Origin of the sequence: Mucilaginibacter galii, assembly GCF_014635825.1 — a bacterium.
GTDB lineage: Bacteria > Bacteroidota > Bacteroidia > Sphingobacteriales > Sphingobacteriaceae > Mucilaginibacter > Mucilaginibacter galii.
Window position 1 is genome coordinate 115,112 of the sequence record NZ_BMDO01000010.1, and the last position, 57,671, is coordinate 172,782.

Genomic DNA, 57,671 nt, shown 5'->3' on the forward strand with positions numbered 1-57,671 from the left:
GGCGATTAGTTCCAGCTTCAACCCATCAGGATCAAGGAAAGTTAAATAAGGCTGACCAAATTTTTCGGCAACTTTATTATACGTCACGTTGTGATCTTCAAAGCGTTTCAACCAAAAATCGAAGCTATTTTCGGGTACTGAGTAACCAATTTCGGTTGCCTGGCGTGCGCCACGACGGCCGGTTTGTATGTTTTCCCAGGGGAAGAAGGTAAGAATAGTGCCCGGTGTACCTTCCTTATCACCATAGTATAAGTGGTAGGTTTGCGGATCGTCGAAGTTGACGGTCTTCTTTACAAGGCGTAAACCTAATACCTTGGTGTAGAAATCAAAATTGCGTTTTGCGTTACCTGCAATAGCTGTAATGTGGTGGATGCCGTTTACTGTATGTTCCATGATGATGATTTTTAAATCTGTTTTGTTTTGATGATTCAAATGTCGGCATCTACAGAGGGTTTACACTTAAGGTAGATTAAGAAATCACAGAACTTCATCAAATGCTCATTTTTCTTTATAAAACTTCATATTTCTTCATCTTTTCAATGTTGAACATAGAGAAGGCAAAAAAGAAGCCATGTCACAATCAAGCTGCAACATGGCTTCAATAAAAGTTGAGCAAATGGGTGCTTAATTTAGCTTTATCTCTACCCGGCGATTTAAGGCGCGGCTTTCTTCAGACGTATTGGTGGTAAGCGGCATACTTTCACCATATCCTTTAACAACCAAATTTGCGCCGTTTACCCCTGCATTTACCAGGTAAGACTTTACTGAATTTGCCCGGTCTTCTGAGAGCGATAGGTTATGTGCGGCTGTGCCTTCGGCCGACGAATGGCCGTTGATCACAAACCTGGCCGAAGGGTCTTTTTTGATCTCTGCGGCTGCCTTGTCCAAAATTTCATAAGAGCCGGTTTTTAATACAGCCGAATTAAACTCGAACTGGATATTCTTGAAGTTAAAATCGGGCTTTGGTGGTGTTGGCGCAGGCTCCTCTTTGGGTGGAGCCGCAGGTGCAGGCCTGGCCGGTGGAGGTGCTGGTTGCGTTGGTTGAGCTGGCGGTGCAGGCTTTGTTGCTATCTTCTTTGTTTTACAGGCTTCGACCGATAATGACAATACGGCCGCAGCAACTAATACATGAACTTTGGTGAGTTTCATAAGATGTAATTTTTGCTAACATAAAAAACATCATGAAAAATACCTAAGCCAAGGGTAATATTTACATTTATTTAACCTGTGCAACCGGCCAACCCTTTTCCCATCTGAGTTTTGTAATGCGGAGTTTAGAGATACCCTTATCGGCTGCGTCATAGCCGTGGAAGATGAGGTAATTGGTACCGTTGAAGGTGCACACTGCATTATGCCCTACGCCGTACCAGTTTTCATCGCCTGCGAGTAATATATTGCCCCCGCCTTGTGCTAAGGGTTCACCCTGCTTATCTACGTATGGACCCAAAAGACTTTTAGCACGGCCTACCATCATTTTATAGGTGCTTTTAGGCCCCTTACAGCAGTAATCGGCAGAAAAGAAAAGGTAATAGTAGCTGCCCTTTTTAAAAATGAACGGCGCCTCAATAGCATTACCGCCGGCATCAACCGGGTTAATATCTATTGCTTTAGAGTTATCTACCGAAGCTTTAACTACCCGGCTGGCTATGGTAGGAATATGTTCGAGGCTTTGCGCCAGGCTAATGCGATCTTTATTTAACTTCACTATTTTAAGGCCTCCCCAAAACGAGCCGAAAGTAAGGTAAGGCGTACCATCTTTATTAACCACCAAGTTAGGGTCAATAGCATTCCAGTTGGTTTTGCCGGGGATGGATTGAATGAGCTTGCCATGATCTGTCCATAAATAATCGGGACTGGCGGTGTTGAGCGTTTTATTGGTAGCTACGCCAATGCAGGAAGTGTTTTTGCCAAATGCCGATACAGAATAATATATATAGTATTGTCCGTTATAGTAAGAGATGTCGGGTGCCCATATGTGTCCCTTAAAACCGGGCACCGCCTCCACGGCCCATTGCGGCGGTGTGGCAAAAACGGGTTGTTCTGCTTTCCAGTGTTGCATATCGGTAGAACTCCAGCTGGCTATGCCCCTGCCGGTACAGTACAAATGGTAAACGGAATCTTGTTTGATCATCACCGGATCGTGAACCGAGATATCGGTAGGTAGTGTTTGCGCGTGGCTGCCATTGCTCATCATTAAAGCGCCGAAAACTAACACAACAAACCTCAAATAGGTAAGATCATAAATCATAGCATCAAAGATAAGATTTTGATACTGTGACAGCCCGCATAATACTGCTGTATAAACTCTTGCTAAACAAATTAAAAAGAGTACATGGATTCATGAGCGGCAACTCCTTATATAGTTTAAGATTACACCTTTAAATTTCTTCTAACTGCGGACTGCATTGCAAAATAATATTTAATCAGCATTTTACAAAGCCATGGCGCTGAGCGATGAATGCGAGGCTGCTTTGCATTCATCGTATTTAAAAGAGTGCTACTTATTTAACAGCTCATCGGCCCTGAAAACATTATCTGCCGATTGCAGCAACTTGCCCATGAGCTTGGAATTGTAATTAGGGTGAGCTTTAACAAAGTCTTCGACCATTTGGGCGGCCTCGTGGCTTTGGTAGCGCCCTAAAATACTACCCGTCCATGCCTGCGGAAAAAATATGTCACCCGTTTTTTGGATCTCTTCGAGCATATTCATGCTTTCGGGCAAATATTTAACAGAAGTTTTTTGCCGTAAAGGGTGATGCAGGTACGATAAAGCCGTGGTTACCCAAGCCTCTTTTTGCCGGTTGCTGCGCTCGTGCAGGCTGTTGAAAAAGCTGTCCCTCTCCTGCTCGTTTAATGATAAGGCCGGCATTAAAAAGTCTAAACGTTTTTTACGATCGGTATTGGTGATGCGCAACTGCTGCTGTTTTAATACAGCAGTTGCGGTATCACTTTTAAGGGCAATGGTAAGCGCCAGCGAGGTGTATTCATCTTCAGAAAGCTTAACGCCTGCTGGTGGTTGCTGCTGCTGCCAAATGCGGTATATATTGCTTTGTGCCGCGGGTGTAAGGTAAATATCCTGGTAGGTTTTAAACAGGATCTTTTTTTGATTGACCTGCGTTTGCTGCTGCATGGCATTCCATAATGTTTGCTCGAGCGATGCCGCCATGCTTTGACGAACAGCAGGCAGCGTAAATCCCCAATAAATGCTGGATATGTAGCCGGTAATAAGCCGCAGGTTCATTTCATCCTTTTCGCGGGTTAAGCCATCGGTAAGCAGGGTGAGCAGTTCTGCAGGTTTGAAATAACGGCCCGCCAACATATTTTCGTAAGCCGCAATATAAGCTGATGCCCGCTGCAGCGGACTTTGAATGTTGTACAAATTGCCAATGATACCATTATCTGTAGGAAACAAACCGTAGCCCATACCATTAGCGTTGAATAAGATATACGCAGGCTTAACAAGACCCGCAGCATCTTTCAACTCCACCGAAGCTTTATCCATATCTACAACTATGGTCTTCACATGATCGGCATAGGCCAGTGTTATACTGAATACCTGCGGCCAAATGCGCATAGCGCCGTTCTCGGGCTTTTGGGTAAGGGTTAAACGGCTAATCTTATTACCGGTGTAGGTAATGTTGTAATCAAACTGCGGCCTTCCGGGCTGGTTTACCCACACCTTGTTCCAGTCATATAAATTAAATTTAGTGTGCTTGCTTAGTATGGCTATCAGGTCGTTCCAGGTGGCATTGTTGTAGGCGTATTTTTTCAGATACTCCTGAATACCCTGCCTGAAGTTTTCTTTTCCCATCAGCAGTTCCAGCTGCCGCATCATGATGGGTGCTTTGTGGTAAATAATGTTGCCGTACATAGAACCTGCTTCCTGCAAATTATCCAGTTGCTGGCGTATGGGGTTAGCGCCCTGCGTACGGTCAACACCGTAAGCGGCCGGGTAATGGTCCTGCAAAAATTTCAAATCGAAGGTTTCACTGCCCATCATTTTCTCGGTCACCTTGTCGGCCATAAAGTTGGCAAACACCTCTTTCATCCATACATCGTTAAACCACTCCATGGTCACCATATCGCCAAACCACATATGCGCCGTTTCGTGCGATATCAAATTGGCCCGGCTAATGAATTCTTCCTTGGTGGCCCCGTCATCTAAAAACAAACTTGAAGCTTTATATTGCACCACGCCCGGATGCTCCATGCCGCCGAACTGAAAATCAGGAATGGCAACGAAACCAACCTTTTGAAAAGGAAATTTAATGCCGGTCCATTGCTCTAAAAAGCCAATGGCATTTTGATGGGCTATAAATACAGAATCAGTACTCAGCCTGATCTTGGCGGCATCGGTTTCGCGGTACAGGAATTCTGCCGGCCGGTTGCCTACCATTTTTTTAACCACATGATATTTACCGGCCGTAAATGAAAACAGGTAAGTACTTAGCTTATCTGAATTTTCGAAATGAAAAGTGGTGCGGTCGCCATTTGTAGTAGAATCGCGCTTGGTTCCGTTGGCCAGCACCCGCCAGCCTGTGGGCACCTGCATGGTGAGTTTGAACCGAGCTTTCAGATCGGGCTGATCAAAACATGGAAATGCTGTGCGGGCATGGTCGGGCACGAAGAGCGCATACAGGTAATCGTCATTCCGGTTGAGCGACTGATCGCCCGCAACAAATATGATGGCTAACTCATTTTTACCTTGATGAAGATATTTAGCCGGAATAACAAGGTGTTCTTCCTGAAGTTGAATGGCTACTTCCTGCCCATTTACCACCAGGCGTTTAACATGATCGGCAGATTGCTTGAAATCCAACTGTAAGGGCTGGCTCGTTTTAGCAAGTTCGAAAGAGATACTTTCCTTACCATTAATGGGCTGCGATTTTTGAGCAGGAACAGTTAGTTCGAGCACATAGTTTAAATTGCTGATGACCGAATGGCGATAAGTAGCCAGCGCCAGGGAAACACCGGGCTCCACCTCAACGGGTTTAGCGGCAGGCTGCGCTGAAGCCTCAGAACCCAATGCCAAGCAGATAACCAGATATTTTATATAAGTATTTACGTTGATCATTTTTAATATAATATATTAATGCCCCATCATTTGCAGGATAGTTCCTGCACTCATCCAGGTCATGGTACCTACCACCATAAGGCCAAGCACAGTGAGCCATAAGGGCTGTTTATACATACCCACAATGCGGGTGCGGTAAGCTGCAATAAGCATAACGCCCAAAGCTATAGGGAGTATAAAGCCGTTAACAGCCCCTACTGTTAACAATATTTTTACCGGTTTACCAATGGTTAGAAAGATGATGCAGGCTACTATGATGAAACCAATAATGATTTCCCGGTTGAGCTTTAATATTAATGGGTGGAAGCTCTTGATAAAAGACACCGAGGTATAAGCCGAACCAACCACAGATGATATGCCGGCAGCCCATATAACCACTCCAAATAGTTTATAACCTAATTCGCCACTGGCCAGTCTGAACACGGATGCTGCCGGGTTTGCCGGGTCTAATTTCCCTCCTGCCGAAATTACGCCCAGTGCCGCCACGAACAAAAGTATCCGCATTATTGAAGCCAGTCCAATGGCGCTCAACGCACCACGGTTTATAGCCGGTAAGTTTTCCTGGCCGGTTTGGCGGGCATCCAGCAAGCGGTGAGCGCCAGCAAACGTAATGTAACCGCCCACTGTACCGCCTACAATAGTCAACACCGCTGTAAAGCTAAACTTGGTTGGATTAACCGACCGTACAACCGCCTCGGCCAGCGGTGGGTTGCTGATGTAGGCAATATACAGTGCCAATAGTATTTTGAGCATCCCCATACATTTGGCAAAAACATCCATGGCCTTACCTGCCTCGCGGTAAACAAAAATGCCAATGGCCACAATAGCACTCATTACAGCCCCCTGGCCAACGCTTACACCAAACAAAACGTTTAAGCCTAAACCCGCCCCCGCAATGTTGCCAATGTTAAAGGCCAGGCCGCCTAAGAATACCAGGAAGGAAATAAAGTAGCCCAAGCCGGGAAAGACCTGGTTGGCAATGTCTTGCGCAGGCTTATCAGCTACGGCTATAATGCGCCATATGTTGAGCTGTGCAATAGCATCCAGTATGATAGACAGCAGAATGATGAAACTAAAACTGGCTCCCAACTGCGCTGTAAATACAGCGGTTTGCGTTAAAAAACCCGGACCTATGGCCGATGATGCCATAAGGAAGGCTGCGCCTATGAGTACGCTCCAGTTAAACTTGGTTTTCATGCACCCGGCGCTTTAATGGTTATACCCTCCTGTTTCAGGCGTTGGTTTATTTTTTGGGCAAATTCTACAGCATGAGTCCCATCGCCGTGCAGGCAAAGTGTTTCGGCTTTAAGCGGGATGGTTTCCTGATCAACCGATGTGACTTGTTGCTGCTTCACCATCATTAACACTTGTTGTATAGACTGTTGCTCATCCGTAATCAAAGCATTGCTTTGGCTGCGCGGGGTAAGTGAGCCGTCGTTTTGATAAGTGCGATCGGCAAAAACTTCGGAGGCTGTTGTGAGGCCCAAATTGTTTGCGGCAGCTATCATTTCGCTGCCTGCCAATGCATAGAGTATCAAAGCGGGATCAAAATCATGCACAGCCTGAGCTATCGCTCTTGCCAGGCTTGCATCTTTAGCCGCCATATTGTAGAGCGCCCCGTGTGCTTTTACATGATGCAGCTTCCCTCCTGCTGCTCTTACAAAACTATACAAAGCGCCAATTTGATAAAGGGTAATCTGGTAAGCTTCGTTGGCCGATATCTTCATTTCGCGGCGTCCAAAGCCCTGCAGATCGGGCAGGCCGGGATGCGCACCGATGGCCACTCCTTTCTTGAGAGCCATGCTTACGGTATACTGCATTACGCCAGGGTCGCCTGCATGGAAACCACAAGCTATATTGGCCGAAGTGATATGGTCAAAAAGTATGTCATCATTGGGCATGGGGTAATTGCCAAAGGCTTCGCCCATATCACAATTCAAATCAATAGTTTGCATGTTGTATTATCTTAAAATTTGCTTTGTACAGCATATGTTAATTGATGCAGGTATTGTTCCTGTTCAAGATACAGTATTTCGGCTTCCTGCCGGCTAATTTCTTTAAAATTGATGGCATCGCCAGGCTTTAGCTGCCCGCACAAAGGCATATCAACGGCAGCCACTTGCGCTATGCGCGGGTAACCGCCCGTGGTTTGGCAATCGGCCATTAAGAGCACCAGTCCCCCATTGCCGGTTACTTGTATGGTGCCGGGCACAACAGCGGTAGAAAGTAGTTCTTTGGCTGCGTATCTCTGCATCAGCGGCCCCTCTAAATGATACCCCATACGATTACTGCGCATACTTAACTGATAAGGTGCAGACAGAAAATTAACAATAGAAGGTGCATTAAACCAGGTAAACTCCATACCAGGCACCACGCGGATAGTTTTTGTACCTGTCCCAGGCAGCGGTGCAATGGTCCATTTAGGTTGATTAATCTGTTCACCTTTCAACGCATCAAAAATCTTCTTCGAAATGGGCGACAACTGATCCAGGCTATCCAGCACATCGCCAACTTGTAAAGCCCTCCCCTGGTATCCTCCTAAAGCGGCGACTAAGCATGTACTGCGGCTACCCAGCACAACCGGCACATTCCAGCCGCCTGCTATGGCCAGGTAAGTACGGCTGCCTGAAGAATCGTTGACCAATCGAACAGTGTTACCCGCAGGTATAAACACAGGTCGGTTAGCTAAAAGGATGTGGTTATCAATTTTGAGTACGGCACCACCGCCTGCATAAGAAATCAGGATATTGGTTTCGGCAGTAAAAGTCGCAGCGGCGTACGTAAATTCAATAACGGCCTCATCACCTGCATTACCAACGGCTATGTTGGCTATCCTGGCCGACGCCATGTCCATTGCGCCCGAAACGGGTACAGCTTGCGACAGGTATTGCCTGCGGCCCATATCCTGCACCGTGCTCAATAATCCGGGGTTCATGATTCTTATCTGCATTAAGCCCGGGTGTTGTATTGTTTAAATTCGGATGCCGAAATAGGCTTAAACACCACCTCATCGCCAGCACTTAGCAGTGAGGGTTGTGCACGGGTGGCAGCGAACATTTTTAACGGGGTTTGACCTATAATTTGCCAGCCACCGGGCGTTTGCAGCGGATAAACTCCTGTTTGTTTGCCCGCAATGCCTACCGAGCCAGGAGCTATGGCGGGGCGGGGCGACAGCTTTCGTGGGTTGGCTAAAGCGCTGTTCATACCGCCGAGGTAAGCAAAGCCCGGCACAAAGCCAATCATAAATACTTTGTAAACAGCGCTGCTATGCAATTCTATTACCTGCAGGGCTGTCAACTGGTTAACCCTGGCCACTTCATCTAAATCGGGACCGTAGATGTTTCCATAGCATACCGGGATAGTAACCAGACTTCCAGATTTAACGTCCTGATCAATTGCCCGTTGTTGGAGGCCAGTTAAATAATCAGCAACTTTGGTAAAGCAGTCTTGGCCCGGTAAACCTGATCTGATGACCAGCACCGGATCGAAAAATACACTGATGGTTGCATACCCTGGAACGGTAGTTTGAAAACCACTGAATGGATACTGATGAATAGCGGTATTAAACCGACTGATTTTTTGCAATAGATCTTCGCTAATTTCTTCCCCAAACTCCAAGGTCACCGCATACTCGCTCAGGTAATGAGCAGTGAAACTGCTTTGAAAATTATTTGGCGCTTGCATTCACCGACTAATATAATTATTTGCTTTTAGACGCTTAGTGCTGCATCATAAAAATTACATCGGTTAAGGTCGCCTAAAAATTACTAACATAAAAAATTTATTCTTTTGATGTAGAAGTCTACGACAATGGACAAACCCTATTCATGACAAAATAAATCTTATATTTTATTGATTAATTATTGTTTTACAATAATTAATCAATATTTTTGCAACACAATAATTACTGATATGAAATCTGTTCACTTCATCGCTAAAATCCTTTTGCACCTGTCCAGGCTTCTGGCAATGATCTATTTTATCACCTTTGTTTATGCACTAATTAGTCTTGAAGGCAAATCGGCCTCAGTATTGCTGCATGATGCTAATAGTCAATTTATCATTTATCTACCTTTTACGCATATCCCATTCCTGCTTGGATTTTATAACCCCATATACATCTGGGTGGAGTTTTTGCCACTCTTTATATTGTACGCGTTTTTCTTTGTATTACTGAGCTATGTGTTTGGTGTATTTACACAAGAGCGGCTGTTTACGCATAGAGGTTATCATTACCTACGCGTATTTTACCTGGCCAACTTTACCCTCCCTGTCATTATGCTTTTCTTAACAGAATTACTTAGCGAGGCCAGTTTTGATGCCTGGGGTATTGTAGGGCTTCATTTGCTGCTGGGTATTTTCATTTTCTTTATGGCTGCTATTTTCAAGCAAGGCCTCAAACTTCAGGACGAACAGGATCTAATTTTCTAAATACTATGCCAATTGTTGTTAATGTTGATGTAATGCTGGCTAAACGCAAAATGCAAAGTAAGGATCTGGCAGAAAAATTGGGCATCACGCCAGCTAACTTTTCCATTCTTAAAACCGGAAAGGCTAAAGGTATCAGGTTTGATACTTTGAGTGCGATCTGCGAGATCTTGAATTGTCAGCCGGGCGATGTGTTGGAATTTGTACCTGATAACATATGATTCGCTAAAATCTAAATTTAATAATCTGATATGACATCAAGACTAATGATTGTCCTGGTAATTATAGTACTGGGTAGGGCTTCTTTTGCCCAAACTAAAGTAAACCGGATAGATAGTTTACTCGGGGCACTTTACGAAAAAGGTAAACTGAATGGTAATGTGCTTGTTGCCGAAAAAGGTAAGATAATCTACCTCAAAAGCTTTGGTATAGCTAATGAAGCTACCGGCGGGAAGCTTAATGAAAACACCATTTTTGAACTGGCTTCGTGCTCCAAGCAATTTACCGCCATGGCTATTATGATCTTGAAAGAGCAAGGAAAGTTAAACCTGGATGACCCTATGGCGAAGTACCTGCCAAAACTTGCCTTTTACGATAAGATAACTATACGCAACCTCTTGAATCATACAGGCGGCTTACAAGATTATCTGAGCATTATGGATACTGTTTTTGACAAGCATCAAATTGCTGTGAATGAAGATATCATCAACATTTTCGCTAAGCTTAAGCCAGCGCTTGAGTTTACGCCGGGCACGCAATTTAAATACAGTAATACAGGTTATGCGTTGCTGGCTTTCATTATAGAAAAAGCATCGGGCGAAAGTTATGCCAGCTTCTTGAAGAAGCGCATTTTTGAGCCTTTGCATATGCAGCATACATTGGTGTACAATAGAAGGCTGCACCCCAAAAAAGTTGACAATTATGCGTTTGGATATATTTATTCCAAGTACTTAGGAAAATACCTCCTGCCAGATTCTATTGAAAAGGCTAAAGTAGTATACTGGCTGGATGGCGTAGTGGGCGACGGCACCGTTAATTCTACAGTACTGGATTTGCTTAAATGGGACCGCGCACTTTATACCAATATGCTGCTCTCTAAAAAAGATATGCAGCAGATTTTTGCTCCGGCCAAACTCATCGACGGCACCCTTACCAAATACGGCTTTGGCTGGAAGATAGAGCAACATTCAGACTATGGCAAAATTGTAAGGCATAGCGGCGGATGGCCCGGGTATAAAAGCGATATAGAAAGACACACCGATTATGATAAGACCATCATCGTTTTACAAAACCATTATGATACTGCCGAACCAACCAAGGCTATCAGGAGCATCTTGTATGATCAACCAATAACATTACCCTAATAAAAGTTAGAAACGCTAAGAAGTAATACCTCAATCTAAAACAGAAACCGTAAGCTTAATAATATCATCAAAGGTGCTTTCCTCATTGGTTGATTTTGCGGTTACACGCATTCCTTTTAAGGCATTGAAAATGAACCGGGCCAGCGCACGGGAATCCTGTTGGTTGGTAATCTCGCCACTGTCTTTACCTTTTTGTATCACCTTAAAAAAAGCGTCTTCCATTTGCTTATCATTATTGCAAACAAGCTTATTCACTTCAGCATCGTGCGGAGCTACTTCTACCTCGGCGTTTACCAAAAAACAGCCTTTTTGCTGCTTATCTCCCAGCATTGCTGTTGAAGCAAATTCAAGCAGTTTTTTTATGGTTTCCTTAGCCGATGAGGTATGCTCAATAATATCCTGAAGACCACTTAAACCATTACTTTGGTAACTCTCCAGGGCTTTAACAAACAGGGTGTGCTTGTCGGTATAGGTATCGTACAAGCTTGACCGGCTAATGCATAAGCCGTCTACCAAATCCTGCATAGAAGTGCCATTGTATCCCTTATACCAAAAAATTTGTATGGCTTTGGTCAACACTTCATTCTCATCAAAATCTTTCGTTCTCGCCATAAACTCAAAATAGCTTTACCTTTAAGGCAAAGCTATTCATTTTAAATTAATACTGGATAATTCGGGGTAATTACCTCACGCCGCCGCCAGCCAGTAATATTTCACCAGTTAACCAGCGTGCGTCTTCCGAAGCTAAAAATACAGCTACGTCGGCAATATCATCGGGCTGGCCAACGCGGCCTAATGGTGTAGTACGTACTACCTCGGTTTGCATTTCGCTACCAATAATACCGGCAGTATGTGTACCTTCAGTTTCAACCATGCCAGGGTTAATTGAGTTAACCCTAATTTTTTTACCGGCAAGTTCTTTGGCTAATACGTGGGTTATACTATCAACCGCGCCCTTAGTGGCTGTATAAATGGAGCTGCCAACCGGCGCTATGGCACTCACTACCGAACCTATATTGATAATGCTGCCGCCATTAGCGTTAAAGTTTTTAACGGCGCCTTTAGTAGTAAGTAAAAGGCCCAGTACGTTGGTATCAAATTGTTGGTGAAAATCTTCGGCGGTTATCTCTTCAATCCCACCAAACTTGTAAACACCGGCATTATTCACCAAAATATCAACTGCACCAAAGGCCTTTTGTGTTTCATCAAATATGCGGGTAATATCGGCTTCGTTGGTTACGTTGCCCTGTACGGCAATGGCCTTGCCACCGTTTGTGGTAATTTCGGCCACTACGGCATCTGCCCCTGCTTTTGCAGAAGAATAGTTAACTACAACGCTGGCGCCTGCTTCGGCAAGATGTTTAGCAATACCGGCACCTATTCCTTTTGATGCTCCGGTTACAACGGCAACTTTATTTTCTAATTTTTTCATGATAACGAGTGATTATTTTTCAATTTTTGGAATAATCGTTCCGCAAATATATACTCATAACGGAACGATAGTTCCGTTATTTATTTTTATTAGTTAGCTATGACAATCATAGTAGGAGATGATTCTTAAATGAGGGCACATGTCACCTGTAAGACGTTGCTTTGTAGTGTTTTTACTATATAACCAAAGTTCTTTGATCTAATAAACAGGCCTATGCTTAATCGTAAGTAAGTTACCCCCACTTCAAAAAGCAGCTAAAACATAATTTGCGTGATCAGGTTAAAATAGGATGCGCCTTATTTTGTTATTTATTGCTGCTAACCTATTTTTTTGTGCCGGTGCAAGAGCCATACAAACGACTGATACCGCCCGTAAGCAAGTGGATTCCTTCCGTAACGTTGCGCTTGATAAGCAGTCGATAGAATTACAAAGGCTTAAGACCAAGCATGAGGCCGATTCGCTTCGCGAGCAACAGTTGAAGCAGCAAATACAAGCTCTGCGCTCTACCGATAATTTAAAAAAAGAATCGTTGGCCCGCGAGTTATCTGCCCTACGCTCGGCAGATTCGGTAAGGCTGGCGCAACAAAAACGCAGGGTAGATTCGCTCCGCAGTATTGTAAAGGGCTTCCCGGTTAAACCGTTTTTAGATACCCTTTTTATAGTTTACAGCAAGCAGGGAAGCTTTACCGCCGGCGAAAGAGCCGAAGCCGTAGAAGCACGCATACGTAAACTTGAAGACAATTTTCGCTTTACGCCCGACTCGCTGCAGCTTGTCTCCTCAGAAAGCACGACTGACTTGGTCTATGGCGGTAACCTGATTATTGCGGTATCGGAACAGGATGCTCTTTGGATGAATAAAACCCGTGCACAGCTGGCCGCGCAGTATAAAATGATTATTGGCCGCGCCGTAGTTAGCTATCAACAACAAACCAGCTGGCAAACCCTGCTTAAAGAAGCCGGCCTCGCATTACTGGTTATCATAACGCTCATTGTAGTTATCTATTTAATAAACAGGCTCTTCAAAAAGCTTAACACCTGGATAACATCACTTAATGGAACCTGGATAAACGGAGTACGCATCAGGAATTATGAATTACTTAACAGTACTCAGGAAACAGGTTTCATTGTTTCGGCAGTCAGGATAATTAAATGGATTGTAATTTTGATTGCGGTTTATTTGGCCCTGCCTGTGCTTTTCGGCATATTTCCGTGGACCAGGGATATATCGGCACAATTACTGAATTATATAACCGGCCCTATCAAGAAGATCTTGGCAGCCATATGGGGTTACATGCCTAACTTTTTCACCATTGCCATTTTGGTTATTGTTTTCAGGTATGTGCTTCGCTTTTTACGTTTTCTAAAAAATGAGATTGAGGGTGGCGCGCTGCGCATCCCCGGTTTTTATGCCGATTGGGCCAGCCCTACTTATCAAATTATACGGGTGCTGGTGTTGGCATTTATGCTCATTGTTATTTTCCCTTACATGCCGGGGTCAGACTCGCCTATATTTAAAGGTGTTTCTGTTTTTGTGGGTGTATTGTTCACTTTTGGTTCGGCAGGTGCCTTAGGTAACCTCGTAGCCGGGCTGGTACTTACTTATATGCGGGCCTTTCGTATTGGCGACCGCGTCAAAATTGGCGAAGTTAGCGGCGACATTATTGAACGCACTTTGCTGGTTACACGCATTCGCACCACTAAAAACGAGATCATCTCTATCCCTAATTCTACCGTGATGAACAGCCATACGGTAAATTACAGCAGCGATGCTCCCGAAAAAGGCCTTATTCTTTATACCACCGTAACAGTGGGCTATGATATTGCCTGGCGCCAGGTATATGATTTGCTCACCAAAGCTGCCCACCGTACCGAACTCATTGAAAAAGAACCAGCCCCATTTGTGCTGCAGTTGAGCCTTGACGACTATTACATTACCTACCAGCTTAACACTTATACCAAGCACCCCAACCGCCAGGCTGTAATTTATACCCGCTTGTATGAAAATGTTCAGGATGTATTTATTGAAGCCGGCATTGAGCTAATGTCACCGCATTTTTATGCATTGAGAGATGGGCACGAGATCAACATCCCGAAACAGTTTCGCAAGGCAGACGCATCCAGGGCCGGTATTAAAGTTGATTTGAACAATAAAAGAGACAAAATTTGATGAATGTATTTGCCATAATAACAGCCCTTACTGCCGTAAGTGCACTGTTTAGTTATATTAATGCCCGTTGGATACGCCTGCCTGGTGTAATTGGTGTAATGCTACTATCAATGATAACTGCTGTGCTAACGCTGGTTGCAGGTAAGTCTTTCCCAATTATAACTAACATAGTACACGACCTGGACCGGGAGATAGATTTTTCAAAAGCGTTACTCGATGTATTGCTCGGCTTTTTGCTCTTTGCCAGCGCACTTCACTTTGATATCAACCGCCTGCGCGAAGGTTTGCGCAGTGTACTTACAATAAGTACCGTAGGAGTCATAATCTCTACACTTTTATTTGCCGGGATGATGTTCGAACTGGCACCTTTAATGGGTGTTAGCCTACCCATGATCTATTGCCTGTTGTTTGGGGCACTGGTATCTCCTACCGATGCGGTTGCGGTAGCCGCCTTGCTCAAAAAATCTAAAATGCCGGCACGGCTGGAAACCATTATTTCGGGCGAATCTTTGTTTAACGATGGCATTGGCTTGGTACTATTTGTTACATTTTTGGAACTTGCCCAAACGCCCGATAAATCATTCCATTTGCAGGAAGTGGCCTTGCTGTTTGCAACAGAAGTTTTTGGTGGCCTTATACTGGGCGCAGTTACAGGTTGGATAGCTTACCGGCTAATGCGTTCCATTGATGATTTTCAAACTGTTGTTCTGTTATCGCTTACGCTGGTGATGTCTATTTCGGCTATTGGCAGCGCTTTGCATGTGTCTGTTCCATTAGCGGTTGTAGCTGCAGGTTTGCTGGTTGGCAGCCACCCGGTAAGTAAAGACCCCGATTCGCCAATAAACGATTACCTTGGCCGCATTTGGAAAGTACTGGACGACCTGCTCAACACCGTGTTGTTTGTACTGATAGGCTTGCAATTAGTATCAATAAAAATCAATAACAGCTACCTGCTTATTGGTGCAATTGGTATTGTTATTCTATTGTTAGCAAGAGCATTAAGCATCATATTACCGGTCATGCTATTAAAACGAACCCTGCACCTACGCTATAACAGTATTACCATTTTAACCTGGGGCGGTTTGCGCGGCGGCATATCGGTAGCGCTGGCCCTGTCCTTGCCCGAATCTCCTTACCGGCCCATTATCCTTGGCGGGAGCTTCGTTATTGTAGTATTCTCGGTAATGGTGCAGGGGCTTACCTTAAACAAATTGGTTAACCGTTTATTGGGTAGTAACCCTGCATAATTTTAATGATATACTGATGATACATACCTGTTCTATTTGAAACTGATCCAGTCTACCTCTGCAGTTGAGCCTTTAGCAACAACAACGAGATCATGAATACCGGATCTAACCATTTTAACCGGCACTGATAAATCTTGCCAAGTGTTTCCTTTATTAACTTTAACAACTGCAATTACCGGCCCCGAAGCCGAACCTTCCCTTACCTCGATGGTGCCGCCTTTGGTCGACCATACTCTTATCGATAGATTTTTTACTGGTTTTTTGTTAAAGTTTACACTGTTGTATTTGATCCAGCCACTCTTGGTAGCGGGTAAAATACTTTTCCAGCCTTCAAACGTATGGGCGGTGTCTATAAAATCTACGGTGGCATCTTCTCCTTTATGGCTGTATCGGTCTAACTGAATTTTGGCCGTTGCCTGCGTAACACCTACGCCGCGGAAAGTGGGAACCACTTTTTTGATGGTACCATCGGTATTAAAGAAAAGACTATCGGCGCGAATTGACCGGTTCTTATCAAAGCTGGGCGAAAGATCATTACTGTGATAGAACAAATAGTGCTGACCTTTAAACTCTATAATGGAGTGGTGGTTAGTCCAGCAACCGGTAGGGTTTTCGTCCATAATTACACCGGTAAATTTAAACGGCCCCAGCGGACTTTTACTAGTTGCGTATTCCAGGCGCTCAATCTTGTTTTCAACATGCGGATATGTTAGGTAATAAGTGCCTTTGTATTTATACATATATGGTCCTTCTTTAAGACCTTTGGTTGGCAGATCGCTTAATGTTTTTACACCGTCCTCAATTTCAAGCATATTGCTTTTGAGCTTGGCGCCGTAAATGTTTCCCTGCGACCAGTACAGGTAAGCCTGTCCGTCATCGTCCATAAAAACATTAGGATCTATGCCTAACACGCCTTTAATAGGCGTTTCTTCGGGTTTGAAGGGGCCGGTGGGTGCATCGGCTACGGCTACTCCAACAGCAAAATGACCGCGGCCGCCCACAGAATCGGGCTTGGTGGTGGTTGGGAAATAAAAGTAGTACTTGCCGTTGCGTAAAATACAATCGGGTGCCCACATGCTGTAAGAAGCCGGATCGGCCCAGGGTACGCGAGTTTGGCTCACGATCATACCGTGGTCGGTCCAGTCGGTAAGGTTGGCCGATGAAAATACGTGATAGTCTTCCATTACAAACCAGCCCGCACGACCGTGACCAGGCGTTGCCTTTATATCGTGCGAGGGATAAACATAAACTCTTCCGTTAAAAACCCTGGCCGATGGATCGGCCGTGAATTGATTGGTGATGAGCGGGTTTTGCGCCTTCACCGTTAGGGTTATCAAAATAGCAGATACAGCGCACAGCCAGTATTTAAGTTGTTTCATTATAGATTATTCTATTTTTAATAGGTAGTAACGTGGTTTAGTTGATCCATTTATTGCGTTTCATCCAGTCGAATAATGGCACCGACCAATCGGGCATACCGAAGATGAAACCATGACCGCCTTTGGCAAAAAGATGTAGCTCGGCAGGCACTTTTTGCTGACGAAGTTTTTCATAAAAAACGATGGAATTATCTACATCAACCACCTGGTCATCGCCGGTGTGGGTAAGGTAAGTAGGTGGTGTGTTGGCATCCACCTGCAATTCGTTAGAATAAAGATCAATAACCTGCGCGGATGGATGATCGCCTAAAAGGTTTCTTCGCGAATCGGCATGAGTAAGTTTATCCTGCATACTAATAACGGGATAAACCAGCACGGCAAAGTCGGGCCTCAAATTGGTGTTGTTGGTATTCTGGATAACAGGATGGCTGTAATGAGTTGCAAGCGTTGATGCCAGATGCCCGCCGGCAGAAAAGCCTACCACGCCTATTTTATGTACATCAAGGTTCCATTTAGCTGCATTTTCGCGAATGAGCTTGATGGCTTGCTGCGCATCTTGCAATGGCCCGATGGTTTTATCCATCATGAGTGAATCGTCGGGCAAGCGGTATTTGAGCACGAAAGCTGTAATACCCCTTTTGGCAAAGGCCTTTGCCGTAGCTACACCCTCACCTGCAAAAACTAAAACTTTATAACTACCACCCGGACAAATCAACACAGCAGCACCATTGGCCGTTCCGCTCTCCGGACGGTAAATTTCTACCGACGGCCTGATAACCCGGTAAATCAAGCCGGGCGAAAGTTTACCCGGTAAGGGGTTTGGCTTACCTTGCCGAGAGTTAGGGACAGGTCCGCTATACAAAGCCAAGGTATCTTGTGCTTTAACTTGCAGCGACATTACTATCGTAAGTGCTCCAATAAACGTGGTTATCCTAATTTTCATGATAGTGATAAAAGATAGTTAGCGATATTGCAATTAATCGACATCAGGTATTTTATGACCTAACAGCGCCAGCATTTTAACACCGTACCTTTTTCCAAGTTTACGGCAACCTTCGGCAGTAAAGTGCAGCCTGTCTTTAGCGCAGGTACAACCCGCCGATGAAACAACATGAGCGTTTGGAATAACCTCAGGCAGCTTTGCAATAATTTTATTCATGGATGCACAAGCCCCTCCCTGGTCAGCATTCACCAGTTCGCCGGCCAGCAAAGGCACAGCTTTGGCCTTTAAATTTAAATCGTTGATGAGGTTCGTATAAATGCCGTTTACCTTTTGTGTCCACAAGGTATCGTTGGTGTTAGATTCGCCCTGGTGCAGCAGTATACCTTTAATTACACCTACCTTTTGCGCCATTTTTGCCAGCTCTACTAAACGGGCATAAGGGTCATTGTTGTATTCGGCGGCCATTTTCTTCATCCAATCGGGTGCTGTTTCAATGTACGATTGGTGATTGTCTTTATCAAAGATCTCAATTTTAGATCCGGCCACAGCAACATTGATAATGCCTATCTTTACTTTGGCCGGTAAATTGGCCAGCATTGTCCGTCCAAAATAGTCGGCCGGGGTTAAGCCTGTATTGCAACGGCACAGTGGTGGCACGGCATCATACCAAGCATTTTTTACCCGGTTCCTTTCCGGGCAGTCTACAGCTTGTAATAACTTGAAACGATTATTAGGCAACGTATCCTGTGGCTCAAAGCGGGCGTTACCTTCCATGTTCGATTGACCGAAGCACAGGAATATGTAGAAGTTTTTATCCTGTGCAAAGCCTTGCAAACTAAGCAGCAGTGTGAATAGAAAAAGTAGTGTAATACGCTTATTTAACATAAAATTATCAGTCTTTAAATATAAGTGCGGCAAACTGGTTTAACGACCGTCTCCAGGTTTGCCATTCGTGCGCCGTACCCGGCGATTCGTAATAAACGTGCTTAATGCCCGCCTTTTCTAAGGCCGTATGAAACCCTTTTACCCCATTGTACATCCGCTCGGGTTCAGTAGTACCAATGCTGATGTACACTACCTTCATTTTGTTGTTGAAGCTTTTAGCATCGGCCCAAATGCCATTGTACATTTTTGTAATATCAGTATCGGGCTGCAAAAAGCTCGCACCACTGAAACCGCCCACGTAAGCAAACAGGTCGGGATTGGTCATGGTGGTTTGGAATGTTTGGAAGCCGCCCATCGAAAGCCCCGCCATTGCGCGGTGCCCCTTATCGGCAATTGTTCTGAACGAACGGTCCATAAAGGGTATTATTTCTTTCACCAAAACTTCAGGAAAAATGTTACCTGCCATTCCGGCTCCATTACCGGCAGGCTTTGAAGGATCGGTGGCGTAACCTCTATCCATCACTATGATCATCGGCGTAGCTTTCTTTTCCGCAATAAGGTTATCCATAATGTAATTCATCTTACCCTGGGTTGCCCAACCGGTTTCATCTTCGCCCGATCCATGCTGCAAATACATTACCGGGTAACGTTTGCTCCCTTCATCATACCCGGCAGGTGTGTAAACATATGCCTTACGCCAGGCTTTGGTAAGGTCAGAGTAGTAGTTAACTAAGCGAACTTGTCCGTGAGGTACGTTTTTTAACTCGTAAAAATTGCCGTCTGGATCAGGTATATCAATGCCGCTGGCCATGCGGCCCATGCCGTAAAAGGTTTGGCTGGCCGGGTCAACTACGGGCATACCATCAATAATCAGTGAATAATAGTGAAAACCAAGCGGTATAGGATCGGTAGTAACCGTCCAAAAGCCACCAGTATCTTTTTGCATAGGAAACTTTTTGGTAAGATCAATCACCATTTCTTTAGCCTGCGGTGCTTTGATCCTGAACATAACCCTATTATCGGGCAGCAGCTGTGGATATTTTACACCAGGAATATTGGTTGATGCCGGTACGCCAGAAGGCGCGGCACCATACATTGGAAAAATTGAAACGTTTACCGGCTTAAACAGCATTTGTGAAAACATATATAAGCCATTTTTCCAAACCTTAAAATCGTGTACACCCGGTTCAATGAAATAAATATGCGGCACTTCTTTAGCGGCCAGGTAGTCATGCGTTCGTTTGCTGAAACTGAGCAGATTATCGCTTGCACCGCAGGATATGAACAGCAACTTTAACTGCTTACGGGTTTTATCAGCATCGGGAACTAAAACTTCGGGTGCTTTAGTATTGGGTGCTGCCGAAAACGCTCCTACCCAGGCAAATTTATCGAGGTTACCCAAACCAAAGTTGAGCGACTGCCCGCCCCCCATTGACAGGCCGGCAATAGCACGATGTTCCCGGTCTTTCAACACAGGAAAGTGACCGTCAACATAAGGAATTAAATCGGTTAGCAGATCTTTTTCGAAAGTGGCGAAGGCTGCTACCTTATCGGGTGCCATGATATTGCCGGTTGCACGGTCGTCTTTCATGGCACGGCCGTTAGGCATAACTACAATCATAGGCACCAACTTGCCCTGTGCATACAAATTATCTAAAATAATTTGCGGCTGACCACCATTATACCATTCCTTTTCATCGCCGCCTATACCATGCAGAAGGTAAAGCACGGGGTATTTTTTGCTTTTGTTGTAAGCAGGTGGCGTGTATACTAATGCACGGCGGTTGGTACCTACTGTTGCAGAAACATAAGTTAGGGTATCAATTTTTCCGTGCGGCGCCCCTAATTGCATCGCATCAAAACCTGCCGGGGCCGGAGATACCATACTTTGCGAGTGGGCTACAGAAAGACTTAGGGTTAATGCCGTAGTAAACAGCAAATACTTGTGCACAGCAACCGCGGATAGACGGGTACGCGTCAATTTAGGTTTATAAATAGTTTCCATTGGTATTATAAATATGTACGGTTCTGGTTACAAAAATGGTCGCTCGTTATTAACACAATCGATTGCAATTTAGATTATAAAGATGGTGAATCAGCTTCATAATTTATAAAAATATTTCTTGTAATTAATATTGCCCGCTACGCGAAACTTAGGTTTAATTGGGTTTACAAGTGTAAGCATTCAAAAGTATAATCTCTTGAAAGATAGATGCCTTTCATTTATTCAATTTTATATATCAAATGTTCAATAAATGAAAGCCTGCTATCAAGTAAACGCGCAATTATTTGAGTATGAGACTGGTGAAGCACGTTGAACATCTGCTCTATTTTAATATTTTATCGTATCACTTTAAAAGAAGAGAGATCATCATATTTGATGTCGGGTGCTCATACTCTTATACCTTTTTTAGTAAGGTTATTATAATTTGGTTTTAAAGGACGGCGCGAGGCTGCCCTTTATATTATCATGTAGAGCAACATGACTAAGCTTTTATAATCGGCTTATATATGCTTATCATCTTTATGTTGAGGCTTACCTTAACTCATAGATAATGAACATATTTCCTATCAATTAATCCAATTTGAGCCCCACTCCATATAGCAGCTTGTGTAAATTTACTAAATGTCCGAAGCCAGAACGGACTTAACCAACCAATTTATTTACCAATATTATCCTGATCATGATGAAGAAACAATTATGTTGTCTTTTAACAGCAGCTGTTATTTTTGTTAGTTGTAAAAAAAGCACGGTAACCACCAATATTGCCGAAGAAAGTACCGGGAGCCAAAAACAAACCCAGGCATTAGCCACTATTAATGCTTCGGCATTACAGCAAAATATACGTGGATTTGGTGGTGCCAGCATACGCGGATGGATAGCCGACCTTACCTCCGATCAACGCACCAAGGCCTTTTCCGTTAACAATGGCATTGGCTTGAGCGTATTACGCGTGCGGGTTCCTTTTAACAGCGCAGACTTTGCCGCCGAAAAGCCTACCATTGATGCTGCCAAAGCTAATGGAGCCATGGTGGTTGCTACTGCCTGGACTGCCCCAGCATCGATGAAAACCAGCAACAATATTGTTGGCGGCAAATTGAAAACCACTTCTTATGCCGACTATGCAGCACATTTAAAATCATTTGTTACTGCAGTGGGCGGTGTTTCGGCCATAAGCCCCTGTAACGAGCCAGATTGGGTTACCGACTACGAATCGATGAACCCTACGGCTACCGAACTGGCCGATTTTGTGGCAGCACAGGGATCAAACTGCGGTGCCCCTATTATGGCTCCCGAGCCGCTGGGCATGAGCCAGACTTACATTAACAGCTACCTGAGCAATCCAACTGCCAAATCTAAAACCAGCTATGTATGCGGACATATTTACGGCGCTACTCCCACCGTGCTTAATACCGGTAAGGAAACCTGGATGACCGAACATTACTATGACACCAACGATGCCAATATTTGGAGCGGTGCTTTAAACACAGCTAAAGAAATTCATGATTGTATGAATGCCGGTTACAATATGTATGTGTGGTGGTATATACGCAGAAGTTACGGATTTTTGGATGAAAGCGGTAATGTTACCAAACGCGGTTATGCTATTGCACATTTTGCTAAATGGGTACGCCCAGGAGCAAATAAAATTTCATGTACGTCAAATCCTACACCAGGTGTATACGTAACTGCGTATAAAAACGGTTCGCAAATTGTAACGGTTATCATTAACCAAAACACTGCTACTACCTATCAAAACTTTACGTTAAGCGGTGCAACAATTTCAGGCTTCAATCGCTATGTTACCACCAGCGGTGCCAACCTGGCAGCTAACACCCTCGGCGTTTCAGGAGGTAGCTTTGGCCTAAACCTGGCACCATCGAGCATTACCACTTTGGTTTCTTACTAAAACAATGAAACCCCTGTCGACTGGCCGACAGGGGTTTCATGTTTTAGGTTTAGGAAAAGATTTTGGGGTTTATTAAATTGGCCGACTTCTCTTAGTTAGGCAATGCTTAACCGGTCTACATAATTATCCTTTAACGATGAGCCGCGAATAATAAGTTCATACCCTATTTCAACTTTAAATGGCTGCAACTTGTAAACATCGCGGTATTTAATCTGATTAATAATTTGCGAAGCTGCAACCTGCCTTAATTGATAGCGTTGAAAGTTGATCCCCGTCACATGGTGGATCTAAAACCGGCGCTGCCAAACCTCCGAAAGTAACAATGCCGAAATCGCCCGGAACTTTATAGCCGTTACTTTTTATCGGTGTAATCACTTAAATTTCAAATTAAAAGAGACTAAAGTTTACTAACTCCACTTGAAGCATCTCTTAGCGTATTTGCTGACCCATTTTTAACATCGAGTAAATTAGGAAACCCGGTCGCTTGGTTGAGCATTGTACCGTCTTTTTCGACTAAGATATTCTGATGGCAGCATCTGGTATTTGACTTTAAAAGATTTGGCAAAATAGTTAGGTGTTGCAAAACCTGCCGCATAAGCAATTTGTGCAATGTTCATATCACTGTTCTCTAACAAATGTGCAGCTTTTTCCAGTTTAATAGATCTGATAAACTCCACAGGCGATAGGCCGGTAACCTCAAGCAGTTTGTTATAAAGTGAGCCCCTGCTCATACTCATATGACGGCTCAGATCTTCTACCGAAAGCTGCGTGTTGTGCAGGTTGTCTTCTACATAAGTAACCACTGTTTTCAAAAATTTTTCTTTCACAGATTCAACCTGAATTTCGGCCGGCTCAATTTTAAGTTGCTTAGTATAAGTGGTTTTGAGTACGCGGTTAAAAACCAGCAAATTTTTAATTTTGATCTCTAAAATTTCAAAGCTGAAAGGCTTGGTCAGATAGTCGTTTGCACCTGTAGCTAACCCATTGATCTGCTCATCTTCACGGGTGGAAGCTGTGAGCAAAATTATAGGAATGTGGCTTGTGCGCTTATCTGCTTTCAATTTCTGGCTAAGCTGAATACCATCCATATTAGGCATCATAATATCGCTAATAATTAACTCGGGGTGGCTGGCCAAGGCTCTTTGCCATCCCTCTTTGCCATCGGCCGCTTCAACTACTTTATAGCGCGCAGCCAGGTTGTCTTTCAAATAAAAACGAAGCTCTTCATTGTCTTCAACAATTAAAACAACAGGACGTGTTTCATGCAGGTTGTCATCATTCAGACCAGGCTGTGGTACGTCGGTCTTAACCTCTGCTTCTGCTGTTGGTATTTCTAAAGTTTGATACTCAGTTTGCTGTTCAGCTACTAACTGTTCTACCGGAAGATAAATACCAAAGGTGCTACCTTTACCCGGCTCGCTTTGAAGTTCAATGGTTCCACCGTGAAGCTCAACAAACTCTTTAACGATAGACAAACCGATACCGCTTCCCTGGTTGAATATGTTTTCTGATATCTTATTCTGATAAAAACGATTGAAGATATTAGCATGCTGCTCCTTTTCAATCCCGATGCCTGTATCGGTAACCTCAATAACCAATTGTGGTTGTGCATTACCTTCTGCCTGGTTTAAGTGAGTGGACAGTATCACCTTTCCACCTTCCAGCGTAAACTTAAAGGCATTAGACAACAAATTGAACAGTACACGTTCCAGCTTATCGGCATCAAAACTAGTGTATAATGCTTCAATAGACGACTTGAAGACAAACGAGATTTTCTTCTTTTCAGAAAGATCACGAAAAGACTCAGCCACCTCCTTTTGAAAAGCAATAATGTCGGCCTTAACCGGATTAAGTTTCGTTTCGCCTTCTTCAATCCTTCTAAGATCAAACAATTGGTTAACCATGTTTAACAACCGCCTGGCATTACGCTTGATAACGAAAACTTGCGTTTGCGTACCGTCTTCAAGATGTTGCGCAAGCAATTTTTCAACAGGAGCCATAATGAGTGCTATAGGCGTACGAAAGTCGTGGCTCAGGTTGGTCAGGAACTTTATCTTTAAGCGATCGAGTTCGTGCAAACGCTCAGCCTCCCGTTTGGCTTCCTCTTGCTTAAAGGTGCGGCGTAGGTTTTGAATACCACGATAACGTATGTACAGCAGTAACGAACCAATTGCGGCGATGTAAAATAAGTAGGCATAAATGGTCATCCAAAAAGGCGGGTCAATCGTAATCGTCAACGACTTAATTTCTCGGGTAACAACGCCATCATTATTTATGCTTTTTACTTCGAAAAGGTACTCCCCAGGACTTAGGTTAGTATAATAAGCCGTTGTTTTTGTCCCGGCGTTTATCCAGTTTCTATCGAAGCCTTTAAGGCGATAATAGTAATGATTTTGCTTAGTACCGGTATAATTAAGCCCTACAAAACTTATCGAAAAATTTTGTTTATAACTGAATTTCACATCTTTCGCAACCGAAATATCCGACTTTAACACATCACTATCCGCGCTGGTTATTTCCCTGGCATCTGTTTTCAAACTGGTGAATATAACCGGGGCCGGGTTTTTATTGATACGGATACCATCCTTTGGCTGTATATAATTGAACCCCTCTGTGCCACCAAAATAAATCATGCCGTCCTTATCTATAATACCAGCATTTTGTTCAAACGAGCCACCCTGCAAGCCATTGAAACTATTATAATTAACAATTGATTTCCGCTTCGGATCTAACAAACTCACTCCCCTATTGGTACTAAACCATATCCTGCCGGATGAATCTTGCAGTATCTTATGTACAATGCCGTTTACAAGCCCTTGCTCCTCGCCAAAAACTTGAACCTGTTTGGTCTTTACATTAATCTTCAGCAAACCATCGCCGGTACCGGCCCACATATTACCTTGGTTGTCTTTGTATAAAGTTTGAATAAGATCACTGGGTAAATTGCCTTTTATACGACTCAGTACTTCAAATTGCTGAGTTTTGGGGTCGTAAATTGCAATGCCATCACCATGTGAGGCAATCCACATTTTGCCCGTATCATCTTCTTCGAAATCGCGTATGTAGCCGTTAACGGGCAAAATCGATTTGTTAGAAGAACCATAATCATGGATGAAAAATTTAAACTTACCGCTTTTAGGATCATAAACATTAACTCCGCCCCCATTGGTACCTATCCATACGTTTCCACTGCGGTCTTCATCAATGCAAAATATGTCGTTGTTATTTACGCCTAAATCCCCAGAGCCTTTTAGAAATTGCTTTGCCGTGTGCTTGAGAGGATCTACCTGGAAAAGACCATCCTGAAAGGTTCCGACCCACAGGCTACCGTCCTTAGTGCGGGCGAGTGCTAAAACACTTACATCTGAGGCTCTCTTTCCCCTCGTTGACATCAATGGATAACGCGAAAAAAGCCCATTTTTAGTATTGTAAATTGAAAGACCTCCACCATCGGTACCAACAAAAATATTGTTCCCTTCGCCGCGGGCAAAGGAGGTAACAAAGCGGGAGCTTAAACCAAATTTATCATAAGGATTGCTCTTTTTTAACCCGAAAAATGTGAGGTTGCGGTCATACTTATTTACCCCTGCTATGTATGAACCCAGCCAGCTAATGCCCTGATTATCGATAAAAATACTACGAATAGACTTACCTGATAAGCTGTAAATGTTGCGTCCGTCTGGCATATAATGCTCAACAGAACCCGACGGTAAGTTTAATATATTAAGTCCGTCCTCGGTACCTATCCATAAATCTTCGGATCCGGCCAGGGCAAGCGAATAAATGATATTACTTGATAGCCTTGCAGCAGCCGGGCTTTGCTCTTTAATATTAGCAAAGTGCTTACCATCTGGTAACAGGCGGCTCAGGCCCCCGTTGGTACCTATCCAAATATTACCCTTTTTGTCTTCTATGATAGCTTTAACAGTATTGCCGGCCAGGCTCTCCGAATCTTTTTCATTTGGTAAAAAAGGAATAAAATGACCCGATCTCCTGTCATATTGAAACAGGCCATGCTTGTCGCCTATCCACATGCGCCTTTTGCTATCTTCAAACACCGTTAAAACGGGCTGGTGCGGCGCTTCGTTGGGAATACCCGATATATTATTAAACTTCTTTACCCTTCCGGTGGCTGGATCCAAAACGTTAAGCCCGCCTAAAGTAGCTACCCAGATATTTCCTAAATAATCGCTGTGTATACCTTTAACGTTAGCACTCGATAAGCCGTCAACCTCGCTGTTTGAATTATAACGATAAAAATTATTGCGTTTGCGATTGTATAAATGCAAAGATCCGCTGGTACCCACCCACAAACGGCGTTTTGAATCTTCGTAAAGACAGATGATTTCATTTGACCTTAAACTATTAGTGTCTTTACCGTCATGACGATAAACTGTGTAATTAAGCCCATCAAATTTAGTAAGGCCGTCTTCCGTACCAAACCAAACTAAACCATAGCTGTCTTTAAGTACTGCATTAACTGTGTTAGATGAAAGTCCGTCTCTTGAACTAATAGAGGTGAAATTATATTTTGCAACCTGTGCAGTAAGCGCATTGGTGAAAAATAAAAGCATTACCGTGAAGGCCAGCGTTTTAAATGCCTTAAATAAATGTAAATTCATAGCTAAAATGCTCAACACCCTATTATCATTTAGTATAAGCAAGCCCCTCAAATTGAACAATAAAATGCAGCTTAAACTAAATGATTCACTTGAGATTAACAGCGGTGTCAGAGTTAGTTTTTATAATTGGTTGAACAAATATACTCCCAATAGCAAATTTGTAATGCAATATTTGTTTAAATAAATTACACTAAGGTTCAAAATACTAAAATATTTGTAAATAGGTTTACTTTTTACAAGTAAGGCGAACAAAACATTTGTGAGATTAAATTACACAATTAACGTAACGTAGAAAGGCAGTATTCAATTAAATTTGATTACCAATAACACGCGTTCTATCCTATTAGGTCTTAGCAACCAAATCATTCAAAATTTAACACTACCACATCATGAATTTTAAACTTAAACTATTCTTATTCTCGGGTGCATCTGCGCTATGTATCGCAGGCTTATCCTGGCGGCCGGTCAGCATCGATTCAGACAAGGGGTTGAAAGACTACTATAAAAAGTACTTTACCTTGGGCGTGGCTGTTACCCCACGCGAATTACACTCCGAAGAAAGTAGCCTGATCACAAAAGAATTTGGCAGCATAACCCCGGAGAATGCTATGAAGATGGGTCCTATCCATCCTGAAGAAAACCGATTTTACTGGCGCGATGCGGATAGTATTGTAGCTTTCGCTCAACGTAATCATTTAAAAGTACGCGGACATACGCTATGCTGGCATGCACAAGCTCCCGGATGGATGTTTAAAGATTCTTTAGGAAAAGACGTAAGTAAAGAAGTTTTGCTGGAGCGTCTTCACAAGCATATTAATACAGTAGTATCACGCTATAAAGGAAAAATATATGCTTGGGATGTAGTAAATGAGGCCATTGCCGACGATACTACCTTTCTCCGTAAAACTAAATGGACTCAAATTACCGGCGATGAGTTCATTAGCAAAGCATTTGAGTATGCGCATGAGGCCGACCCTAAAGCTGTGTTGTTTTATAACGACTACAACACTGAACAACCGGCAAAGCGAGAAAAAATATACAAGCTATTGAAAGGCCTGCTTGCAAAGGGTGTTCCCGTAAAGGGTGTTGGCTTACAAGCCCATTGGTCGGTTAATAACCCAAGCCGCGAGGAACTGGAAAAATCAATCCAGATGTTTTCCTCGTTAGGGTTACAGGTACAGTTTACCGAACTTGACATTTCAGTGTACGCAGGTCGGCAAGGAGGACAATTAATTAACGGAGAAAGGCCCCAGGAAAAAGCGGTATTCACGCCCGAAATGGAGCAACAGCAATTAGAAAAATACAAGATGGTGTTTGATGTGTTTCGTAAATACCGCAAAAACATTACCGGCGTAACCTTTTGGAATGTATCTGACCGTTACACCTGGCTGGACGGACGCGGACGCAAAAATTTCCCGCTGTTATTTGATACCAACCTTAAACCCAAGAAAGCTTACTGGGAAGTGGTAAACTTTTAAACTAAGACTACTCTTCAACACAAAAAAGCCTGCTTAAGCTAAGCAGGCTTTTTTGTGCCCGAAGATTTACATCGGGTTTAATTTTTGAATGCGTTCTCATTACTATAAGTAATAACAGTGATAAGATTTCCTCGTTCGATACGGAATGTATGTGCGACGAAATTGACTTTTCTATAAGCCGGTTATCAACAAAAAGGGTTCCACTTTATGTGAAACCCTTTGTTGTTATTGATTAATTCAGCGCTTAGTTGAGCGCTAAAGTAAGATCACTAATTATAACCATTGTTTTGTGGATACTTAGGACCAGATAATACCGTGTTTATTAAATTCTGAGGTATTGGCCAACGTGCATGGTAATCTTGCACATTTGGACCACCATTAGTGTTATACATTTTATTTCTGCGTACCAGTTGTTGAGTTCTTACCAAGTCGTACCAACGTCTTGGATCACCATATAATTCACGGCTATACTCATCCAAAATCAAATCCATACCACATAATGTAGCTGGGCTTGATGTATTGTTTGGAATAGATAACTGCGCTAATTGAGCAGGTGTTAACTGCATTGCCTGTACGTTTGCAGAATTAACAGTTCCCATAGTAGCTGCGGTAACAGATATTGCATTTTTAGCAATAAACTGTGCATCATCCGGAGTACGGTATGCAGCACGTTTTCTAAGAACGTTTAACATATCTGCAGTTGTACCTATATTACCTAACATATAATTAGCTTCGGCATTCATCAGGTATACTTCTGAAAAACGCATCAGGATAATAGGACGACTCGAGAAATCACCTGTACCTGTACGCTTTGGATCATCAAACTTTTTAACCGTTGGGAAAACAACGTTGTTAAATTGTTTAGGCGTTACAATCAAGCCTTTGAAATTGTCTCTGCGAGCCATGTCTACATCAACACTCGGCATCAAAATAGCAGTATCGCCATCTAAAGGACGAATGTAAGCGCTGGTAGACGGGCCAGTTGTAGGGATAAGCTTTCCTTTTAAGGTAACCTGATCGCTTTTAACTCCGGCTGCCACATTCGTATTACAGATCCAAAAAGTTTGGAAGGTGTTATCATAACGGCTGTCATGAACCTGATCTGCAAAAGCCACATTCATAGTATAACGTGTATTTGGCGCCAAACGGGTATAAGGCCTGCCACCATATACATCACGGAACATACCCGTTTTGTTGGTAAGTTTTTGCGGAACAGCATCTATACCGGGAATATTATCAATACCGGGGCCAACGTAATTCATACGTGCCAACACATAAAGCTGGTTTAAACCGAAACCACCAGACCCCTGAAGTGTATAACCAGTATATAAAGGATCAGTCGCACCACCAAAATCAATGGCAAAAACATTCTCTTTCCCATAGTCGTTAGCTGGTTTGTGCACATCACTATAGTCTTGCCACAAATCTAAGCCGTAAGTACCCTTAGTATTAATTAGCGCAGCAGTCAAATCCGCAGATGCTTGAAAATCAGCTGATTGCTTAACTTCCGAGTAGCCTCGAGTTAAATAAACTTTAGCTAAGTATGCCTTAGCCACTGCTGCTGTAGCTGTTTTACCAACTCCCGCTGCAGAAAACGGATTAGTAGTGGTAATGGTATTAGGCAGTTCGTTAGAAGCTTCTGTCAAATCTTTAATAATCAAATTATAGATATCTGCAAGTGGTGCAGGCGCATCGGCTGTAGTAGCTTGAGTAATAAAGGTGGTATGCAATGGAATACCACTCTTTTGTGTTGCCGTAGTACCACCATAGGTTTGTACTAAATAAAAGTACAAAAAGGCGCGCAAAAATTTAGCTTGCGCAACATATTGTGTTCTGGCAGCGACATCAGTAATTGAACTAGCATACTGAAAAACACCATTTAACGTGTTAATATCAACATAAAGCCCAGTTATATCCGGAGCGTTTGATGAATTAATACCATTAAAAGAATTATAAACTATAGGATTGGGGCCGGCACTACCGCCAGGTATAGTTTCATCTGTACCGTTATAATAGAAAACTAAACCTTCACCTGAAAAGGTATTACGAAGGTCATTGTAAACACCTGTAACGGCAGCTTGAACCCCGCCAGGAGTAGTAAAATAGTTTGGATATAGTTGCGCTCTCGGATTTTCTTCCAATAACTTTTTACAACTGGTAGCTGATGATAAAATTGCTGCGGTAGCAATTATAAAACTTGCTTTATTTAAAATTTTCATGTTCTTAATTTTAGAATCGGGCGTTTATACCAAAAATGAAATCACGTGTTTGCAAACCTGGACTTAAAGCTAAACCTCTATAATTGGCGTTGTTAGCGTCTTGTCCGCCCACATTACCAGTGGTTATTGAATTTATTACCTGTTGATTATAAACAGATTCAGGATCGGTTACCGAGAAACTCTTATTCATAATTGGTGCGTAAATAATAAACGGATTGGTCACGTTTGCGTATACGCGTAATGAATTTAAACCAATGTGCTTTGCAATATTGCTCGGTATATTATAACCCAAATTAATACTTTTTGCCCTTATCCATGACCCATCATAATATTGTAGGGTAGAGTAATAGTTGCTTTGTACTTGAGCATTTGGCATTGGGAACGCATTGGTAGGGTTGGTTGGAGTCCAATAATCAATAACCGGTTGGTTATGGCGACCTAAGTTCAAAAACTGCCATCCTACATAAGCTGAATTTGCTGAAGAAACGTAAGGTACTAAAGTCGTAAACTTCATACGGCCTTGAATCACAATGCTTAAGTCGAAGTTTTTATAACTAAAACGGTTAGTCATACCAAACTGATACTTCGGTTGAAAGTTACCGATTATCTGATTGTCTTTTGCGTCTATTATACCATCTTTATTAACGTCTTCTACACGAATTTGACCAGGATATTGAAAAGTACCAGCCTGGCCACGCACAGGTAAATAAACGGGGCCACTGGTTTGTGGCTTAGAATTATCTATACCTGGGCTATCGCTTATTTGCCATATACCAATTTTTTTAACATCATAAATAACATTTAGTGGCTGGCCTACAAACAAACCTGAAGGGATATTAAATTGAGCACCATTTGGCAATTCAACTATACGTTCGCGGCTAAACGACATGTTATAATCAGTTGACCACGTAAATCCACCAACATTTTGTAAATTGATGCTGCTTAATGTAATCTCTAACCCATTATTTGCAGAGGTACCTAAGTTAGATATCTGTGAGCTTGCTCCGTTGGTTATTGGTAGTAAGTTTGGTAAAATAATACCAGTTGTTCTTTGTTTATAAACTTCTATCGAACCGGTTATTCGATTTTTAAGTACGCCAAAGTCCAACGCCAAATTGTACTCTGTAGTACGTTGCCAGGTTAAATTGAAGTTTGGCAGCCTAGTTACTAATACACCTTGTGCATTACCGGCCGATGCACCACCATACTGGTACTTGGTAGAATTTAACTGTCCAATTGTTTCATAAGGGTTAATAGTATTTGTAGTTGAAGTAACGCCATAACCTGCACGTAATTTTAAATTATCGATAAAGCTATAACGCTTAATAAAGTCTTCATTACTTAAAACCCAACCTAAACCAATTGAAGGATAAGTATTGTACTTTCTACCCGAAGCTAACGCCGAGTTTCCATCAGTAGTTACTGATGCCGTTAAATCGTACTTGTTATTAAATGCATAGTTTACGCGGGCAATGTAGGAAACTAAACCTTGTTCCCTATATGCGCCACTAACTCCACTAATAGTTTGAGCCAACCCAAGGTTGCTATTACGCACAACATCAAATGGTATACCAGTTGCATCTATCCTCGAATCTTCATTATGTTGATTTTCACTTCTGAAAACCGCAACAAAATTAACGTGGTGTTTATCATTAAAGGTGTTATCGTAAGTTAGCAAGTGCTCTTGTGACAAACGATACTGATAATTGTTAATGGTTGATGCGCTTGTACGCGATGCGTTAACAATATCTACATTGTTAATACCACGGTAAAGTCCTTGCAATGACTGCGAGAAGTTGTAGTTTACAGTAAAGCGGTATTTGAAATGATCAACCGGTGACAATTCTCCATAAAGGATATCGTTATGTACGAATCCACGAGTATTGTCATAATACTGATTAGGGCTTTTGCCTGGAAGCAATGGATTAAGGAACGTTGCATCTACCTGATCTGACTGTGGTATAGGATTAATATCACCATTAGGCAAAAAAGGATAAGTTAAAGGACTGATGTAACGTGCAGACAATAACTGATCACCGCCGCCTGCATTAATTAAACGCAGAGTAGTTTGTGTAGTTAAACCAAACTTCAACAGTTTACTCACCCTATGATCAAGCGTAGCATTTAATGAAATACGCTTTGTATCATTATTAGGCTGTAGGCCGGTGTTAAGACGATATCCTCCGCCTAATGTAAATTGAGTTTTCTCTGTTCCACTTGATATACGTAAGCTTTGATCCCAAACTATAGACGGTTTAAGTAACAAATCAACATAATCTGTACTAATTCCTTCGTTTAACGCTTGAGTTTCAATACCAGTGAGTTTATTAGGGTTTATTGGAGAGTTGTTAGCATAGCCTTGCAAAACTGCACCTTGAAGTGCATCGTTTTGTAATTGAGCAAACTGCTGACCATCTAGCAATTTAATATTACCTTCTAATTTACTAACGCCTACGTAAGAGTCATACGAAGTGACAGTTTGTCCAACACGGCCACGATTAGTTGTTATTAACAAAACACCACCAGAGCCCCTTGTACCGTAAATAGCAGTTGCAGAGGCTCCTTTTAATACATCTATGCTTTTAATATCGTTAGGATTGATATTTTCAATAGAGTTATAGTAAGGCTGGCCATCAAGTACTATCAACGGGCCGTCTTTACCAGGAGCAGCACCAATAGTACGGTTACCTCTGATAGAAATTATGGGCCCACTGCTGCCAGATACCACATCTACGCCTGCTACCCTACCTTTAAGTTGATCGGCAAAGTTCGATGCGGGTATTTCCTGTAATACTTTGGCATCTACAGTGGCTACTGTACCTGTAACGTCCTGCCTGCGCAAAGTACCATAACCCACTACTACTACATCGCTTAAACTACTGGTGTTCCGGGTAAGCGGTATATTGCCAAGATTGCCGCTCTGTCCGGCAATAGATTTTTCGAGGTTATTGTAACCTATATAAGATATGGTAATGGTTTGTGTAGTTGCCGCCACGTTTAATGTAAACTCACCGTTTACATTAGTTGTTGAAACGGTTTGCGTACCGTTGGCACGCACCGTGGCGCCAATTAATGGTTCGCCTTTTTCGTCTACTATTTTACCCTTAACCGTTTGGGTTTGGGCAAATAGTGCTGTAGAAAGCATAGTTAGCGCAAGGGCCATAACATAGGTTTTCCACCATTGAGTAAGTCTGATTATTCTCATGAAGTGTATTTAATAAATAATAATTTACAGATCGGGTGTACCCCGCCAGCAATGGCTGGGAGCGTTGATTTGCATGGATGGCATGCTTAATTGGTTAAGTTGCTTTTTGTCTCATATCATTAGGGTTTGTTCATAACTAATTGGCTAAATTCCCAATGCACTTAAACTCAAATAACAACCTGCAATCGATTGCAAAACTCGTTGTGCCGAATAAGCAAACGACCCTGGAAAAGGATTAAATGATGCTGATAGTATTACTGATGTTAATTTGGTTTACGCGCGGAGCGAGGTTTAATTGTTGGGCTCTAAATTCGATGCTTTACACAATCAAGCGTGCTACACACGAATAAAATAATAGCACGAATGTTCAATTGACCATAGTAAATATTGCGTAAAACCACATTAAACCGCATTATTGAAAAATAAGCACAAAACATGAACCTTAAACATTTGAAGTTACTCATGTAGATTTCACAAAACATTAAATGTTTTGGATTGAACAATTTTACTAGTTATGATCCCCAGGTACAATCTGAAAGGATTGAAAATTTAAGGAATAAAAAACTCAAATTTGAAGTTGATAGCGTTTGAACATTATTGTTTTATTTTTTTACAACCCTACTCTATTGATTTAAGTAAGTGCAGTAAATTAGCATATCCAATAAATAACCTATATAATCAATTATCTTCTCAGATGACTAATCAATTGCTCCGTTTTTCAGCGGCATTGTTTTTTGTGCTCACCGTTTTGGCAAGTACGCTCAAAGCCCAACAAGCGCATAATCCCACCATCTATGCCGATGTTCCCGATTTGTCGATGATACGTGTGGGCAACACCTACTATATGAGCAGCACTACCATGCACATGAGCCCGGGCGTACCCATCATGAAATCTACCGACCTGGTTAACTGGAAGTTGGTAAGCTACGCTTATGATAAACTCGACGATGTTGATGAATTAAACCTAAATAACGGCAAAAGCACATACGGCCGAGGATCATGGGCAAGCAGTTTACGATACCACAACGGCATGTATTACGTATCTACCTTTGCGGGTACAACTAATAAAACATACATCTATTCTACACGGAATATTGAAAAAGGGCCATGGAAAGCAGTTTCCTTTAAACCTGCGCTACACGATCATTCTCTATTTTTTGACGACGATGGTAAGGCTTACATGGTTTACGGCGCCGGACGCATTATGCTGGCCGAACTGAACGATGACCTTACCGGTGTTAAAGCAGGCAGTGCTCCGCAAGAAATTATTACTAATGCAAGCACCGCTGCAGGCCCAAATGTTGGCTTGCCTGCCGAAGGCTCACAGCTATTTAAAATTAAGGGCAAATATTACCTGTTCAACATTTCGTGGCCTAAAGGAGGCATGCGTACGGTGCTCATTCACCGTGCCGATAAGCTAACAGGGCCGTATGAAGGCCGCGTAGCACTCCAAGACAAAGGCGTTGCACAAGGCGGACTCATTAGCACGCCAAAAAACGATTGGTACGCCTATCTATTTCGGGATTTTGGCGCTGTAGGACGCATCCCTTACCTGGTGCCGGTTACCTGGCAGGATGGTTGGCCAGTGTTAGGCCAGGATGGAAAAGTGCCTATGGAAATAAGCTTGCCGGCTAATAAGAGTATTATTCCCGGCATAGTGGCTTCTGATGAATTTAAACGTAAGAAAGGCGAATATCCTCTACCTCTTGTTTGGCAATGGAATCATAATCCTGATGATAAGCTATGGTCTGTTACACCACAAGGTTACCTGCGCCTTACCACCGGCAGAATTGATACCAGCATTATGCTGGCGCGCAACACGTTAACGCAACGTACCTTTGGGCCGGTAAGTGGTGCAACAACAGCGCTCAACATAAGCGGTTTAAGAAATGGTGATTGCGCCGGCTTGCTCCTGCTTCAGAAACAGTTTGGATGGGTTGGTGTTAAAGCCGACGCAACAGGTAAGTTCATTGTGATGGTTAACGGCGAAACCGGTGTAGCCATTGAAATACAACGCCTGACCCTATCTCAAAAAACGGTGTACCTGAAGGCCGAATGCGATTTTCGGAACCGTACTGATAAAGCTGCATTTGCTTATAGTTTAGACGGTAAAACCTGGACGCCTATTGGTAACGCATTACACATGGCCTATACCATCCCCCATTTTATGGGTTACAGGTTTGGACTGTTTAATTATGCCACCAAAGAGCCCGGAGGTTATGCAGATTTTGACTTCTTCCACATCAGCGATACCATATCAGATCGTTAATTGGATTAACTAAATGCGTAGCCAATGGCTAATATCTATCTGGATTGAATAATCTGATAATTTCCGCTCAAGTGCATTATGCTGAACAGGTATAACAGGCCATCATAATAAGGATCAAAGTAACCATCTTCGTAAGGCTCCAGTTTGGCATTCCATAAGGCATGTACAAAATCGAGGCTTTTGGGGTCGGGGTTAACCATGGAAGCAGTGGCCGCCGTGGCTACCAAGCCCAGTGAGTGCCGCAGTTTAGGGCCGGTATTACCGGCTTTAAGTATAAATTCGGGGCGGGTGCCATCAGGGTTAAACTGATCTTCGAAGGTATTTAATCCTTTGCTGCGCAAAAAGCCTTGAAATCGGCGTGCATAATCCTGCTGCCAGCTTTTGTCTTTACCAAACCATACGTAGTCCATGGCAATGTTCATGGGCACACGCCACGAATCATAACGAAAGGCTGCGGGTGCCCAGCGCGTAGAATGTGGTTTGCCGCTAAATTCGGTATAATCGTAATTGAGCCCGGTTACTGGGTTGCATGCCTTGTTCAGGAAAGCTCGTGAAGTATCGGCACAATCGCGGTAAAACTGTTCATGACCATCTTTGGCATACATGGCCCAAACTTCATAAAAAGCCGGCAAATGATAAGATGGATCGGTCCATTTGTAGCCGTCGCCTTCGGGTACAAAACTAATTTGTTTGGCTTGGGTGTTAATGAGGTTAAAGATATTGCCTGTACCATCCTTTTTCCACATCGCATCTAAAATGCGGCGTGCCTCAGCATAATAATTGATGCCGGTGTTATTTCCCCAGCGGTTAGCAGCAAAAAGTAAGTCGGTAACGTAGTACAGTTCACCGTCAGATGCCGAACCTTCTGAGTTGCGTTTGAGCGTTTCGGTATTAATGCTCCAAGCAAAATAGGCTTCCCGCGGACCGGTTTGATGCTGTAGGTGCTTCTTTGACCATCGCCATATACGGTCGAAAACATCTTTCTTATTAAGCTGCACGGCCACCATCATTCCGTAAGAAAGACCTTCTGTACGGGCATCGTGATTTTTCAGGTCGCTTACATAAGCCGTAGTATCATCTGCCTTAAAGTAAATGCGGTTAGGTCCTTCAAAAACATCGACGTATGCTTTGACGAGTTTACGGTCTATCTCGGCCTGACTGTAACCGGCTATTTTAAACCAGTTGGGGTAATTGCCCGATATACTGGCCGCCGTTGTTAACTTACGCTGACTTACCCCGCGCTTTTGCCCTAATGCCCAAACGGGCAAAAGGGCAATAACAAAGGCCAGGAGATGTACTTTTCTCATTGGTTTGCATTTTAAAGAATGTAATAAGGTTTAGGTAAACTATAAGATAGCTTTCAACTATTTTTCGAAAAGCTGCAGGCTTTTTATTTCAATTTGTTGGGGTTTACCTTTAGGAAACTTTACAAAAACATCATGCTGTCCCTTAACACTTTTTATAGCGGCACGAAACGATTTCCACTGGCCTACACCAGTCGCTGTAACCGGTACACGGGCTACAAGCTTACCGGTTTGCAAATCATCCAGCCATATTTCAACCTGACCGGCGGTTTTACATGCAGCTTGTATAGATAATGCAGCCGGTCCCTGCTTGCCAAAATCTACTCCGGAAAGCATGAACCAGCCGCCAAGTGCACTTGTATTGGTAACGGAACGATTGACTTGCGGCTTAACGCCATAAAAATTGTTCATGCTCACCGCCGGAATTTCAGAAAATCCGTCTTTATAGGTAAACAAGTCGAAATCGGCTTGCTTGCCTTCGGCAAATAAACCTACGCTGGTGCCTACCCACGAATTAAAGTTGGGCTGTGCCTTATCTAAATCAATGCTGTTTACCGACTGCCCAAGCGGCGTCCATGATTTACCATTGGCGCTAAAATACCCGGTAAGCTGGTGCTCATAACGCGTGAGTTTAAGCCAAACGGTACGGCCAATAGTATTAGGCATCCGGCGAATTGCCGTATCCATTTGAAGGATGATATTTTTACCCTGGTTAAACCCGGTATACAGCATAACGTTAACCTTTTGGTTTCCGTTGGTTAGGTAGATGCCTGCTTTGTCAGCAACATTTACAGCATCAAGATCAACCTTCGTAATAACGGTATAATAATGATCTGTTTCCTTTTGTAATAAGTGCGTGCGGTTAGTATCGGGCTGCAGGCTTATCCATCCTTTTTTGCTGGATAATGAATAGCGGGTTGACGCCTTTTTCGTTAAAAAATGCCAGCTAAGATCTAATTCGGGTTGATCAAAATCATCATACATTGCATGCCTCCATGGTATTCCTCCACTCGGTAAATTTGGTTTTACTACCGGTTGGGTACTTGGCGCCAATCCCCACGGGCGGTCACCTTCCCAAATAACCGGGTACAAAGCGGTTTGCCTGCCCGTTCCCGACCAATCGTTATCCTGATACTTTTCATAGCTCTGTCCTATCGTCCACCAGGTACCATCGGCCAGTTGCACTGGCGCTGCAATATGGTTTGGCCTTCTAAAACCTACCCCATCATCTGTAATAGGTTTAAAAAAGTTTCCCAAACGCTCCCATTTTGTAGAATCGCTGGTTAAGGCCGATGCCCTAAGTACATACTGACCACCCGATACATCGCCTGCCGGGAAATAATAGTAAAAACCATTTCTCTTACACATAACCGGCCCTTCTGCCCAACTGTATTGCAGCTTGGCATTAATCCAATCCAGATTAATCACGCTATCCGTTAGCTGACCATCTTTACCCAAAGCCTGTAGCCTGTTCACCTTTTGTCCATTCTTGATCACCATATAAGGCTTACCGTCATCGTCAACAAAAATGGAATTATCGTAACCCAATGGGCCGGTTTTAGGGTTTGACTTTACTTCCACCGGATCAGACCATGGGCCTTTTGGTGATGGAGCTTTGCTAAACCACTGCCCGCCTGCCGAAAAGTAGATCCAGTAGGAACCATAAAAGTAAGTAATAGCACCCTGCCATATCCCACCAGAAGGACGATCTGTTACCCAGCCGGCTTTAGAAGCAGGCAATACCCGGCTTATAATTTCCCAGTGAACCAAATCTTTTGAATGATAAATTGGCAAGTAAGGGTTGAAATGAAAGGTTGAACCACAATGATAAAAATCATCGCCCACTTTAAGTAAAGTTGGATCGGGATGGTCACCGGGTAAAACCGGATTCACATACGTTTGAACGGTTTGATAATATGAAGCAAGATCAGTCTTTTTTGTCTGCTGCGCAAAAACAGATAATGAAAGCAATGAAATAAGTGCTGTTAAAGCAGAACAACGTAGGATAGTCATAAATGTAGTAAAATCTCTTAGGGTTTTTCCAACACAGGAATTGTGTCAGAAACATTTTCTCAGAAAGCGGTAATTTTATTTGGCGGGCTTAACGCCTTCTTTGGTTTGAATGATCTTTTGTATGGTTCCGTCGGCGTTGTAGTACATGTAATCTACACAAATTGACCGTCTGTAACTACCTCCAGTAGGTAGCGAACCGTTGTGGTAAAAAAAGTAAGATTTGCCTTTAAAATCTATAATACCCGGGTGCGTGGTAAAGCTGTTAGGCACATTATCCTGTATAATGCCGCGATAAGTCCAAGGTCCGGCAACGTTTGTAGCCGTACAATATTCGATCATCTCGGGCTTTGTTCCAGCACTTGCGTAAACAAGGTAATAAAGATTTTTGCGTTTATATATCCAAGGGCCTTCAATATAATTTTTAGGTTTGAAGGTGGTAATGGCACCATCCATCTCGGTCATGTTGCTCTTGAGCTTTACCCATTTGCAGCTTCCGTTACCCCAAAACAAATAAGCCTGTCCGTCATCATCCACAAAAACTGTAGGATCTATATCGTCCCATGAATGCTTCAAATCTGTGGTCATTTCATTGACAATAAGTGCCTTACCAATAGCATCTTTAAACGGGCCCGTCGGGCTATCTGAAACGGCAACCCCAATGGCTGCTCCGCCCTTGCTATCCGCATCGCTCTTGTGAAACGTAGAAACAAACCAGTAAAATTTACCATTGCGCTCTATACATTGCGCTGCATAAGCATCACCAGTGGCCCATGAAAAGGTTTGTGGCGACAACAAAACACCGTGATCTTTCCAGTTCACCATATCACTGGAAGAAAACACATGCCAGTCGGGCATTTTGTAATTGGTTGCCGTTACTGAGGCGGTATCATGGCCGGTGTACAGGTACACTTTGTTCTTGTAAACTATGGGAGCTGGATCGGCGGTAAAGATGTGTTTGATGATGGGGTTTTGAGCTTTGGCGCCCAAAAAGGCAAGGCAAGCTAATGCCAAAGTGGTCAGTTTTTTATTCATGGTTATTTTCTTCTCTTATAATTTGTTTGGGCAAGTACAGCAGATGCTCGCTTTCATAATTGGTATAGTTGAAGATACTTACTATCGGCATTTACTCCATGCCGAACGCATGCATTTCCTAAAGGCTAAAGTAAGTCAAGGCTAAAATCTTTCGCACATCAATTGTTCAAAAGGATAGAAAAGATGTTTAATTAATGGAATCACCGGTAGAGTTATGACTTTAAAACCTCATTATAGTAACGAATCCTTAGAAAATGCTATTGACCATTTATATGGCACAGGAATGCAGATATGAAGTAAGTTACATCAAACAAGACTCCGAGCTATGGGTTTAGGTAAGAGAAATATTAAAAGATCATAAATTGTCAAAAGCGATGTTGCTTCAAATTAAAAACAGGATTTGCCTTCAATGTTGACAAATTTCTATCACAATATAATCTAAAGCTAAGCACATAACAATCCAAAATTATACACCTATGAAAGTTCTATTATCTCTTGCCGCTACTATTCTATTATCAATAACAGTTTGGCAAAATACCTACGCGCAATCTGAAGAAAATCGCACTAAGATGCAGTTGACCATAATTTATAATGGTAAAAGTGTTGTAACTGATTTAAATTCGGTGAATACATCTTTGTCACGCTCTAATGACGATTTAGCGCCAGTTGCTGGAGTAAAAGATACCGCTAAAACAAAGATAGCAAGCCTTTATCCCGGCGCTTTTTACATTACCGTAGATGCCAAAAAAGTGAGTGATGAATTGTTGATGGCATTTGCAAAAAAGCAGAGTCATTTTGATGGCACCATCACTATTATAGATACTTACGGTAAAAACCCCACCCGCACTATAAAATTTAAACAGGCAAGTCTTTACAGTTATTCCGATCAGTTTTCTACTGCATCTTACGGAGAATCTTATGGCGCATCGGCCATCTCTTTCAGCTGTAAGGAGGTATCTATAAACGGCATCAATATTGAGCAATAAGGGCTGCCATTTAAATCTCCCGTTTGGGTTACCTTCTTTATATACAAGGTACTATCAGCATCTGATATGATGATAGTATTAGTGTTATGCCTGTTGTTAATGATTGCAGTACCGATAAACCATATTATACTATGGAGCCTGTAATTGGCTGTACCTATTCGTATTGTGCTTTATCCCTGGTTCTGCTTTAATTTTTTTTATAATTACTTCTACGAGAACAAGAAACTTAAAATGGCCGCCTAACCACTATTTTAATACGCTTAGAAAAACATACCGATGAACGGAACAACCAGCCAACTGCTATCTTTAATTACCTTCGGCAATCACTTTTTAAAAACCGGGCAGTTGCCTGAAAACTATTATCCAGGTAATAACGCATTCAAGTTTTGCAATAAAACCAATTTTCTTTACCTCGACTCTACACCAGAGGGCGGACCAACCGAAAATGAAGTAGCTGCCGCACCCGCCCACTGGTTTGAGTTGCTTAAACATGAAGGATGCAAGGGTTTAAAAGCTTATTACCATCCTTCAGAAAACAATCCCGATGGCACACCTGATCATAAGCTGGCGGGTTTTGTAGGCGGGGGTGGCACCTGGCTTATTGAAACCATTTATAGCTCTTACTCAGATTTTTGGGCTGCCCGTTGGGAAGTAACTTTACCAGATGACCCCGAAAGCAATATATGGTCGGTAAGTTATGGTAGAACTGTTGCTAACACTGACACCATTGATTTTTGCCCCGATCCGTTACAGGTAAGAGAGGGCTTACACAATGTGTTGACAGATATACAGAGCTTTGCGCAACAACACCAACTGACTAACTGGGCCGATATATTTAAGGAGGCGCTTGATATTTTAGATGGTAATGCACCCGCTAACGACTGGCATACTGACCAGATTAACGTAGAAGGCTATGATCAATCTACTTTACAACTCATTTATGCCGCCATGTCTACACATGTGTTTGGCGGCATGGGTTCATGGAACGACATAAGTTTTGAAACCGAAGAAGACAATCAAAGAAATAATGACCTGTCTTTTTACCTGTACGATTACATGAACCGAGCACTAATTGCAGGTGTTAACTCCATAAAAATAGCTTAAAAGCATCCTGATCATAGCCAATTTGACAACTGTTAACCTTCTGCCCCGGCGGTTAACAGTTGTTCTAATATTTCGGTATAACCCCTTTCGCTGGCAAAGTGCATAGCGCTATGGCCATCGTTATCTACCGCGTTTACATCTGCACTATTTTCGATAAGCATGGCGGTAAAATCGTTGAAACCGCACTGGGCGGCAACTATCAGCGGTGTTTCGCTGTAACTGTTCCGTGAGTTTACCTCGGCGCCGGCTTTGATCAATGTTTTACCCAAATGCTGGTTGCCTTGCCCGGCGGCGTAATGCAGCGCCGAATTTCCGCTCAACACGTGCAGGTTAACATCGGCGCCGTCTTTAATCAGCAGTTCGGCCACATGAATGTTAGCATTATTTACGGCCAAAATAAGCGGGGTAACACCATCATTATTTAATTCGTTCACATTTAGGGTTCCCGGCTTAAGCAAGGCCATAACTGTTTCGCTTTGATTGTTGTACACTGCCTGATGAAGCGGCGTATTACCATGGTCGTCTTTTTGAGCTGTATTATTGGCCGACAACGCCGTAACCAAATCGCGCATGCCATTGGCGGTGGCATGGTCAAGTACATTATAGCCTGCATTATCTTTAACGGTGGTATCAGCACCTAATGTTATAAGATATAGTGCGGTTTCGGTTTTATGTGCTAAAACCGAGTAGAATATAGGAGTTTGGCCTGTATTGTTGCTTGCATTTACATCGGCTCCTGCATCTGCCAATAGCTGTATTATCTCTTTGCTCCCAATGCGGGCGGCACAATGAAGTGGTGTTTCGCTGGAATTATTAGCCAGGTTCACATCAGCTCCTGCATCCAACAACATCTTAACGATGTCTTTTGCACCCTTAATGCTCACATAGTATAACGGAGTGTTACCTAAGGCATCGCGCTTATCAACGTTTATGCCTCCTTTTTTCAGGAAGGCCTGTATAACTCCTTTTTGCGCACTTTTACATGCATTTAAAAACATATTATCCATAAAGTATCGGTTTTAAGCTGTGGCTTCAAGCAATTGCTTTACAGCGGCTTCATTATCATTTTTTATTGCAACATCCATTGCAGTTTCACCGGCATTGTTCACATGATTTGCAATGGCCGTATCCTGTTCCAATATCAGCGATATTATCTTTTTACCTGACATTTTATCGGGGTTACCTGCTGCATATATCAACGCGGTATTACCATTCTTATCAACGTAATTTGTATTGGCCTGGTTATCTAATAATAACTCGGCAATTCCATACTTTGCTTCGTTGCCACGCTCGGAAAAGCTCATCAACGGAGTTTTACCCCAGGCATTAGGCTGATTAACGTTGCAGCCCGCTTCAATGAGTTCTTCGGCCAAGGGCGTATTTAAATCGGCCAGGTAACCGGCCTGGCAAATGAGATTCAGCACTGTATTGCTTTCATTATCCGCTGCAGCATCTATCGTTAAACCATGATTGATCAGCGCTCGCAGCATCAGAACTACGTCCTTCAAATCCTTACTCATACCACGTCCAAAGTTGCTTACCGCTTTATTAACGAGGTAAAACGCCGCTGTTTCGCCGTTGCCCGATCTAAAATTCACCTTAGCACCGCCCTTAGCCAATAGTTCAACCATAGGCAGCGAGGGATATTCGATAGCCAGCATTAAAGGTGTACGGCTGTACTGGTCAGAAACTTCGTTCAAATCTACACCTGACTTGATCAGCACTTCAACAGCTGTGGTATCACGGTTTAGCACGGCCTCATGAATAGTCATACCGCCGGTGGCCGTATCGCCTTCATCGCCCGATAGTAAAGCCGCTATCTCCTTCACACCACTACGCTGGGCGTAGGTTAATGGAGTTGTATTATAAACATCTTTATCCTCAGGATCAATTCCGCTTTTTTCTAACAGGATGCGTATTGTATTAGTTGCCGCTTCAACAGCACCAGCTATGGTTTTACGATGCACCAACTTGTCGCAAATGGCATGCAACAGGTTTTTACCTTCGTCTATGGGGGCATCCATTTTTACACCAGCATTGCCCATGGCTTTTATGAACGGATACATATAAAGCAACCCTGCCTCAAAATAGGCCAACTTGCCCGAATCGTTTTTCTTTTTTGGATTAACACCCAAATTAAACAGCAAGCTTGCTGTTTGGTAAATTTTATCGGCCTTGGCTTCCATATCCTTACCATCTAATTCAAACTTGGTTGTAGTAAGGGTATGCAATGGCGTGTTGCCATACTTATCAACAGCAGGTTTAAGGCCGGCTTCATTTAAAAATTTGAGGGCATCAATATCGGTAAAGCGGGCGGCTAAATGGTATAGGTTTTCACCACTCTCGTTTATAATAGTGGTATCTGAAAGTGACTGATAAAGAGCCTTAATATCGATACGGTCATTCTCTGAAGCGAACATATTGCGCTGATAAGCATCCCTGATTTGATTAAATTCGTTGTTCATCTGTATTACGGTTTGTAGCTACTTGCAAAGCATCGGCTATGTTTTTATAATTCTTAGAAGCAATGGGTGTTGCTATTTCTATTACCTTGGAAAAATTACCCAGTTGCAGCCAGCAGTCTGTTTTTAATCTTATGATAGCATCGTTGGTACTAACGCCGAAGAGATTCGTGAATTTTTTAGAGATCGGTTTTAAATACTCCTCTTGTTGGTTTTGCTTTTGGCTCATAACGCTGTAAAACTGGTCGTTCTGTAACATGGGGTCACCTGCATTGCGAGGCAATGCGGTTTTGGCTTTATCCAGGCATATTAATGCTTCCTGGTAGTTGCCGGCCCAGTAGTGGCACAATGCCAGATTATACTGGGTAGACGGCTCATGAGGCAACTCTTTTTTCAAAAGCAAATAAGCCTCCGCGTAACGCATCTGGCCTATTAAATCAATAATTAAGGCTTCCTCTTGTGCGTAAGTCTGACGGGTATCGGTTGATCCTAACAGCATGTAATAATTACTGGTGTCTATTTAAAAAGCAAAAAGTGCCATTAAATGTTTTAGCAGAAGCATTAACCAAGTGTAAGGCGCTTACTCTTAAATATTTATTTAGACGCTGAGTTGCTGATGATTGTCGGATCAGCCAGTTAGAATATGTATTTCCCCCACCCCGATAATTGATTATCCAGCACTCAATATATGAGAATGATCCGCTTTTTCTGGTGATCTGATTCAATATGTAAGCTTTGTGTCTTCAATATACTTTTATGAAAAGGACAAGCTATTTTAGTTATCAACTAAACAAGTGTGGATTAAATCAAACAAATTTGTACACTTAGCAGAAAAAGTTTCTACCTTTCTGTAAAATATAAAACATGGACGAAACGCGTAATGATCAGTTAGATATTGAAATATCAGAGGAAGTTGCAGATGGTACTTATTGCAATCTTGCCGTTATAACACATTCAAGCACTGAATTTGTGGCAGACTTTATAAGGGTAATGCCGGGTTTACCAAAAGCCAAAGTGAAATGCAGAGTAATTTTAACGCCTGAGCATGCTAAGCGACTACTCTCGGCACTTGAAGATAACATAGAAAAATATGAAGCAGCAAATGGCTTAATAAAAAGTGAAGCACCTAAGCCAGTTATGCCCATAAGTTTTAACGGTACTATAGGACAAGCTTAAATCACGATTAATTGTACTTTGTATTTGGCAGATACCGTTCAAGAAAAGATATTGTATCTCAACATAAAAAGTCCCCGATGAATTTATCAGCGGGGACTTTCTTATTTGAAGCGTTTACTATTTATTATACTGCGTAAACTCTTTATGTTCAATAATATGCTGCGGGAGTGACTTGAAGTACTCGTAAGTGATCTTCAATCCTTCGGCACGGCCTACCTTTGGCTCCCAGCCTAAAATGGCTTTGGCCTTGGTAATGTCCGGACGGCGCTGCTTAGGGTCATCTGTAGGCAATGGCTTTGAGATAAGTTCCTGATTGGTACCGGTAAGCTTAATGATCTCCTCACCAAATTCTTTGATCGTGATCTCATCCGGGTTACCAATGTTCATCGGTTGCACATAATCGCTCAGTAGCAAGCGGTAAATGCCTTCTACCAAATCATCCACGTAGCAAAATGCCCTCGTTTGTGAGCCGTCGCCAAACATGGTCAGCGGTTCGCCCCTTAAGGCCTGGCCTATGAATGCAGGCAATACACGTCCGTCGTTCAGGCGCATTCTTGGGCCGTAAGTGTTAAAAATGCGGATAATGCGGGTTTCCACACCGTGAAAGGTATGGTAAGCCATGGTAATGGCTTCCTGGAAACGCTTGGCCTCATCATATACGCCTCTTGGGCCTACCGGGTTAACGTTGCCCCAGTATTCTTCGGGCTGCGGGTTTACGTTCGGGTCGCCATATACTTCTGAGGTGCTGGCTACCAAAATGCGGGCACCTTTGGCTTTAGCAAGCCCTAAAAGATTATGCGTACCTAAGGAGCCTACTTTAAGCGTTTGGATAGGTATCTTTAGGTAATCGATAGGTGATGCAGGTGATGCAAAGTGCAGGATGTAATCCACATCGCCAGATACGTGCACAAACTTGGATACGTCGTGGTTATAAAACTCGAAGTTCTCCAGCTTGAACAGGTGTTCGATGTTCTTCAGATCGCCGGTAATGAGGTTATCCATACCCACCACACGGCAGCCTTCTTTGATGAAACGGTCGCACAGGTGCGAACCCAGGAAACCTGCTGCGCCCGTAATGAGTACTCTTTTGCCTTGTATGTTCATTGTGTTCAATGAGTGTATTTTGAATGTTATAATAAGTGAATAATGCTATGTGTAGATATTGAATTTACAATGCAAATAAGATAGGTTGATGTAAAATCCCATTTCTTCTCAAGCACATCTGCGTATCCAACATCTATACATTTACTTCACTTCCTTCCTTCCTATTGAATTGTAGTAGAAACCACAGTCAACCATCTTATCAAGATCGTAAAGGTTACGTCCGTCAAAAATCACTTTTGCTTTGAGCAGGCTTTCTACCTTATCAAAGTCAGGTGTGCGGAATAAAGACCATTCGGTCACGATCAACAATGCATCAGCATCTTTCAATACATCATACTGGTTTTCAGCGTAAGTAATTTTATCACCTAACATGGCTTTTACATTAGCCATACCTTCAGGATCGAAAGCACTTACCGTTGCACCAGCTTCAATCAATGCATCAATAATGTACAATGCAGGAGCCTCGCGAATATCATCAGTCTCTGGTTTAAAAGCCAATCCCCACAGGGCAAAGTGCTTGCCTGCAAGGTCACCTTTGAAGTATTTCTTTACCTTTTCGGTTAATACCGTCTTTTGAATCTCATTTACTTCCATTACCGAGTTCAAAATCTTGAAGTCGTAACGGTTTTCCTCTGCAGATTTAGCCAATGCCTGAACATCTTTAGGGAAGCAGCTTCCGCCGTAACCAATTCCCGCAAACAGGAAACGCTTACCGATACGATCATCAGCTCCAATACCCCTGCGTACCATATCCACATCAGCTCCAACTAATTCGCACAGGTTGGCAATCTCGTTCATAAAAGAGATTTTGGTGGCCAGGAAAGAGTTAGCAGCGTATTTAGTAAGCTCAGAAGAACGCTCATCCATAAAAATAACCGGGTTACCCTGGCGCACATACGGGCCATAAAGTTCAGCCATCAGTTTACGTGCACGTTCGTCGGTAGTACCTACAACAACGCGATCGGGTTTCATAAAATCTTCAACCGCTACGCCTTCTCTTAAGAACTCAGGGTTACTTACCACGGCATATTCAATGCCTGGTGCAGCATGCTGTTGCATTACTGCCGTTACTTTATCTGCCGTGCCTACAGGTACGGTTGACTTAGTCACAATAACTTTGTAGTCGGTCAGCAATTTTGCAATATCGCCTGCTGCGCCGAGTACGTAGCTCAAATCCGCTGCACCATCTCCACCCGGAGGGGTAGGCAGTGCAAGGAAGATGATCTTGGCATCCTGAATACCTTCGGCAAGATTAGAGGTAAATTTCAGCCTGTCCTGAGCAATGTTGCGGTGGAACAGCTGCTCCAAACCTGGTTCGTAGATGGGCAGCTTTCCCGCCTTCATCATTTCAACCTTCTTTTCGTTGATGTCTACACACACCACCTCGTTACCTGTTTCTGCCAGGCAAGTTCCTGTTACCAATCCCACGTATCCCGTTCCAACTACGGCTATTCTCATATTGTATGCTTTAAATTATTATTTGATAATTGTTATTGACTTACAGTTTGTTTACTTAAAAAATCCTGGTAAGCAAGTTTAATACCTTCAGGAAGTTCGATGGTGTGCTTCCATCCTTTGCTGTGCAGTTTAGACACATTCATCAGTTTGCGTGGAGTGCCGTCAGGTTTTGATGTATCGAATGTGATCTCACCTTCGTAGCCCACTGTTTCTTTCACTAATTCGGCTAATTCCTTAATCGAAAGATCCTCACCTGTTCCAATATTTACCAGACCAGGCTCGTTATAATTTTCCATCAGATAGTAGCATGCCGCAGCCAGGTCATCGGCAAATAAAAATTCTCTTTTAGGAGAACCCGTTCCCCAGATAGTAACCGATGACAAATCTTGCTCTTTGGCCTCATGAAACCTGCGAATTAATGCGGGCAAAACATGAGAATTCTGAGGATGATAGTTGTCATTGTAACCGTACAGGTTAGTTGGCATTACGGAAATGTAATTACAACCATATTGTGCACGGTAAGCGTCGCACATTTTAATACCTGCAATTTTTGCAATGGCGTAGGGCTCGTTCGTTTCCTCCAGCGGACCAGTAAGCAGGTAATCTTCTTCTAACGGCTGAGGAGCCATCTTTGGATAGATACAGCTTGAACCTAAAAACATAAGTTTTTCTACACCATTTAAGTGTGCTGAATGGATAACGTTGTTTTGGATTTGCAAGTTATCGTACAAAAATTCTGCACGATAAGTGTTATTAGCAACAATGCCTCCTACTTTAGCTGCGGCAAGAAATACGTAAACGGGCTTCTCTTGTTCAAAAAAATCAGCTACTTGCTGTTGGTTGCGCAAATCTAACTCCGAAGACACTCGGGTCACGAAGTTAGTGAACCCCTCCTGTTCGAGTTTACGTTTGATGGCCGACCCTACCATACCACGATGACCTGCAATATATATCTTTGCTTCCTTATTCATTTTCAGGTTATTCGAACTGGTTTTTGATTTTGTAGCCAGATTCTTTTAACAATTTTTCGCGTTGGAACAGATCAACATCGGCTGCTACCATTTCGCTTACCAAGCCTTTAAGGTCATACTTAGGCTTCCAGCCCAGTTTGGTCATTGATTTGGTTGGGTCACCGATAAGCAGTTCAACTTCTGTAGGGCGGAAGTATTTAGGATCTACCGCTACCACTTCTGTACCTGCCGCTACCTGGAAATTAGAGTTGCTGCTGCTTACTACGTAGCCTTTTTCATCTACACCTTGGCCTTTGTACTCAATGGTGATGCCTACTTCAGCAAAAGCCATGCTTACGAAATCACGTACATGCGTGGTTACGCCGGTAGCTATTACAAAATCTTCAGGGGTTTCCTGTTGTAAGATTAGGTACATTGCCTCTACGTAGTCTTTGGCATGGCCCCAGTCGCGCTGTGCATCAAGATTACCCAAATAGATCTTGTCTTGCAGGCCCATAGCAATCTTAGCAACGGCACGCGTTATTTTACGCGTTACAAAAGTTTCTCCGCGCAACGGGCTTTCATGGTTGAACAATATACCGTTACAGGCATAAATGCCGTATGCCTCACGATAATTTACCGTGATCCAATACGCATATAGCTTGGCTACTGCATAAGGGCTCCTTGGGTAAAATGGCGTAGTTTCGCTTTGTGGTACGGCTTGTACCAAACCGTAAAGCTCTGATGTGGATGCCTGATAAATGCGGGTCTTTTTTTCTAAACCTAAGATTCTGATGGCTTCCAATAAACGCAGCGTACCAATACCATCGGCATTGGCAGTATACTCAGGTGTGTCGAAACTCACCTTTACATGGCTCATGGCACCTAAATTATAGATCTCATCGGGTTGTACCTGCTGAATTATGCGGATCAGGTTAGTAGAGTCGCTAAGATCACCATAATGCAGCACTAACTTAGGATGGTCTTCATGAGGATCCTGATACAAATGATCAATCCTGTCGGTATTAAAAAGTGAGCTACGGCGTTTAATACCATGCACTTCATACCCCTTGTCCAACAATAATTCTGTTAAATAGGCCCCATCCTGACCTGTTATTCCTGTTATTAGTGCTTTCTTCATTGTTATCTTTAGCAAATTCGAAGTTCAGATAAATGAGTGTTCATCTACACCTTCATTATATTTATATTACTTGTACAACTGGTACCGGCTCTTTAGAAACCCGGCCCATAAAAGTACTCATTACATTGTCTATATCAAGAAACTCTAATGCATATTTCCTGGCATTCTCCCTTTTCACATCAGCAACTGCCTTATCATTCTTAGCCATCAAAATTCCATCAGCCAGTAGTTGATAGCTTTCCGGTTCAATAATGTAGCCCAAATCGTGTTTGCTAACCACATTGTGTAGTGAGGTACCCGGAGAGCAGGTTACAATACTTGCGCCACCCACGGCCAAAATAGTAGTAAGCTTTGATGGCATTACGAGATCACCGGCGTTGGCTTTTTGCAATACAAGGTGAAAATCTCCAAGGTTTAAAAACTCATTGAATTTTTCTTTATCCTGAACCGGCACAAAGTTGATATTATTTAAACCTTTTTCTTCGGCAAGTTTGATCAATTTATCGCGGTAAGGGCCCGAGCCGCAAATAATAAATTTGATAAGTTGGTCGTGTCTTAGTAAATCGGCTGCGTAGATAATATTCTCAAGACCTTGCTTCTCACCAATGGCACCCGAGTATAGAAATATGACATCTTCAGGCTGATACCCCCAGTTGGTTTTTAATGTATCCCGCTGTAAAACAGGAAAGAAAAATGAGGTATCGGCCCAGTTAGGGAAAAACAAAACTTCTTTATCAACCTTAGCTTTAATTTTATCAATCATTCCTTCCGAAATGCTGCTGATATAATCTGCTTTAGACAAGATATTATATTCAATATCGTAGAGTTTATCTAACAGCTTTTTACTCGACAACATTCCTAAATCTTGAGCTGCCTCAATTTGAAGATCCTGTATATGGTATAATAGCTTTCCGCCGGAGTAATTTTTTACCATTAAACCTAAGTATGCAAGATGAAATGGAGGAGCAACAGTAATGATCAGATCAAACTTTTTTGACGAAAGCATTAACTTAAATATAACCCACGACTTGAAAAACCAAAAAGACATGTCTTGCACCATACGCCTTTTACCCGTCGGCTTTTCAGGAATATAGGAAGGGCAGCGGTAAACAGTAACTGGATTATCACTGTTTTTGTAATTAATCACTTCCTTTTTGTACCACCGGTTATTGTACGGCTTTTGTACACGCCAATGAGGATAATAAGGAAATGTTGTTATTACCGTGCAGTCATAATGATTCTTTGAAAGCCATTCTATCATTTCACCATTATATTTACCTATACCCGTTAATTCCGGGTAAAAGTTATGGCTGATTAATAGAATTTTGGGGTTTTTCATTGAATTATATAAATTAATAATAACTATTAATTCACGGCGTTAATATATACAATTTTCACAACAAAGTAAACAAAACATCACGTTGTTGCCAAATATAATAATGTTTAAATATAAATAATATAATTGACTTAACTAAAGGTTAAGTTAGTCTAAATATTATTCCACCTGTTTTTAATGTAAACTGCTGGGTTACCTTTATAAATACTATTACTGTTCAAATCGCTGGTTACTACACTGGCAGCTGTTACTACGGTATCAAAACCGATGTTTACATTTGGGCCAACAAAACAGCATGCACCAACCCAAACTCCGTCCTGTAGAGTAATTGGACCGTTGCGGTAAGGCATTGCCGGATTTCTATAATCGTGGTTACCGCCACATAACAATGCCCGCTGAGATATGCAAATATTGCTGCCCAATAAAACCTTTTCAAAGTTAAGAATGAAAGCTTCCTCTCCTATCCAAACATCGTTGCCGATTTCTAACTTCCATGGAAAATGAATGTTTACCCTGGGTTTGATAACCACTCCCGAACCAACTTTGGCTCCAAAAGCTCTCAGTAACGCAACTTTAATAGCATTAGGATACGGAAAGGCTGATAAAAAGAATACCATTTTGGTAAGATACCAAAGCATCTCTTTAAGTTTACCAGCACCACGGTCAAATTCCCCTGCATTAAATTCGTGCAGGTTAACCTTCGAAGCGGGGTTTGAAGTAGCGGCCATTAATTAGTTTTATCTTTTAACTTTTCCTCTTCAATTAGTCTCAATGCCAACAGCATTTCTACCATGGTGCGTTGCAAGGTATAATGCCAGCCCGCCCAACCATTAAAAATGAGGCCCTTTACAAACAGCGAATAAAAAAATACGAAAAATGGAGCTAATACTTTGTTCTTGCGGATCTTCGAACTGAAAGATATATCCGTATTTGAAGAGCTCAGCAATTTATTACACTCTTTAATAGAATAGCCATCCTGGTTACTTAACCAGCGGCTTAACGATTTACGATCGTCATGAAGTATCGCGTTTTTGAATTTTCCGGTTGGACCATTAATTCTTAAACGTTGAGTATGTCCGTCATCATAATATATACAATCGGCCTTTTTAAACAGTACCGGACGTGGAGTAGTATTGTCTTTACGCAGAGGCCTGCCAAATACCAGGAACATAAACTCCGTATCGTATGCCGAGCAATTATCATCTTTGATAAATTGCTTTATTTCGTTACTAAAAGCATCAGTGAGTACGTAATCAGAGTCAAGACTTAATATCCATTTAGCATTTGCTAATGATAAACCGTAGTTCCATTGGTTGGCGTGCGTATCAAAAGCTCGCTGCACTAACGTAACGTTAGGATACGAATTAGCTATTTCCAGCGTAGCATCGGTACTAAAACTGTCAACAATTACAACCTTGCCAATCCAAGTTAAACGATCGAGCACTCTTTTCAAATTAGGCTCTTCATTTTTCGTTAAGATTACTGCTTGCAGAATGCCGGCATCGGTAATTTCCATATTATCCCCAATATTAATTTAAATATTGCATTTATTCGCTATAAATCGGCAACTTCTTTGTAATGTTCCAAATAGCTCTTAATAAGCTTTTGCTCCGAGAAGTTTTCTTCGATAACATCCCGACCTGTGGTTCTGATATGATTACGTTTTGCTAACTGTGCTTGTGCATCAGTCAGTTTACTCACCACATCATCTGTTTGCAAACCGCAAACCCAACCCATGTCCTTTTCTTTTATGAAGGCAGACAATGCAACATCTTCAGAGATAAGCACGGCCGTACCCACATGCAAAGACTCGATGACCACATTGGCAAAGTTTTCGTTTAAAGAGATGAGTGTAAAAAGATCGGCATTCATCAACTCAACAAACTTTTGCTCTCTATTCATCCAGCCAAGCCATTCAATTTTATAATCGACTCTTATCTGAACAGCTAATTGCTTCAATTGAGCAATATATTCTTCATCGCCGTTGCCGGCAATTTTTAACCTCACTTCAAAACTTACTTTACTTATGGCTTCTATCAATATTTCCAAACCCTTTTTAGGATGTATTCTTGATAAAAAGATAAGCGTGAACGCATCATTTTGTTGATGCTTTATGGGAATGTCAGGTAGGGCAATGATGTTTGGAAGCACAAAGCCTTTCCATCCGGGTATAAGTTCGGCACACTCTATATATTCAGCCTGGGCGGTAGCATGAAATTGTGTTTTAGCTAACAGATTTCTCCCGAATAAATTGTGGATTAGCTTTTTTACTTTGCTACTTCCCGAATTGAAAATATAGCGACTAAGCATTCCGCGTGGTGCTATAATAACTTTGGCCTTTTTAGAAAGGCAAATTTTAGCAGCCACCATTACCAGTATGTTCCACCAGGAATGAATATGAACCACATCGTATTGACTAACGTTTTGATTAAGTGCTTTCCAAAGTGCCGGTGAAATATGGGTGGGGTCTTTAGTAATACGCTTAAAGTAAGTAACCTGCACGCCTTCCACATCAACAGGCTGCCCTACAGGTACCTCCAGCTCCGTTTTACCATTAGCAGTAGTGGTATATACATGCACGGTATTGCCTGCCGCTACCAAACCTTCACACAGGCGGGCAACCGACTCAATAGGCCCACCATAAATGTAGGCCGGCTTGTATGAAGGTACAATGTGCAGAATGTTCATTTTTAATAATTTAACATATTGAGCTGAGATTTACTCCGACCCTTTCAATACATGTTTATAAAGATTTTCTATTTGATCGAGCGACTTCTTGGTATCAAACCGGCCAGCATTTGCAATACCTGCCTTGACAATTCGCTCTCTTTCTTCTAAACTGGTTTTAAGAACTTGATTAACTACTAATGCAGCATCGCTAGCCCAATCCTTATTACTTTGAAATGGCTTGCGATTTATATAGAATGCGGCATCACCTCCAACTTCTGTCATGGGTGCTGCGTTTGTTGTAACCACAGGGCATCCAGATACCATAGCTTCGGCAATTGGCCATCCAAAACCTTCGGCTAAAGATGGGAATAAGAATAATGTAGCGCCGGCATATGCTTTTCTAACAAAATCATCGTCTTTACCTGTTAAAAAGTGGATATCATTCGCATATATAGAAGATTGCTGCGCCTGCTTGAGCAACTCATTAGGTGGAGCACCTATCATGAGTAATTTTAATTTTTGGTTAAAACTATCTCTCCATGCATTGTAAATATCAATTACCCCTTTCCTGTTTTTATACCACTGGTTGCCTCCAACATGTAGTAAATATCCTTCGGCAAGATCCACGCTTATATCTTTACTTATATAATCTTTCGCTTCGAATGAATTAGTGATTTCAAAAGATTGATTTAAGCCATTGTAAACTACTTCAGATAGTTTTGGTGCTTGAGGCAGAAATCGATGTAGATCTTGCTGCGTATTTTTCGATACAGAAATAAAGTTTTTACCTTTTTGGTAACCCTTACGGATGTAGGCCTGATATTTCTGACCACTTGCGCCAGTTTTATTCTCCTCAAACTCTCCCAAAGCAGAACGTTGTGCTAAAAAGTCGTGACAATGTATTATATGTGGCCGGTTAGCTAACAATGGCACCCACGGACCTAGTGCTTGATCTGTAAACACAAAGAGCGTATCTGAAGAACTCCTCTTTATTTTCTTCTTTACGTTGAATGGGAAAATAATGTATTGATCTATATAACCCAACCACTTTCTCAAACTTGCCGGAAATGACTTGTTGTAACACACAGCTTCGGCTGTCCATTCCTCAACCTGATGTCTGCGTGCGCGCATACCGTCGGCAAGCATTGAAGCAAACCTCGGCATACTTTGTGAATTAAGAAAACTTGGATGAGTTAAAAAAACAATATTCATGTATATGTAATCAGATCACCGGCAGATGTAAAATTTGATCGTGGGTTGTTGATAAAATAAACCAACTCAATAACAATTGATGCCTAATAAATTAGCTAACCATTTTCTTTTTAGGCGACTTTAAAACTGCCATTTGAAAACCAGCAATGATAATGGAGAAACCTAAACTTGTTGGCTGCTTCCATTGAGCTTGAGGCAAATTAAGTAAAAGGCAGCTCAACATAATCCATGGAAGCAAATCGCCAACCGAGAGCTTTTGGTAGCTTTTTATTAGCATGCTAAATGATATTCCCAATCTTAAAAACACAACGGTAAGTCCTAAAAGCAATCCTTGTTCCCACGCAATCTTACCCCACTCTCCCTCCGGAATTGCTGTAAGATGAAATTGCTGTGCTCCAAGATTTGTTCCTAAACCTAGCCCATACCCAAAAAAGGGAAGATCGTTATATTTTGTAAATATGGATAATAACCCCCCGAAATATCTATCGACCAGAACACCTTGCAAGCCGCCTTCCGATTCATTTGCACCTTCAAAACGGGCAGTGAAAGCTTCTAAAGATGTTTGAAAAATAGGAAGCTGGCTTAATATGAACACGACGACAAATATAGCTACAGTACTCCCTAAAACCCGTGTTAAATATGCCGGTTTTCTTGAAACCGCAAGTAATGTAAATGCCAGCACTATTAATAAACCAAAGAAGTTTGCTCGGCTTAATGACAAAGGAACCGATATGAGCAACCCTGCTGTTGCCGCAACAAGAAGCCAACGATTTACAGACTTGGTATATAACCAGTAATAAAACACAAAAGGGCCTAAAAACTGGTAAAACAATGTTACTCCGTTGGTAAAAGAAAATGTACCGGGTGGTCGGTAAAAACCCATTGCGCCATTGAACCCTCCTCCACTTTCATCACCTCCAATACCCCGGTTTACCCAAGCCGACTGTGGACTATAAAACTGCAATATTATCAAGATTGTCATAGGTATGGAAATCCATAACATCGCCTTAGAAGCTAATATGATATCATCTCTGTTAAAAACACTTCCAATAATAAATATAACTGGAAAATGTAATAATAAAGCACGTGCACCATATAAC

At 42.5% G+C, this 57,671-nt stretch carries 45 protein-coding genes (2 of these 45 running past the window's edge); 11 read left to right on the plus strand and 34 right to left on the minus strand.

Annotated features, from left to right (window positions below; genetic code table 11):
- The 8 genes from IEV61_RS16785 to pxpB form a co-directional block, all read right to left on the minus strand.
- Window positions 1–393 carry the beginning of a ring-cleaving dioxygenase gene (locus IEV61_RS16785; protein ID WP_188418207.1) on the minus strand. The gene continues 543 nt to the left of window position 1, outside the view, so only the first 393 of its 936 coding nucleotides appear in the window; the start codon lies at window positions 391–393; the stop codon falls past the left edge of the window.
- A 231-nt stretch (window positions 394–624) separates the two neighbouring features.
- Window positions 625–1,149, minus strand: coding sequence for an OmpA family protein (locus IEV61_RS16790; RefSeq protein ID WP_188418208.1), 525 nt, complete (start codon window positions 1,147–1,149; stop codon window positions 625–627).
- 67 nt (window positions 1,150–1,216) lie between these two features.
- Window positions 1,217–2,248 (minus strand): family 43 glycosylhydrolase, encoded by a 1,032-nt coding sequence (locus IEV61_RS16795; RefSeq protein ID WP_229747184.1) that lies wholly within the window; start codon window positions 2,246–2,248, stop codon window positions 1,217–1,219.
- Window positions 2,249–2,497: 249 nt separating this feature from the next.
- Window positions 2,498–5,074: a M1 family metallopeptidase gene (locus IEV61_RS16800; RefSeq protein WP_188418209.1), complete on the minus strand. Its 2,577-nt coding sequence runs from the start codon at window positions 5,072–5,074 to the stop codon at window positions 2,498–2,500.
- Window positions 5,075–5,089: 15 nt separating this feature from the next.
- Window positions 5,090–6,271 (minus strand): NRAMP family divalent metal transporter, encoded by a 1,182-nt coding sequence (locus IEV61_RS16805; RefSeq protein WP_188418210.1) that lies wholly within the window; start codon window positions 6,269–6,271, stop codon window positions 5,090–5,092.
- Entirely contained in the window at window positions 6,268–7,029 is a 762-nt protein-coding gene (locus IEV61_RS16810) for a LamB/YcsF family protein (RefSeq protein WP_188418211.1), read from the minus strand. Before IEV61_RS16810 ends, IEV61_RS16805 begins: the two co-directional genes overlap by 4 nt.
- 11 nt (window positions 7,030–7,040) lie before the next feature.
- Window positions 7,041–8,024 (minus strand): 5-oxoprolinase subunit C family protein, encoded by a 984-nt coding sequence (locus IEV61_RS16815; protein WP_188418212.1) that lies wholly within the window; start codon window positions 8,022–8,024, stop codon window positions 7,041–7,043.
- Entirely contained in the window at window positions 8,024–8,758 is a 735-nt protein-coding gene (gene pxpB / locus IEV61_RS16820) for a 5-oxoprolinase subunit PxpB (protein WP_188418213.1), read from the minus strand. The genes IEV61_RS16815 and pxpB overlap by 1 nt, the downstream gene beginning before the upstream one ends.
- Before the next feature lie 228 nt (window positions 8,759–8,986).
- Between pxpB and IEV61_RS16825 the strand changes: the two genes are divergently transcribed.
- Genes IEV61_RS16825 through IEV61_RS16835 form a run of 3 tightly spaced genes read left to right on the plus strand, consistent with a single transcriptional unit; the run spans window position 8,987 to window position 10,866 of the window.
- Window positions 8,987–9,505 carry a DUF2975 domain-containing protein gene (locus IEV61_RS16825; RefSeq protein ID WP_188418214.1) on the plus strand — a complete coding sequence of 173 codons (519 nt, stop codon included), beginning with the start codon at window positions 8,987–8,989 and terminating at the stop codon, window positions 9,503–9,505.
- A 5-nt stretch (window positions 9,506–9,510) separates the two neighbouring features.
- The gene (locus IEV61_RS16830) at window positions 9,511–9,723 is read left to right on the plus strand and encodes a helix-turn-helix domain-containing protein (protein WP_188418215.1); all 213 of its coding nucleotides are present in this window, start codon (window positions 9,511–9,513) and stop codon (window positions 9,721–9,723) included.
- 30 nt (window positions 9,724–9,753) lie between these two features.
- Complete coding sequence (locus tag IEV61_RS16835; protein WP_188418216.1) at window positions 9,754–10,866, plus strand: serine hydrolase domain-containing protein; 1,113 nt, start codon at window positions 9,754–9,756, stop codon at window positions 10,864–10,866.
- A gap of 30 nt (window positions 10,867–10,896) precedes the next feature.
- Here the strand turns inward: IEV61_RS16835 and IEV61_RS16840 are convergent, their stop codons facing one another.
- Complete coding sequence (locus tag IEV61_RS16840; protein ID WP_188418217.1) at window positions 10,897–11,478, minus strand: TetR/AcrR family transcriptional regulator; 582 nt, start codon at window positions 11,476–11,478, stop codon at window positions 10,897–10,899.
- A 70-nt stretch (window positions 11,479–11,548) separates the two neighbouring features.
- The gene (locus tag IEV61_RS16845) at window positions 11,549–12,298 is read right to left on the minus strand and encodes an SDR family NAD(P)-dependent oxidoreductase (protein ID WP_188418218.1); all 750 of its coding nucleotides are present in this window, start codon (window positions 12,296–12,298) and stop codon (window positions 11,549–11,551) included.
- Window positions 12,299–12,587: 289 nt separating this feature from the next.
- On the opposite strand from IEV61_RS16845, the gene IEV61_RS16850 reads away from it, so the two are divergent.
- The gene (locus tag IEV61_RS16850) at window positions 12,588–14,465 is read left to right on the plus strand and encodes a mechanosensitive ion channel family protein (RefSeq protein WP_188418219.1); all 1,878 of its coding nucleotides are present in this window, start codon (window positions 12,588–12,590) and stop codon (window positions 14,463–14,465) included.
- Window positions 14,465–15,712 (plus strand): cation:proton antiporter, encoded by a 1,248-nt coding sequence (locus IEV61_RS16855; protein ID WP_188418220.1) that lies wholly within the window; start codon window positions 14,465–14,467, stop codon window positions 15,710–15,712. Before IEV61_RS16850 ends, IEV61_RS16855 begins: the two co-directional genes overlap by 1 nt.
- 32 nt (window positions 15,713–15,744) lie before the next feature.
- On the opposite strand, the gene IEV61_RS16860 is transcribed toward IEV61_RS16855, so the two are convergent.
- The 4 genes from IEV61_RS16860 to IEV61_RS16875 are packed head-to-tail and all read right to left on the minus strand — an operon-like array spanning window position 15,745 to window position 20,924.
- A complete protein-coding gene (locus IEV61_RS16860) occupies window positions 15,745–17,091 on the minus strand; it encodes a family 43 glycosylhydrolase (RefSeq protein WP_188418221.1) in 1,347 nt (448 codons plus the stop codon).
- Window positions 17,092–17,128: 37 nt separating this feature from the next.
- Complete coding sequence (locus tag IEV61_RS16865; RefSeq protein WP_188418222.1) at window positions 17,129–18,034, minus strand: alpha/beta hydrolase; 906 nt, start codon at window positions 18,032–18,034, stop codon at window positions 17,129–17,131.
- A 33-nt stretch (window positions 18,035–18,067) separates the two neighbouring features.
- On the minus strand, window positions 18,068–18,919 hold the full coding sequence (locus tag IEV61_RS16870) for a sialate O-acetylesterase (protein WP_188418223.1): 852 nt from the start codon (window positions 18,917–18,919) through the stop codon (window positions 18,068–18,070).
- A gap of 7 nt (window positions 18,920–18,926) precedes the next feature.
- On the minus strand, window positions 18,927–20,924 hold the full coding sequence (locus IEV61_RS16875; protein WP_188418224.1) for an alpha/beta hydrolase-fold protein: 1,998 nt from the start codon (window positions 20,922–20,924) through the stop codon (window positions 18,927–18,929).
- 679 nt (window positions 20,925–21,603) lie between these two features.
- On the opposite strand from IEV61_RS16875, the gene IEV61_RS16880 reads away from it, so the two are divergent.
- The gene (locus IEV61_RS16880; RefSeq protein ID WP_188418225.1) at window positions 21,604–22,830 is read left to right on the plus strand and encodes a glycoside hydrolase; all 1,227 of its coding nucleotides are present in this window, start codon (window positions 21,604–21,606) and stop codon (window positions 22,828–22,830) included.
- 95 nt (window positions 22,831–22,925) lie between these two features.
- Here IEV61_RS16880 and IEV61_RS16885 read toward each other — a convergent pair whose 3' ends face one another.
- Together IEV61_RS16885 and IEV61_RS16890 are read right to left on the minus strand one after the other, a co-directional pair.
- The gene (locus tag IEV61_RS16885; RefSeq protein WP_188418226.1) at window positions 22,926–23,108 is read right to left on the minus strand and encodes a hypothetical protein; all 183 of its coding nucleotides are present in this window, start codon (window positions 23,106–23,108) and stop codon (window positions 22,926–22,928) included.
- Between the two features lie 189 nt (window positions 23,109–23,297).
- Complete coding sequence (locus IEV61_RS16890) at window positions 23,298–27,452, minus strand: hybrid sensor histidine kinase/response regulator transcription factor (RefSeq protein WP_188418227.1); 4,155 nt, start codon at window positions 27,450–27,452, stop codon at window positions 23,298–23,300.
- Between the two features lie 389 nt (window positions 27,453–27,841).
- On the opposite strand from IEV61_RS16890, the gene IEV61_RS16895 reads away from it, so the two are divergent.
- Window positions 27,842–28,930 (plus strand): endo-1,4-beta-xylanase, encoded by a 1,089-nt coding sequence (locus IEV61_RS16895; protein WP_188418228.1) that lies wholly within the window; start codon window positions 27,842–27,844, stop codon window positions 28,928–28,930.
- A gap of 269 nt (window positions 28,931–29,199) precedes the next feature.
- Here IEV61_RS16895 and IEV61_RS16900 read toward each other — a convergent pair whose 3' ends face one another.
- On the minus strand, window positions 29,200–31,149 hold the full coding sequence (locus IEV61_RS16900; RefSeq protein WP_188418229.1) for a RagB/SusD family nutrient uptake outer membrane protein: 1,950 nt from the start codon (window positions 31,147–31,149) through the stop codon (window positions 29,200–29,202).
- A gap of 10 nt (window positions 31,150–31,159) precedes the next feature.
- Window positions 31,160–34,354, minus strand: a complete 3,195-nt coding sequence (locus IEV61_RS16905) for a SusC/RagA family TonB-linked outer membrane protein (RefSeq protein ID WP_188418230.1) — start codon at window positions 34,352–34,354, stop codon at window positions 31,160–31,162.
- Between the two features lie 694 nt (window positions 34,355–35,048).
- Here IEV61_RS16905 and IEV61_RS16910 point away from each other — a divergent pair.
- A complete protein-coding gene (locus IEV61_RS16910) occupies window positions 35,049–36,623 on the plus strand; it encodes a glycoside hydrolase family 43 protein (RefSeq protein WP_188418231.1) in 1,575 nt (524 codons plus the stop codon).
- Window positions 36,624–36,658: 35 nt separating this feature from the next.
- Here IEV61_RS16910 and IEV61_RS16915 read toward each other — a convergent pair whose 3' ends face one another.
- The 3 genes from IEV61_RS16915 to IEV61_RS16925 form a co-directional block, all read right to left on the minus strand.
- The gene (locus tag IEV61_RS16915; protein ID WP_188418232.1) at window positions 36,659–37,930 is read right to left on the minus strand and encodes a family 8 glycosyl hydrolase; all 1,272 of its coding nucleotides are present in this window, start codon (window positions 37,928–37,930) and stop codon (window positions 36,659–36,661) included.
- Between the two features lie 57 nt (window positions 37,931–37,987).
- Window positions 37,988–39,820: a family 43 glycosylhydrolase gene (locus IEV61_RS16920; RefSeq protein WP_229747185.1), complete on the minus strand. Its 1,833-nt coding sequence runs from the start codon at window positions 39,818–39,820 to the stop codon at window positions 37,988–37,990.
- Window positions 39,821–40,015: 195 nt separating this feature from the next.
- Complete coding sequence (locus IEV61_RS16925; protein WP_188418234.1) at window positions 40,016–40,972, minus strand: glycoside hydrolase family 43 protein; 957 nt, start codon at window positions 40,970–40,972, stop codon at window positions 40,016–40,018.
- Between the two features lie 476 nt (window positions 40,973–41,448).
- Between IEV61_RS16925 and tssD the strand changes: the two genes are divergently transcribed.
- Window positions 41,449–41,958, plus strand: coding sequence for a type VI secretion system tube protein TssD (gene tssD, locus IEV61_RS16930; RefSeq protein ID WP_188418235.1), 510 nt, complete (start codon window positions 41,449–41,451; stop codon window positions 41,956–41,958).
- A 276-nt stretch (window positions 41,959–42,234) separates the two neighbouring features.
- Complete coding sequence (locus IEV61_RS16935; RefSeq protein WP_188418236.1) at window positions 42,235–43,062, plus strand: hypothetical protein; 828 nt, start codon at window positions 42,235–42,237, stop codon at window positions 43,060–43,062.
- A 32-nt stretch (window positions 43,063–43,094) separates the two neighbouring features.
- On the opposite strand, the gene IEV61_RS16940 is transcribed toward IEV61_RS16935, so the two are convergent.
- From IEV61_RS16940 to IEV61_RS16950, 3 genes are read right to left on the minus strand one after another with little or no spacing between them, the layout of a single operon-like run.
- Window positions 43,095–44,069, minus strand: a complete 975-nt coding sequence (locus IEV61_RS16940) for an ankyrin repeat domain-containing protein (RefSeq protein ID WP_188418237.1) — start codon at window positions 44,067–44,069, stop codon at window positions 43,095–43,097.
- 12 nt (window positions 44,070–44,081) lie between these two features.
- Window positions 44,082–45,527: an ankyrin repeat domain-containing protein gene (locus IEV61_RS16945; RefSeq protein WP_188418238.1), complete on the minus strand. Its 1,446-nt coding sequence runs from the start codon at window positions 45,525–45,527 to the stop codon at window positions 44,082–44,084.
- Complete coding sequence (locus IEV61_RS16950; RefSeq protein WP_188418239.1) at window positions 45,511–46,023, minus strand: tetratricopeptide repeat protein; 513 nt, start codon at window positions 46,021–46,023, stop codon at window positions 45,511–45,513. Before IEV61_RS16950 ends, IEV61_RS16945 begins: the two co-directional genes overlap by 17 nt.
- Before the next feature lie 365 nt (window positions 46,024–46,388).
- Here IEV61_RS16950 and IEV61_RS16955 point away from each other — a divergent pair, with 365 nt between their 5' ends.
- A complete protein-coding gene (locus tag IEV61_RS16955; protein WP_188418240.1) occupies window positions 46,389–46,700 on the plus strand; it encodes a DUF3467 domain-containing protein in 312 nt (103 codons plus the stop codon).
- A gap of 117 nt (window positions 46,701–46,817) precedes the next feature.
- Here the strand turns inward: IEV61_RS16955 and IEV61_RS16960 are convergent, their stop codons facing one another.
- The 10 genes from IEV61_RS16960 to IEV61_RS17005 all read right to left on the minus strand — a co-directional run.
- Window positions 46,818–47,798, minus strand: coding sequence for a UDP-glucuronic acid decarboxylase family protein (locus tag IEV61_RS16960; protein ID WP_188418274.1), 981 nt, complete (start codon window positions 47,796–47,798; stop codon window positions 46,818–46,820).
- A 147-nt stretch (window positions 47,799–47,945) separates the two neighbouring features.
- On the minus strand, window positions 47,946–49,262 hold the full coding sequence (locus IEV61_RS16965; protein ID WP_188418241.1) for a UDP-glucose dehydrogenase family protein: 1,317 nt from the start codon (window positions 49,260–49,262) through the stop codon (window positions 47,946–47,948).
- A gap of 32 nt (window positions 49,263–49,294) precedes the next feature.
- A complete protein-coding gene (gene fcl, locus IEV61_RS16970) occupies window positions 49,295–50,233 on the minus strand; it encodes a GDP-L-fucose synthase (protein ID WP_188418242.1) in 939 nt (312 codons plus the stop codon).
- Between the two features lie 7 nt (window positions 50,234–50,240).
- Window positions 50,241–51,353, minus strand: coding sequence for a GDP-mannose 4,6-dehydratase (gene gmd / locus IEV61_RS16975; protein ID WP_188418243.1), 1,113 nt, complete (start codon window positions 51,351–51,353; stop codon window positions 50,241–50,243).
- A 61-nt stretch (window positions 51,354–51,414) separates the two neighbouring features.
- The gene (locus IEV61_RS16980; protein ID WP_188418244.1) at window positions 51,415–52,692 is read right to left on the minus strand and encodes a WcaI family glycosyltransferase; all 1,278 of its coding nucleotides are present in this window, start codon (window positions 52,690–52,692) and stop codon (window positions 51,415–51,417) included.
- A 149-nt stretch (window positions 52,693–52,841) separates the two neighbouring features.
- Complete coding sequence (locus IEV61_RS16985) at window positions 52,842–53,417, minus strand: WcaF family extracellular polysaccharide biosynthesis acetyltransferase (RefSeq protein WP_188418245.1); 576 nt, start codon at window positions 53,415–53,417, stop codon at window positions 52,842–52,844.
- Complete coding sequence (locus IEV61_RS16990) at window positions 53,417–54,205, minus strand: glycosyltransferase family 2 protein (RefSeq protein ID WP_229747186.1); 789 nt, start codon at window positions 54,203–54,205, stop codon at window positions 53,417–53,419. The genes IEV61_RS16985 and IEV61_RS16990 overlap by 1 nt, the downstream gene beginning before the upstream one ends.
- Before the next feature lie 38 nt (window positions 54,206–54,243).
- On the minus strand, window positions 54,244–55,377 hold the full coding sequence (locus IEV61_RS16995; RefSeq protein WP_188418246.1) for an XrtY-associated glycosyltransferase XYAG1: 1,134 nt from the start codon (window positions 55,375–55,377) through the stop codon (window positions 54,244–54,246).
- 30 nt (window positions 55,378–55,407) lie between these two features.
- A complete protein-coding gene (locus IEV61_RS17000) occupies window positions 55,408–56,571 on the minus strand; it encodes a glycosyltransferase (protein WP_188418247.1) in 1,164 nt (387 codons plus the stop codon).
- A gap of 91 nt (window positions 56,572–56,662) precedes the next feature.
- Window positions 56,663–57,671, minus strand: the 3' portion of a protein-coding gene (locus IEV61_RS17005) for an O-antigen ligase family protein (protein WP_188418248.1). 338 nt of this gene lie beyond the right edge of the window; 1,009 of the gene's 1,347 nt are visible here — the last part of the coding sequence; its start codon lies beyond the right edge, outside the window; its stop codon occupies window positions 56,663–56,665.

What these genes read in the sequence shown, in the direction of transcription:
- IEV61_RS16940 (WP_188418237.1), bottom strand. Translation starts at nt 44,069, where the DNA reads ATGGATAATATGTTTTTAAATGCATGTAAAAGTGCGCAAAAAGGAGTT.
- IEV61_RS16825 (WP_188418214.1), top strand. Translation starts at nt 8,987, where the DNA reads ATGAAATCTGTTCACTTCATCGCTAAAATCCTTTTGCACCTGTCCAGG.
- IEV61_RS16795 (WP_229747184.1), bottom strand. Translation starts at nt 2,248, where the DNA reads ATGATTTATGATCTTACCTATTTGAGGTTTGTTGTGTTAGTTTTCGGC.
- IEV61_RS16800 (WP_188418209.1), bottom strand. Translation starts at nt 5,074, where the DNA reads ATGATCAACGTAAATACTTATATAAAATATCTGGTTATCTGCTTGGCA.
- IEV61_RS16830 (WP_188418215.1), top strand. Translation starts at nt 9,511, where the DNA reads ATGCCAATTGTTGTTAATGTTGATGTAATGCTGGCTAAACGCAAAATG.
- IEV61_RS16910 (WP_188418231.1), top strand. Translation starts at nt 35,049, where the DNA reads ATGACTAATCAATTGCTCCGTTTTTCAGCGGCATTGTTTTTTGTGCTC.
- pxpB (WP_188418213.1), bottom strand. Translation starts at nt 8,758, where the DNA reads ATGCAAGCGCCAAATAATTTTCAAAGCAGTTTCACTGCTCATTACCTG.
- IEV61_RS16900 (WP_188418229.1), bottom strand. Translation starts at nt 31,149, where the DNA reads ATGAAAATTTTAAATAAAGCAAGTTTTATAATTGCTACCGCAGCAATT.
- IEV61_RS16905 (WP_188418230.1), bottom strand. Translation starts at nt 34,354, where the DNA reads ATGAGAATAATCAGACTTACTCAATGGTGGAAAACCTATGTTATGGCC.
- IEV61_RS16870 (WP_188418223.1), bottom strand. Translation starts at nt 18,919, where the DNA reads ATGTTAAATAAGCGTATTACACTACTTTTTCTATTCACACTGCTGCTT.
- IEV61_RS17000 (WP_188418247.1), bottom strand. Translation starts at nt 56,571, where the DNA reads ATGAATATTGTTTTTTTAACTCATCCAAGTTTTCTTAATTCACAAAGT.
- IEV61_RS16880 (WP_188418225.1), top strand. Translation starts at nt 21,604, where the DNA reads ATGATGAAGAAACAATTATGTTGTCTTTTAACAGCAGCTGTTATTTTT.
- IEV61_RS16815 (WP_188418212.1), bottom strand. Translation starts at nt 8,024, where the DNA reads ATGCAGATAAGAATCATGAACCCCGGATTATTGAGCACGGTGCAGGAT.
- IEV61_RS16840 (WP_188418217.1), bottom strand. Translation starts at nt 11,478, where the DNA reads ATGGCGAGAACGAAAGATTTTGATGAGAATGAAGTGTTGACCAAAGCC.
- IEV61_RS16950 (WP_188418239.1), bottom strand. Translation starts at nt 46,023, where the DNA reads ATGCTGTTAGGATCAACCGATACCCGTCAGACTTACGCACAAGAGGAA.
- IEV61_RS16925 (WP_188418234.1), bottom strand. Translation starts at nt 40,972, where the DNA reads ATGAATAAAAAACTGACCACTTTGGCATTAGCTTGCCTTGCCTTTTTG.
- IEV61_RS16805 (WP_188418210.1), bottom strand. Translation starts at nt 6,271, where the DNA reads ATGAAAACCAAGTTTAACTGGAGCGTACTCATAGGCGCAGCCTTCCTT.
- IEV61_RS16835 (WP_188418216.1), top strand. Translation starts at nt 9,754, where the DNA reads ATGACATCAAGACTAATGATTGTCCTGGTAATTATAGTACTGGGTAGG.
- IEV61_RS16915 (WP_188418232.1), bottom strand. Translation starts at nt 37,930, where the DNA reads ATGAGAAAAGTACATCTCCTGGCCTTTGTTATTGCCCTTTTGCCCGTT.
- gmd (WP_188418243.1), bottom strand. Translation starts at nt 51,353, where the DNA reads ATGAAGAAAGCACTAATAACAGGAATAACAGGTCAGGATGGGGCCTAT.
- IEV61_RS16995 (WP_188418246.1), bottom strand. Translation starts at nt 55,377, where the DNA reads ATGAACATTCTGCACATTGTACCTTCATACAAGCCGGCCTACATTTAT.
- IEV61_RS16875 (WP_188418224.1), bottom strand. Translation starts at nt 20,924, where the DNA reads ATGGAAACTATTTATAAACCTAAATTGACGCGTACCCGTCTATCCGCG.
- IEV61_RS16810 (WP_188418211.1), bottom strand. Translation starts at nt 7,029, where the DNA reads ATGCAAACTATTGATTTGAATTGTGATATGGGCGAAGCCTTTGGCAAT.
- IEV61_RS16790 (WP_188418208.1), bottom strand. Translation starts at nt 1,149, where the DNA reads ATGAAACTCACCAAAGTTCATGTATTAGTTGCTGCGGCCGTATTGTCA.
- IEV61_RS16855 (WP_188418220.1), top strand. Translation starts at nt 14,465, where the DNA reads ATGAATGTATTTGCCATAATAACAGCCCTTACTGCCGTAAGTGCACTG.
- IEV61_RS16955 (WP_188418240.1), top strand. Translation starts at nt 46,389, where the DNA reads ATGGACGAAACGCGTAATGATCAGTTAGATATTGAAATATCAGAGGAA.
- tssD (WP_188418235.1), top strand. Translation starts at nt 41,449, where the DNA reads ATGAAAGTTCTATTATCTCTTGCCGCTACTATTCTATTATCAATAACA.
- IEV61_RS16895 (WP_188418228.1), top strand. Translation starts at nt 27,842, where the DNA reads ATGAATTTTAAACTTAAACTATTCTTATTCTCGGGTGCATCTGCGCTA.
- IEV61_RS16935 (WP_188418236.1), top strand. Translation starts at nt 42,235, where the DNA reads ATGAACGGAACAACCAGCCAACTGCTATCTTTAATTACCTTCGGCAAT.
- IEV61_RS16860 (WP_188418221.1), bottom strand. Translation starts at nt 17,091, where the DNA reads ATGAAACAACTTAAATACTGGCTGTGCGCTGTATCTGCTATTTTGATA.
- IEV61_RS16850 (WP_188418219.1), top strand. Translation starts at nt 12,588, where the DNA reads ATGCGCCTTATTTTGTTATTTATTGCTGCTAACCTATTTTTTTGTGCC.
- IEV61_RS16845 (WP_188418218.1), bottom strand. Translation starts at nt 12,298, where the DNA reads ATGAAAAAATTAGAAAATAAAGTTGCCGTTGTAACCGGAGCATCAAAA.
- IEV61_RS16985 (WP_188418245.1), bottom strand. Translation starts at nt 53,417, where the DNA reads ATGGCCGCTACTTCAAACCCCGCTTCGAAGGTTAACCTGCACGAATTT.
- IEV61_RS16890 (WP_188418227.1), bottom strand. Translation starts at nt 27,452, where the DNA reads ATGAATTTACATTTATTTAAGGCATTTAAAACGCTGGCCTTCACGGTA.
- IEV61_RS16965 (WP_188418241.1), bottom strand. Translation starts at nt 49,262, where the DNA reads ATGAGAATAGCCGTAGTTGGAACGGGATACGTGGGATTGGTAACAGGA.
- fcl (WP_188418242.1), bottom strand. Translation starts at nt 50,233, where the DNA reads ATGAATAAGGAAGCAAAGATATATATTGCAGGTCATCGTGGTATGGTA.
- IEV61_RS16865 (WP_188418222.1), bottom strand. Translation starts at nt 18,034, where the DNA reads ATGAAAATTAGGATAACCACGTTTATTGGAGCACTTACGATAGTAATG.
- IEV61_RS16980 (WP_188418244.1), bottom strand. Translation starts at nt 52,692, where the DNA reads ATGAAAAACCCCAAAATTCTATTAATCAGCCATAACTTTTACCCGGAA.
- IEV61_RS16990 (WP_229747186.1), bottom strand. Translation starts at nt 54,205, where the DNA reads ATGGAAATTACCGATGCCGGCATTCTGCAAGCAGTAATCTTAACGAAA.
- IEV61_RS16945 (WP_188418238.1), bottom strand. Translation starts at nt 45,527, where the DNA reads ATGAACAACGAATTTAATCAAATCAGGGATGCTTATCAGCGCAATATG.